Here is a 57,671-nt window from a genome sequence, read left to right as displayed (position 1 = left end):
GCCTGGACGTGACCGACCGCTGGTACGTCGGCGCCGCCGCGCGCTACGAGCGCTACACCCAGGACATCGGCAGCACCTGGAGCGGCAAACTGTCGACGCGCTTCAAGCTCACGCCGGAATTTGCCCTGCGCGGCACCATCAACAATGGCTTCCGGGCACCGTCGCTGGCCCAGACCATTTATGCCTCGTCCACCTTCACCTCCGGCGGCGTGGTCAACGGCCAGCAGGTGTCGGTGCCGGTCAAGGTGCTGCCGGTGGACACCGCAGAAGCGCAAGCGTTGGGCGCAGAGAAGCTCAAGCCGGAAAAGTCGCTGAACTACAGCTTCGGTTTCACCTACGAACCCACACAGAACTACCGCCTGACCACCGACCTGTACCAGATCGGCATCCGCGACCGCATCGTGTCCACCAGCCTGCTCGGCGGCCCGGCCGTGTCGCAGATCCTGGCTGCCAACGGCCTGTCGCCAGGGCTGTACGCGCAGTACTACACCAACGCCGTCGACACCCGCACCCGTGGCGTCGACATCATCAACGAATACCGCCAGCAGTTGGATGAGTACGGCCAAGTGCGCTGGAGCCTGGCCTACAACTGGAACCAGACCAAGATTGAAAAACTCCAGGACACCCCGCCCGCACTCGCCAGCCTGGGCTCCAACTACCAGATTTTCGACCGACGCCTGCAAAAGGACCTGACGGTTGCCACGCCGCAATCCAAATTGATCCTGGCGGCCAACTGGAAGGTTACCGCCTACACCCTCAACCTGGCCCTGACCCGCTTCGGCAGCTACACCGAAGGCGACAACAACCCGATCAACGACCGCAAATTCAGCGCCAAATGGATCAGCGACGTGGACGCGGCCTACGACATCAACAAGCACTTCACCGTGGCACTCGGCGCCAATAACCTGTTCAACGTGTACCCGGACAAAAAGGGCATCAAGGACTGGGCAGGCGCCTATGAATACGGCCAGTTTTCGCCGTTCGGCTTTGGCGGTGCGTACTACTACACGCGCCTGGCGTACAACTTCTGAGGCCCTGACATGACTGAATTGAGCTGCGATGTACTGATCGTCGGCGGCGGCCTGGCGGGTACCTGGGCCGCCATCGCCGCCGCCCGCGAAGGCGTCAAGGTGATCCTGGTGGACAAGGGTTACTGCGGCACCAGCGGCGTCACCGCCACCGCCGGCCCCGGCCATTGGTGGGTGCCACCCGGCGCCCGCGAAGCCGCCATCGACAAGCGCCTGGCCACCGCCTATGGCCTGGCCGACGCGCGCTGGATGGCCCGCGCCATCGACACCACCTGGACCAGCCTGCCGGGTTTGAGCGACTACTACACCTTCCCCCAGAACGAACAGGGCGAGACCCAATACCGTGGCCTGCGCGGCCCGGAATACCTGCGCGGCCTGCGTCGTCGTGTACTCGACAGCGGCGTGACGATTCTCGATCACCACCCTGCGCTGGAGCTGCTGCGCGACGATCACGGCAACGTGGTCGGCGCCCGAGGCTGGCGGCGCCAGGCCGGGGGCGACTGGCTGACCCGTGCCGGAGCGGTGGTGCTGGCCACGGGCGGTTGTGCATTCCTGTCGCGCTTGCTGGGCAACCACACCAACACCGGCGACGGTTACTTGATGGCCGCCGAAGCCGGTGCCGAGCTGTCGGGCATGGAGTTTTCCAACTACTACTGCATCGCGGCGGCAGGCAGCAGCATGACGCGCTCGATGGTGTACACCTTCGGCGAGTATTTCGACGCGGCGGACCGCCCGCTGGATATCCGTGGCGGCCCTGGGTTTACCGAGACGCTGGCCAAGGCGCTGCTCAACGGTCCCGTGTATTGCCGCTTGAATCGGGTGCCTGCACAGGTTCGTGCGCAACTGCCGAGCATCCAACCCAACCTGATGCTGCCGTTTGACCGGCGCGGCGTCGACCCGTATCGCGAGCGCTTTGCGGTGACCTTGCATCCCGAGGGCACCATCCGTGGCGTCGGTGGTTTGCGCCTGGTGAATGATGACTGCCAGACCACCGTGCCCGGCGTATTCGCCGCCGGGGATGCCGCCAGCCGTGAGCCGATTGCCGGTGCTACCTCGGGCGGCGGCGCACAGAACTCCGCATGGGCGTTGTCCACTGGGCAATGGGCGGGCCGTGGCGCGGCAAGATTGGCGCGGAACAAGCTTGCGTATCACGGCGCATTGCGGGGGTTTGACGGTGCGGCGGGCGGCAGCGCCGAACTGATCCAACGCATCCAGGCCGAAGTGCACCCGCTGGACAAAAACCTGTTTCGCAGCGGTGAACAACTGGAGCGATCCTTAAGCGAACTCGACAACATCTGGGACCAAGTGCGCGCCGCAACACCCACCACCAACCCCCTGCGCGCCCGCGAAACCGCCGCCATGGCCGCCACCGCGCGCTGGTGCTACACCGCTGCCGCATTGCGCAAGGAGAGTCGGGGCATGCACCAGCGCAGCGATACGCCGCAGCAGAGTGAGCTGTATGACGCGCATTTGCGGGTGTCCGGCGTGGACCAGGTGCAGGCGCGTTTCGATCCCATCCATCAAGGTCAACCCCGATGATTGAACTGATCTACTCCGACCTGTGCAACGGCTGCGGTCAATGCGTCGCCGTGTGCCCCACCAATGTGCTGGCCCAGGACAGCCAGGGCAAACCGCTGATCGCCGAACAACAGGCCTGCCAGACCTGCTTCATGTGCGAGCTGTATTGCACCAGCGACGCGCTGTACGTCGACCCGGACGTCGAGCACCTGCGCCACCCCGATCCGGTAGCCGTTCGTGAGGCAGGACTGCTCGGCCAATACCGTCGCGACTCGGGCTGGGATGAGTGGGCCGATGATCCCGCTCATCGCAATGAGCATTGGCGCATGGACGGCATCTTCGCCCTGGCTCGCATCACCCCACCAAATGCAATAACTGAATAATCAATCATCGCAAAATGAATTATTTTGATAATTAACATATAACCAAAAAGAACTTCACAGCGAGTTTTTATGGGCATAACGTTAACCCCACACACCGACCCCTTCTCCAGGCGGAGGTAACGAACCCTTTCTTGATCTGCCTGGAGCCTGCATCCCATGGTCTTTACCACCCCTTTCAAACGCCTGCTCCTGGGCACTGCCCTGGCCCTCGGCCTGATCGGCAGCAGCCATGCCGCCGACCTGCAACCGCTGCGGGTGGCCAATCAGAAATCAACCATCAAGGCGCTGCTGGATGTCTCCGGCGAGTCGAAGAATGTGCCCTACGAAATCCAATGGTCGGAATTTCCGTCCGCCTCGCCATTGGGTGAAGCACTGAATGCCGGTGCCGTGGATATTGGCGCCCTCGGCGATGCGCCGTATGTCTTTGCCCTGGGCGCCGGTGCATCGCTCAAGGTGGTCAGCATCACCCATGCCGAGGGGCGTAACACCACTGCCCTGCTGGTGCCCAAGGATTCGCCGATCAAGACCGTCGCCGACCTCAAGGGCAAGAAGATCGTCACCGGGCGCGGCTCCATCGGCCATTACCTGGCTATCAAGGCCCTGGCCAGTGCAGGGTTGAGCACCAAGGACGTGCAGTTCATTTTCCTGCTGCCGAGCGAATCGCGCCTGGTGCTGGATAACGGTACCGCCGATGCCTGGGCCACCTGGGACCCGTACACCACCGTGGTCACCTCGCAAAGCCAAGCCCGCGTGCTGATCAGCGGTAACAAGCTGTTGAGCAACCACCTGTACTTCGCCGCCACTAGCCAAGCCATCGCCGACAAGCGTCCGCAACTGGACGACTTTGTCGCGCGCATCGACCGCGCCTTCGCCTGGGCCAACACCCACCCCAATGAATACGCCGCCGCCCAGGCCAAGATCACCGGCCTGCCACTGGCAGTGCATGTGGAAGTGGCCAAGGACACCCGCCTGAGCCCGGTCGCCATCGACGACTCGGTGATCAGCGGCCTGCAAGCGACCGCCGACATCTATCAACAAGAAGGCCTGGTGACCAAGCACATCGATGTGTCGCAGGGCTTCGATAAAAGCTTTAACGCCAAGCGTGCCCCCAATTCCCAAGCATCGCGCTGATAAAAAGCATCGCGCTAGAAGGAGCATTACATGAGCAAGTCACAGCAGCCACGCCACTTGAAGCTCGGCGCCATGGTCCACGGAGTGGGTCACGGCTGGGGCGAATGGCGCCACCCGAACGCCCAACCGAATGCCAGCACCAGTTTTGGTTTCTACAAGCAGCAGACTGAACTGGCCGAAGCCGCCAAATTCGACTTTGTGTTCATCGCCGACAGCCTGCATATCCACGCCAAGTCCAGCCCGCACTACCTCAACCGTTTCGAACCGCTGACCATCCTCTCGGCCCTCGCCGCGATTACCAGCAACATCGGCCTGGTCGCCACCGTGACCGTCAGCTACACCGAGCCCTACCAGGTGGCACGTCAGTTCTCGTCCCTGGACCATATCAGCGGCGGTCGCGCCGGTTGGAACGTGGTCACTTCGTGGCTCAGCGGCACCGCCGACAACTTCGGCAAGGCCGAACACCCGCCGCATGCCGTGCGCTATCGCATCGCCAAAGAACACGTGAACGCAGTCAAAGGCCTGTGGGATTCCTGGGAAGACGACGCCTTTGCCTACAACAAGCAAAGCGGCGAGTTTTTCACTCCGAGCAAACTGCATGCACTGAACCACAAAGGCGAGTTCTTCTCGGTCAAAGGCCCACTGAATATTGCGCGTTCGCGCCAGGGCCAGCCGGTGATTTTCCAGGCCGGCACCTCGGAAGACGGGCGTAATTTTGCCGCCGAAAACTCCGACGCGATCTTTGTGCACGTGGAGAGCATCGAAGAAGGCCTGGCGTATTCACAGGATCTCAAACGTCGCGCCAAGGGTTTTGGCCGTGACCCCGAGAGCCTGTCGATCCTGCCGGGTATCCGCCCGATTGTCGGCCGTGATGAAGCCGAGGTGGAAAGTCGTTATCAGCAGGCCGTGGACCTGGTCACCGTGGAAGACGCCATCGTCGCCCTTGGCCGCCCGTTCAACGACCACGACTTCAGCAAATATCCGCTGGACGCGCCGTTCCCGGAACTGGGCGACCTGGGCTCCAACAGCCAGCGCGGCGGCTCCGACCGCATCAAGCAACTGGCCAAGGACGAAGGCCTGACCCTGCGCGAAGTGGCCCTGCGTTTCTCACGGCCCAAGCGTGATTTTGTCGGCACCCCGGAGCAAGTCGCCGATGCGATCCAGACCTGGTTCGAGCGTGGCGCCAGCGACGGTTTCATCATCAACTCGGTGCTGCCGGACGGCTTGCAGTACTTCACCGAACTGGTGGTGCCGGTGCTGCAACAGCGCGGTCTGTTCCGCACCGAATACACCGGCCATACGCTGCGCGACAACCTGGGCCTGGACGTGCCGGCCAACCGCTACAGCGTGGCGGCCGAGGTTGAAGACAAACAGGAGGCGCTGGCATGAGCGAATCCCTCAACCGTCAGTTAGCAGACCTGCACGCCGAACGCGTCGCCACGTGGGCCCCTGAGTCATTGAAGGTCAACATCGACCAGCGCCAACGCCTGGTGGATGAAGCACGGGTAGACGACTACGTGCAGGTGGGCGATGAGCTGGACCCGTTTACCTTGCTCAACGTGGAAGGCGGCGAACTCAACCGCGAGCTGCTGTTGGCCGACGGCCCGGCGGTGCTGATTTTCTTCCGCTTTGCCGGCTGCCCGGCGTGCAACATCGCCCTGCCCTATTACGAGCGCCAGCTTTACCCGCGCCTGCGTGAACTGGGTGTGCCGCTGGTAGCGGTAAGCCCGCAAGTGCCTGAACGCCTGGTGGAGATCAAGACCCGGCATAACCTGCAATTGCTGGTGGCCAGCGACAAGGACAACAACCTCGGACGACGCCTGGGCATTCTCTACAGTTTTGACGAAGCGTCGCGTAATGCAGCGCTGGCCAAGGGCACCAGCATTGGCGAGACCACCGGCACCGGAACGTGGGAGTTGCCGCAACCGACGGTGGTGGTGATTGCCAAGGACGGCACAGTGGCGTTTGTGGAGGTGAGCCCGGACTGGTTGGTGCGTACGGAGGCTGAGCCGGTGTTGCAGGTGGTGGAGCGCCTACTGGGCGAGCAGCCCGTACGCCTGGCCATCTAAGCCCACAATCCAATGTGGGAGCGGGCTTGCTCGCGAATGCGGTGGACCAGCCAGTGAATCAGTTGCCTGACACACCGCTTTCGCGAGCAAGCCCGCTCCCACATTTTTTGACCGAGTACATTCCTATGACCCAACCGTCTCTACGCTCCGTGGAAGTCGCCCATTTCGAAGCCCTGCTCGAACGCCTCAGCGCCGAGCTGGCCAGCACCGCGCACCTGTATGACGAGAGCGGCGCCTTCCCCCACGCCAATTTCAAACTGCTGCACGAACACGGCCTGGTCGCGCTCACCGTGCCCAAATCCCTCGGCGGCGGCGGTGCCAGCTTGCCCCAGGCGCGCAAGGCGATCAGTGCGATTGCCAAGGGTGAACCCTCCACCGCGCTGATCTTGGTGATGCAATACCTGCAACACACGCGCTTGCAAGACAGCAAGACCTGGCCCGCGCACCTGCGCACCCAAGTGGCCGAAGACGCGGTGCGCAACGGTGCATTGATCAATGCCTTGCGCGTTGAACCCGACCTCGGCACCCCGGCCCGTGGCGGCCTGCCGGCAACCACCGCCGTGCGTACCGCCGAAGGCTGGCGCATCAGCGGACGCAAGATCTACTCCACCGGCAGCCACGGCCTGACCTGGTTCAGCGTGTGGGGCCGCAGCGATGACGCCGACCCTTTGGTGGGCGCCTGGTTGGTACCCAAAGACAGCCCCGGCGTGACCATCATCGACACCTGGGATCACTTGGGCATGCGCGCCACCTGCAGCCATGAAGTGGTGCTCGACAATGTCCTGGTGCCGCTGGACCACGCCGTCAGCGTCAGCCCATGGAGCGCGCCGTCACCGGAACTGGATGGCGAAGGCTTCCTGTGGATGTCGGTGTTGCTGTCCTCGGTGTACGACGCCGTGGCCCATGCTGCACGAGACTGGCTGGTGAACTGGCTGGAAGAACGCGCACCGTCCAACCTCGGCGCCGCCTTGTCCACGTTGCCGCGCTTCCAGGAAACCGTCGGGCATATCGACACGTTGCTGTTCGCCAACCGCAGCCTGCTCGACGCCGCCGCCGAAGGCCACACCCCGGCAGCCAATGCCGCGCAGTTGAAGTACCTGGTGACCAACAACGCGATTCGCGCCGTGGAACTGGCCATCGAAGCCTCGGGCAACCCCGGCCTGTCGCGTCTGAACCCGCTGCAACGCCATTACCGCGACGTGCTCTGCAGCCGCGTACATACCCCACAGAACGACGCCGTGTTGCAAGGCGTCGGCAAGGCCGTCTTCGCCCAACGCCAGAAGGAACGCACATGACCCAGGTGATTATCGCCAGCCAGCTGGACGAAGATTTCAACCAAGTGATCCGCGAGCGCCTCAAGACCATTCACCCCGACGCCCAGGTAATCGGCGTACCGGCCGGCGTACCGAGCGACCTGCCACCCCAGGCGAATATCCTGCTGGCGCGCCCGATCAACGTGCGCGGTTACACCGCCCCGGACACCCCGCCGCCGGGCTGGCCGTACGGTGCGCAGTGGGTGCACCTGGTGTCGTCGGGCATCGACTTCTACCCGCAGTGGCTGTTCAACGGCCCTCCCGTGACCACCTCACGCGGCAGTGCCGCCGACAACCTGGCCGAGTTCGCCTTGGCCGCGATCTTCGCGGCGTCCAAGCATTTGCCGGATATCTGGGTGAAGGATTCGCAGTGGAATTTCACCCCGTTGCGGCCGCTCAAGGGCACCACGCTGGGCATCCTTGGCTTTGGCGCGATCGGCGAGAGCCTGGCGCAAAAGGCCTTGGCATTAGGGATCAACGTTGTGGCGCTGCGCCAAAGCCAGGCGCCGTTCAGCGCAGGCGTGGAAGCCGCCAAGGACATCCACGACCTGTTCGCCCGCGCCGATCACCTGGTAGTGGCCGCACCGTTGACCGAGAGCACACGCAACATCATCAACCGCGATGTACTGGGCAGTGCCAAGCCGGGGCTGCATCTGATCAACATTGCACGGGGTGGGTTGCTGGACCAGGAAGCGTTGTTGCAAGCGCTGGATAACGGCCAAGTCGGGCTGGCCTCGCTGGACGTGACCGAGCCTGAACCGTTGCCGGATGGGCATCCGTTGTACACGCACCTGAGGGTGAGGTTGTCGCCGCATACGTCGGCGATTTCGACAAATAGTCGCAATGAGATTGCGGATACGTTTTTGGCGAATCTGGAGCGGTATGTGGGCGGCAGCGAACTGGCAAACCTAGCCAACGCCTGAGGCCATTCAAAAAAATGTGGGAGCGGGCTTGCTCACGAATGCGGTGAATCAGTCAATGAATGAGTTGACTGACACACCGCATTCGCGAGCAAGCCCGCTCCCACTTTTGGATCTCCATTTATCAGGCAGACAGCGGTCTGCTCTGGCTTTTGATTTGGCTTTTGATCTAGATCTCAGGCGCCCCGTTAAACCACGCTGGCCGGAGAGAGGGCACACCGAGCCTAGGCGAGGTGCCGAGTGGTGGGGCAAGAGCGTTTTGCTTACTTTTGCGCTGTTCAAAAGTGAGCCGCTGTAAGAGCGGAACCTATAGCGGCCGTCACCGAAACAACGGATATGTACTCCGCGCAACCCCCTCCAGCGCCTGACACAAAGCTATCGCAGGCAAGCCAGCTCCCACATTGGGCATTCGGACCCCTTAAAACATAATCAGCCAAACGCATTTTACGCACCAATAAAATGCATATTATTTATACTTAACATATAACAAAACGGACTTTTACGAACGCCTTTCATATCCATATTGTTACCTCCAGCACCGACCCCTGACCAGGTGGAGGCTTTGCCAACCATCACTTTCTCAGGGGTCCACCATGAGCCATACCCTCGCGCCCAATCGCCTCACCCTCGCCGTTTCCCTCGCCCTGTTCGGCGTCTACGCCCACGCCGATGACGTCGCCCTGCCGGTGGTGAATGTCACGGCAGAACACCGCAGCGAAGACCTGCAGAAAACCCCGCTGGCGATTTCCGCGTTCGACGAAAAGACCTTGGAAGACAAGCAGATCCGCAGCGTGCGCGACCTGTCCGGCCAGGTGCCCAACCTGACCCTCAGCCGCCAGTCGATCTCCTACAGCGCGCAAACCTACGGCATTCGCGGCATTGGTGAAACCGACCCGATCCAGGAAGCCGCCGTCGCGGTCTACGCTGACGACCTTTACATCCCCCGCGCCATTTCCTCGATGCTCGACTTCAACGACGTCGAGCGCGTCGAAGTGCTGCGCGGCCCCCAAGGCACGCTGTACGGGCGCAACAGCAGCGCCGGCGCGATTCGTGTGATCACCCGTGACCCGAACCAGGAAACCCGTGGATTCGTCGAGCTGGGTGCCGGCAATTACAACGCGCAGAACGGCCGCTTCCTGATCAGCGGGCCGTTGGTGGACAACGCCCTGTTCGGCAGTTTCTCGGCGATCCGCCTGACACGCGACGGCACCGTCTCGAACCCGACACGGGACAAGGATGTGAACAACGTCGATATCCAGTCCTATCGCGGCAAGTTGCGCTACAAACCCGAAGACTCGCCGTGGGATGTGCAATTGACCCTGGCCGGTACCTTCGACCGCGGCGACACCACCAGCTATTCACCGTTCGATGCCAACGGCCACTTCGACAAGTTCAAGAGCTACAGCAGCCTCGACCCGAAAAACCGTCTCGACCAAGGCAGCTCGGTGTTGCGGGCGATCTACGCGATCGATGACCACCTGAACTTCAAGTCGGTCACCGCCTGGTCGTCCTTCAACCAGCCGGTGGACTACGACAACTCCGGCCAAGCCGCGTTGATCCAGAACAACCTGATCCTCTACAAGCAGAACTACGCCACCCAGGAATTCCAGCTCAACGGTGACTACGACGATTTCAGCTTCAGCACCGGCCTGTACCTGTACCGCGAACGCTTTGATGCCGACCGCGACAACCTCACCTATTCCATCGCGCGCAACCGCGTGATCGGCCAGGGCCAATACAGCACCACCAACACCGAAAGCTACGCGTTGTACGGCCAGGGCACCTATAAGATCACCCCGCAATTGTCGCTGATTGCCGGCCTGCGCTTTACCCGCGAGCACAAGAATTTCGACTTCACCAACTACGCGATCAACACCAACCGGGAAATTACCGGCACCAACTTTACTGCCGAGTCGAGCAAGTCGTGGCAATCCACCAGCCCGAAAATCGGCTTTGAATACGCCTGGACTGCGCACCTCAACCAATACGCCTACGTGGCCAAAGGCTTCAAGGCTGGCGGCTATGACAACCGTGCGCCAACCCGCGCAGCGGCCGAGCAGGCGTTTTCGCCAGAGGACGTGACCACCTGGGAAACCGGCTTCAAGGGTGACTTTTTCGACCAGCGCCTGCGGGCCAACGTCGCGCTGTTCTACAACGACTACAAAGACCTGCAGACCAACGCCTACGACCCAGCGCTGGGTGTGAGCCTGCGCACCAACGTCGGCCAGGCCCATACGTACGGCGTGGAGCTGGAAACCCTCACCGCGCTGAGCCGTGACCTGCAACTGACCGCCAACATCGGCTACCTCGAAAGCCAGTACGACGACTTCCAGAACGCCAGCGGTGCCGGCGTGGACGCCAACGGCAAGCAGCTGGTGTTCTCGCCACGCTGGAACGCCAGTGTCGGGCTGAACTACACCATTCCGGCCGGACTGCCGGGCACCTGGCTGGCGGGCACCGATGCGCAGTTCCAGACCAAGTCCTACGCCAACGCGCTGAACGACGATATCCAGGAAGTGCCGCAGCAAACCTTCTGGAACGCCAACACCCGCTACATCAGCGGCGACGGCCACTGGACCACCACCCTGGCGGTGAAAAACCTACTCGACCGCGCCTACCCACAATCGGTGGGCTACGTGCCCTCCAGCGGCGCGCGCTACTACTCGGTCAACGATCCGCGCACCCTGTTGCTGTCGGTGCGCTACGACCTCTGACGGAATTATTTGATGCGGTAGTGGAAGGTATTGCGCACCGCCGGTACGGGAACGGGTTTGCCTTCAACGATCCTCGGCTGGTAGCGGAAGGTGTTCGCCGCCGCGAGTGACGGGCGCATGAACAGCGGATGGCAGCCGTCGAGCACCTTGGGGTTTTCCACGCGCCCCTGGGTGTTGACGGTGTACTCCACCGTGCAGTCGCCTTCGATGTTTTTGTCCAGGGCGCGCTCGGGGTAGTCCGGCGCCTCCTTGCTCAAGGGTTGGTATTGGCGGCTATCAAAAGCCGGAGCAGGCGCCGGGGCAGCAGGACGTGCGCGTTCAGCGGCCAGGCGCTCCTGGGCCAAGCGTTGTTGCGCCAATTCCTGAGTGCGCTGTTCGGCCGCCAGGCGCTCTTGTTGCTGCTCAGCCTTTTTCTCCTCGACGCGCTTGCGGGCCAAAGCGGCTTTTTCGAGTTTTTGCGCCTGGATCTGTGGATCGACTACGGGTTTGGCGGGGGCAGGAGCGACGACAGGCTCCGCTGGCGGTGCTGCAACGGCCACCGGTTCGGGCACGGGTGCCGGTGCCGGCGGCAGCATCACCAACTGGGTGTGCATCACCCGAGGCGCTTCAGCCACCGGTTTGTCCGTCGACCAGCCCAGCATCAGCGCGGCCAACACCCCCACATGCAGCGCCACCGCGACGCTGGCGGCCAAGCTGTTTCTCCAGAACCCGGACGTGTCCCGGGGCGCCATCGCAAGCATTGGACTGTGCATGATCATCGCCGTCATTGCGGGGCCTCGGTCACCAGGCCCAGGTCTCTCACACCGCCTTTTTGCAACACCGCCATGGCCGCGACCACACGGCCGTAGCCGGCGTTGTCGTCGGCGCGGATATACACCTGGGTATCATTGCGCGCCGCCACCACCTGCATGACCTTGGTGCCCATTTCCTCCAGGCTTACGGCGCTGTCGGTCTGGTGCTGGGTGTCGAGCTCGCCGCCGAGGTTCCAGTAGTAGCCGCCGTCGGCCTTCACCGATAACGTGAGGATCTGCTGGCGGGTGTCGGTGGCCAGTGCCTCGGCGGCGACCTTGGGCAGCTCGATCTTCACGCCTTGGGTCAACATGGGCGCGGTGACCATGAAGATCACCAACAGCACCAGCATCACGTCGATGTAAGGCACCACGTTCATCTCGGCCTTGGGCCCGTGCTTGCGTTGCGGCCTGGTCAGCATGGTCTTGCTCCTGTTCAGGCGGCCACGGCCAGGTTGATCGGCGTACCGCGCAGGGTGCGATGCAGACGCACTTGCAGCTCATTGCCGAAGGCGTAGTAGCGCGTCAGCAAGGTCTGGCCACGGGCTGCAAAGCGGTTATAAGCGATCACCGCCGGGATGGCCGCAAACAAACCGATGGCCGTGGCGATCAACGCCTCGGCGATACCCGGCGCTACGGTGGACAGCGTGGCCTGTTGCACCTGGGACAACCCGATGAACGAATTCATGATGCCCCACACCGTGCCAAACAAACCGATATAGGGGCTGACCGAACCCACGGTCGCCAGGAATTGCAGGCCTTTTTCCAGCTCGATTTCCTGCTCGGTGATCGCCACCTGCAAGGCACGCTCCACACCCTCCAACACCGCCGGATCATGGCTGTGCAGTTGCTGGTATTCCTGCACGCCGGCGATAAAGATCGGCGCGATACCGCCCTCGCCCGCCTGCACGGTTTCGCGGTACAGGGGCTGCAAGTCGGGCGCGGAGCGAAAGCGCTGCACAAACTCATTCAACTGGCGTTCCAGGCGGCGCAGCACGCTGCCGCGCTGGATGATCAGGTACCAACTGGTCAGCGAAGCGAGCAGCAACGTGACCATCACCGCCTTGACCAACAGGCTCGCGTCACTGATCAGGCCCCAGATCGTCATATGTTCCATCGTCGCGTGCATGTTGAACTCCTATTCGAACAAAAAAGTGATGACCGGGTAATGACCGATCACGGCAAATTCAGCGTGCGGGTCACTTCGGCCCAGGGCACGAACTTGAAGTTCTGGGTTTGCTCAGGCATGCGCTTGCGCCCGTCCTGCACCACCAGCATGCCTTTGCTCCACGGCCCGCCAAGGTTGATCGCCGTGACTTCAAGCCCATCGGTTTCCGAAGCGCCATCGATACCGGCAGCGGCATTCAGGCCGACGCGAAAGGCACCGTGGGCAGCGAACGGCGGTTCGGCGTCCACCACTAGGTAGCTGTCGTTGCCTTGGCTGGAGATCACCAGGTAATCGCGCTTGTCGCTCTGGTACAGCGCCAACCCTTCCACATCCGCATGCAGCTGCGGCCCCACCTTGATCACGCTGGTGAGCGTGGCCGGTTGGTCTGCACGGGCATCCACTGCCCATACACCGACATCTTCTTCACCGATAAACAGGCGCTGGCGCTGGTCGTCGGCCACGCAGCCTTCGGGCTGGCTGTCGACTTTGAATTGGCGCACCAACTCACCTTGCACACGGCCGTCCGGCGCGCTCAGGCGGTATTGCAGGAAGGTGCCGTCCTTGTCATTGGCGATGGCGTAGATCTCGCCGCTGGCGGGTTGGAACAGGCAGATGCCGTAGATGGCCTTGAGGGGCGTCGGTACTTCGCCGGCTTCACGCAGCTCACCGGTGGTGCGGTCGATGCTGAACAGGCTCAGGCTGTTGTGATCACGGTTACTCGCCACGGCCAGGTCGACGATGTGCGTGCCGAACTTAAAGTTGGGGCGCACATCCACGTTATTCAGGCGGCCGACGGCCAGTTCCTGCAGCAGTTTGCCGTCGAGGTCGTAGGCAAGCAGTCCCTGTTTTTTGTTGGTGCCGAGCACGCGACTCTTCGACGGTTGCGTGGGGTGAATCCAGATCGCCGGGTCATCGGCGGCATCGCCCTGACGACCGACTGGGTCGGTCTGGCGCACGGCCGCGACTTCAGGAATCACCGGTTCGACCAGCACCGGCGTGGCCTGCCAGTTCAGCTTGCCCTGATAGAGCTTGCCGGTGTCGTCGTCACGGACCAGTACCTGCTGACCATTGATGCTCAGTTGTTCCGGCTCTTTAAGGCCTGGCAGGCTCAAGCTGGACTGCTCGGCCCAGCGCTCACCGGTTTGCTGGAACAGGTGCAGTCGGGCGGCCTTTGGATCAAGCGCGATCACACCGCCCGGCACCAGCGCCATGGCGCCAGCTTCGCGTTTTGGCGTGTCGAACAGTGCGATTGGCGTGCGTTTCACATCGGCCTCCGGGTGTGCCGGGTAGGCCCACCAGCCAACGTTTTCTTCATTCACCACCAAACGGTTGGCGGCATCATCCACTTGGCAGAACTGCGCCGAAGGTGGCAGCGGCAAACCGCGTACGCGCTGGGCTTCGTTCAACAAGGTCGCATCGTTGCCTACCAACCATTGCTCGCCTTTGCCCTCTTCTCCTACCAGGAACACAAACAGGTTGGCGGCGGCGTCGCGGTACAGGCACAGGCCGTTCACTGCGTAATCGCGGGTCGGCAGGTAGAGCGGTTTGCCGAAGGTTTTGGTCGACGGGTCAAGGCTGATCAGCAGGGCTTGCTGGCGATCGTTGTCGAGGCTGGCGACCAGTGCCTGGCTGCCTGCTGCACGGGTGTCGAGGCTGCTGAAGTTGCCTTTGAAGCGCGCCAGCTCGGTGCCTTTGACGTCCACCAGTTGCAGGCCGTCGCGGGGGCTGGCGGTGAGGCGTTGGTTAGTGTTCAGGAACGCCATGGCTTCGGCATTCAGGTTAGGTGCCCAAGGGGTCAGGGCTAAATCGGCGGCAACGGCATGACCACAGGTTGCCAATGCGATCAGCAGGTACAACTTGGAAATTCTCATGTACGGCTAAATCCTTTAAAAACAATGGAGATCCAATGTGGGAGCGGGCTTGCTCGCGAAAGCGGTGTATCAGGCGAAAAATCAGTTGGCTGACCCACCGTATTCGCGAGCAAGCCCGCTCCCACACTTGGAATGTGTTGAATTCAAAAATGAGTGAAGGTCAGGCCCAGCTTGTAGGTCGGGCCGTACTCCTCGTACTGGCCGTTGTAGCTGCGGTGGCCGGTGTAGACGAAGTACGACTCATCGGTAAGGTTCTGCGCCTCGAAGCTCACTTGCAGGTTCTTGGTCAGTGAATAGCGCGCACTGAAATCGACGAAGGTTTGCGCATCGACGTGCAGGTCATGGGCCTTGTCGTTGATCGAGGCCAGCTCGTACAGGTAGGCCGACTTGTAGTTGGCCGATAGGCGCAGGCTGAGCTTGTCGTCTTCCCAGCCGAGCATCAGGTTGCCGACGGTGTCCGACTGGTTCGGCAGGCTGATGTTGCGCTTGCGGTTCGTGCCGCTGGCACTGTCGAAACCTTCGATATCCGCGCTGGAGCGGCTGAAGGTGGTGTTGGCGCCGACCAACAGACCGTTCCATGGCGCCGGCAGCCAGTCGAACTTCTGTGAGTAGGCCAGTTCCAGGCCATAGAGCTTGGCGCTGTCGCCGTTGGCGTAGGTGTGGGCCTCGGAGAAGTTGATCCAGGCGCCGGTACCGGCCAGGTCGGTGTTGTAGACGAAGTTCTTGATGTCCTTATAGAACACGAACGCCGACACGGTCCCGGCGCGGCCCATGAAGTGCTCGATGCCCAGGTCCAGGTTGCTCGACTCCAGGGGCTTGAGGTCCGGGTTGCCGAAGGTGGCTTCGTCATCGTCGATCACAAAACCCGGTGCCAGTTGGCCGAACGTCGGGCGCACCACGGATTTGGTCCAGGCTGCGCGAACCTGGGTGTTCTTGTCGATCTGGTAGCGTGCATGCAGGCCGGGCAGCCAGTGGTGGTAGCGGCGCTTGGTTTCGGTGGCGGTGAACACGCCATCGGTGGCGCCGGTGCCCTTGGCATCGAACTCGGTGCCTTCGTAACGCAGGCCAGCGATGAAGCGCCAATCGTCGACGTCGATGGTGTTCATGAAGTAGCCGGCGTTGATGTCTTCGCGGATGGTGAAGTCGTTGACCCGCGACTCGGTCTCGTCATAGAAGTCCGCAGCGTTGAGGCCGCCGATCAACTGCTTGATGCTGCTCGGGCTGATGCCGGGGCCGAAGTTGCCCAGGCGATAATCGACGCTACCCTTCTGGAACTGGGTCAGGTTGAGTTGGTCGGCGCTGAACCCCAGGGTATCGAAGTCCTTGTAGGTCCAGGCTTCCAGGTCGTTGCTCTTGTGGCGCCGGCTGACTTTGCCGCCGAACTTGAACTGGGAGGCGTAGCCGCTAAGGTCGTAGTCGCGGGCCAGGTCCAGGCGCAGGTTTTTCTCGGTGTCCTTGGTGTTCTGTTTTTCCCAGTCGACTTTGTCGAGGGTGAAGTTGCTGGCGTCGTAGAAGCCTGCGCCGATGATCGGGCGCGGCTTGCCGTTGTCGTAGAAACCGCTGTTGGCAAAGTCACCGCCATCAAAGGTCGCCCCGGCGATATGGCCCGGGCTGTCTTCGCTGGACTGGCTGTAGCCGGCCTGGCCACTCAGAGTCCACAGGCCAAGCATGCGTTCGCCGCCGAATACGTAGGACTGGATTTCCTGGGTTTCTTCGCGGTTTTTCAGCTTGCACTTGGCCTCGGCATCGCCCAACTCTCCGGCTGCCAGCGGGTCGGCAAATTCGATGCTGGTGGAGTTGCGGGTTTCGGTGTCCTTGTAGCGGCTGTAGAGGGTGCGCAGGTAATAGCTGCTGACATCATCCGGTTTGTAGTCGAAGTTGAGGCCGCCACCGGCGCGCTCGCGGCTGATGTCGTAGTCGCGTTGTTCGAACTCATTGAGCTTGGCGCCGTTTGTGAAGTCCCAGGCGCCGCCGGTTTCGACGTTGTCCGACCCGAAGTCGCGCTTCTGCCAGCTCAGCGCGGCAGCCACGCCGAAGTTGTCGATGCCGTCGCCGAGGCTGAAACGGTTACTGGCCGCGCCGGAGAATTTCGGGCTGGTCTGGTGGGTGTTCTTGTCGTAGCTGGCTTCGCTGCTGCCGGTGTAGAACAGGCCTTTGTGATCGAACGCCGAGAGGCTTTGTACGTCGACAGTACCGCCGAGGGAGTTGGCGTCCATGTCCGGGGTCAAGGTCTTGATCACCGACAGCGACTGCACCAGTTCCGATGGCAGCACGTCGAGGGCCACGGCACGCCGTGCGCTTTCCGGGGCCGGTACGAGCGTGCCGTTGATGGTCACGCTGTTGAGGTCCGGGCCCAGGCCCCGCACGCTGACGAAGCGCCCTTCGCCCTGGTCGCGCTCGACGCTGACACCCGGCAGGCGCTGCACCGCTTCGGCGACGTTTTCATCCGGCAACTGAGCCACACCGTCGGCATGCACCACACTCTTGATGCTGTCGGAGGTGCGCTGTTCTTTCAGCGCCGAATCGATGGCGGCCGCCTGGCCAACCACCTCGACATGCTCGGTGGTGGCCGCCTCGGCCGCATTCAATCGCTCACTGGCAATCGCCAGGGCCAAGGCGGTAAGCGTGAAGCTGACGAACCCGGTGCGCTTGTACATGAAATCCTCCCCAAGAATCCGTTGGCGCCAGGCAAGGGGCCCGGCAACTGGGAGGGCAAGCTAGGGGTGGGGGATGACGGTTCTGTGAAAGGGGTTGGCTGCAAACCCCGTAAACCGGGGTTTTGAGCCGGCTCGAGTGTACAAATGAGCTGAAGTGACCTCGGCTAAAATGTGGGAGCGGGCTTGCTCGCGAATGCGGTGTATCAGTATCAGGTGTGTTGACTGACACACCGCATTCGCGAGCAAGCCCGCTCCCACATTTGACCGGTGTTCTCCTGTGGATTGTGTTTATGCCGTGAGCTGATTCGACCCTCCCCCACCGTCACGCAACGGTCACATCGATCTGCTGTGCTGGCGCCCATCGCTTATTTGCCCAAGGACTCGCGGCCATGTTTTCCGTGCTCAAACCCCACCGCTGGAAACTCACCCTGCTGCTGATCGCCGCCAACCTCGGGCTGATCCTGCACCTGGCCTGCGGTAACCTCAAAAGCGTCAGCGAGTGGGAATGGCTGGATATCTTTGGCGAAGGCGGCTCGGCGCTGCTGGCCTTGGTATGGCTGGGCCTGGTGCTGAAAAGCCGCCCCGCCGGACGCGTCACCAACTACCTGGCGTTGGGCCTGTCGTGCATCTTCTTTTCCTGGTGGATCGACAGCCTCGACGAGTTCATCCGCCTGCCCGACAGCATCACCTGGGACCACTGGCTCGAATCCGGACCGATGCCGGTGGGCATGATCCTGCTGACCATTGGTATCTACCACTGGCACCGCGAGCAACTGGCAATCAGCGCACAGATGGAAAAGCGTGAGCGGCTGTTCCGTGAACATCGCTTGTTCGACAAACTCACGCCACTGGCCGGCGCCGACTACCTCAAGCGCCAGTTGGCCGACAGCCTGCAAGACAGCCGCGACCAGCAGCAACCGCTGTCGTTGCTGGCCCTGGACCTGGACAACTTCGCGGCCATCAACCAGGCCTACGGGCATGCCGAGGGTGATGCGGTATTGCAGGCCCTCAGCCATTTACTGCTGCTCAATCTGCGCCGCCAGGACTTGCTCTGTCGCTTGGCGGGCGACCGCTTCGTGGTGCTGCTGCCCAACACCGGCGAACGCCAGGCCCAGGTGCTGGCGTTGGAGTTGCAACAGGCCGTGCGCGCCCTCGCCCACAAGACCCGCCAGCAAGGCGAACGCCTGCAACTGGGGGCGACCACCGCCGTGGTGATGGCCTTGGACGAACCGCCTCAGGACCTGCTCAAGCGCCTGAACCTGGCGCTGGCCAAAGCCAAGCAACCTCTCGCGAAAATCGCCTGAGATGGCCGTGAAAACCAACGGGTATGAAGCCGACAGCCGCTTCATCCCGGGGCACTACCAGCCTGCCACCTTGATCGACCTGGCCTTGTCCCGGGACATCGACAGCCACCGCCTGCTGCGCGGCACCGGGCTGTTTCATGAAGACATCCTGGCCGGCACAGCGCGGCTGAGCCCGCGGCAGTTTCTGGCCTTGATCGGCAACAGCCGCAAGCTGTTGGACGCCGACGACAGCAGCTTCCTGTTCGGCCAGCGCCTGTTGCCGGGCTATTACGGTGCGGCCAGCCATGCGTTGGGCCATGCGCAGAATTTGCATCAAGCGCTGGAAATCCTGATCCAACAACAGGTGCTGCTCAGCCCGTTGGTCACACTGCAATTGGAGTTGGATGAGCACCACGCTTACCTCTACTGGCTGGACAGTTGCGGGGCTGGCGAACAGTGGCGCTTCCTGCTGGAAGCGAGCATGACCTCACTGGTTGCCATGAGCCAATGGCTCAGCGGTGAACGACTGCCCTGGGCGTGCAGTTTCAGTCACCCCGAGCCCCGCTACGTCGAGCAGTACTGGGTACATCTGGGGGAAGAGACCCGCTTCGCGCGCCCACTGGATGTGATGTGCATCCCGCGTGAATACCTTACCCGCCCCTGGCCGGGCGCTTCGGCCACCGCCGGCCAGGTGGCGCGCCAACAAGCCCGCGAGCAAATTGAACAGTTGGGCTTTGCCAGCAGTTTTCTCGACGGCCTCTACGACTACCTGCGCGAGCAAGTACGCCAGCCACCCAGCCTGGAACAGGCCGCGCACGCCTTCGCCATGAGCCCGGCCACCCTCAAGCGCAAGCTGCACAAGCACGACACCGGCTTTCAGCAGCAGGTGGACCGGGTGCGCAAGCAAGTGGCGTTGCACCTGTATCAGGTCAAGGGCTACAGCAATGATGAGGTGGCGGCGTATTTGAACTTCAGCGATGCGGCGAACTTTCGGCGCTCGTTCAAACGCTGGACCGGCAGTACTCCAAACCTGATCCGCCAGTTGTTCAACAGCCGCTAGCCAGGCGCTCGCGCAGGAACTCCACCAGCGCCTGCACCGGCCGCGAGCTCTGCCGGTGTTGCGGGTACACCGCCGACAGCGTCAGGTCTTCGGGGGCGAACTCATCCAACACACTGACCAGGCGCCCGTCCTTCAACGCATCGCCGACGATAAAGGTCGGCAAGTACGTCACGCCTAGACCGGCAATCGCCGTGTCGCGCAGCAGATCACCGTTGTTCACGCGCATGCGCCCACTGACACTCAACGCCTGCAACTTGCCCTTGAAGCGCCACTGCACCTGGCGGCCATGGCCGTAAGGCAGGCAATCGTGCTCGGCGAGGTCGTCGGGTTTTTGCGGGGTGCCGCGCAGGGCCAGGTACTCGGGGCTGGCGCAATACACGCGGGGAATGCTGGCGATGCGGCGCGCAATCAAGGTGGAGTCTTCCAGGGTGCCGATGCGCAACACCAGGTCGTAGCCTTCGCCGATCAGGTCCACGGGGCGGTCGCTGAGATCGACTTCCACCGACACCTGAGGGTGGCGCTGCAAGAACAGCGGCAACAGGCAACCCAAGTGGGCCATGGCAAACGACAGCGGCGCGCTCAGCCGAATGGTGCCGCATGGTTCGCTGTTCTGGCCCGCGATGCCCTGCTCCACTTGCTCGACTTCATTGAGCAATCGCAGCGCGGATTCGTAGTAACTCTGGCCCAGTGGGGTGACATCCAAACGACGCGTGGAGCGGTTGAGCAGGCGCACGCCGAGGCGCTCTTCCAGTTGGATCAGGCGGCGGCTGACGAACTGCTTGGACAGGCCCAACTGTTCGGCGGCAGCGGTGAAGCTGCCGGACTCCATGACCTGGCAGAACAGGCGCATGTCTTCAAAAGGGTTCATTGTCGCTTCTCGGTGGACATTTGTACGGTTGTATAACGGGTTCGTCGCAACACCACAAACCAAAATGTGGGAGCGGGCTTGCTCGCGAATACGGTGGGTCAGTCACTTGATCTGTTGACTGACACTCCGCATTCGCGAGCAAGCCCGCTCCCACAGGGGTATTTCGCAGTTTTCTAGAACGCGTTACTTGGCCGTAAACGCCGAGTAGCTGTTCATCAGGTTGCGGTAGTTCGGGATGCGCGGCGACAGCAGGTTGGCAAGGCCTTCCATGTCGTTGCGCCAGTCGCGTTGCAACTCGCAGGCGACGGCGAACCAGTTCACCAGTTGCGCACCGGCAGCGGTCATGCGCGCCCAGGCCGCTTGTTGCACGGTTTCGTTGAAGGTGCCGGAAGCGTCGGTAACTACAAACACTTCAAAGCCTTCTTCCAGCGCGCACAGGGTCGGAAACGCTACGCAGACGTCCGTCACCACACCGGCAATGATGATCTGCTTGCGACCGGTCGCCTTGACGGCCTTGACGAAATCTTCGTTGTCCCAGGCGTTGATCTGGCCAGGACGGGCGATGTACGGCGCGTCCGGGAACAGTGCCTTGAGCTCCGGAACCAGAGGGCCGTTAGGGCCGCTTTCGAAGCTGGTGGTGAGGATGGTTGGCAGGTTGAAGAACTTGGCCACATCGGCCAGGGCCAGCACGTTGTTCTTGAACTCGTTCGGCGAGAAATCCTGTACCAGTGAGATCAGGCCAGTCTGGTGGTCGACCAACAGGACGACGGCGTCATCTTTGTTCAAACGGTTGTTAGCCATGGTTCAGCTCCTTACGGGGGTTTGAGTAATCAGAAGGCAAAGCACGAACAGCCGAACGCACCCCAGAAACCCTGGAAGTCGCTGACCGGCACGCTGGAAAGGCGGGCTTTTTCGTGGCTGTGTGAATGCACGCCGCACGGGCCGCTGCATTGGTGTACTTGAGCTTGCAAAGGCGAGCTTGGGCGCCAGTGCCCCGGCACCTTGACCACCGGCGACCAGTCCGGCAGCACCGGCACGCGCGGTGGTGCGTAATCCTCGAAATCGCCGGCGCCGTAGACCACTTTGCCGCCGACCACAGTCAGTACCGATTCGATCCACTTGATGGCCTCTTCATCGACACTGAAGAAATCCGCCGAGAGCGCGGCGACGTCGGCTAATTGTCCGACCTTGATCTGGCCCTTCTTGCCCTGTTCGGACGAGAACCAGGCGCTGCCATGGGTGAACAGCTCCAGCGCGGTGAGTCGCGGCAGGCCCTCCGCATGCAGCTCCAGGCCGCCGACGGTGCGGCCGCTGACCATCCAGTACAGCGAGGTCCACGGGTTGTAACTGGAGACCCGCGTGGCATCGGTGCCCGCCCCTACTGGCACGCCTTCGGCAAGCATGCGCTTGATCGGCGGCGTGGCTTCGGCGGCCTTGGCGCCGTAACGCTCCACGAAGTACTCGCCCTGGAACGCCATGCGGTCCTGGATCGCAATACCACCGCCAAGCGCCCGCACGCGCTCGATGTTTTTCGGCGTGATGGTTTCAGCGTGGTCGAAAAACCACGGCAAGCCATTGAACGGAATATCGCGGTTGACCTTCTCGAACACGTCGAGCATTCGGGAGATGGACTCGTCATAGGTGGCGTGCAAGCGGAACGGCCAGCGCTGCTCCACCAAGTGGCGTACCACCGGCTCCAGCTCCTGCTCCATGGTCAATGGCAGGTCCGGGCGCGGTTCAAGGAAGTCTTCGAAGTCGGCGGCCGAGAACACCAGCATCTCACCGGCGCCGTTGTGGCGCAGGTAGTCATCGCCCTGGTGCAGCTTCACGCTGCCGGTCCAGTTCTGGAAGTCGCTGAGCTCTTCCTTGGGTTTCTGGGTGAACAGGTTGTAGGCGATGCGCACCGTCAACTGTTCGTCCTTGGCCAGTTGCTCGATCACCGCGTAGTCATCGGGGTAGTTCTGGAACCCACCACCGGCGTCGATGGCGCTGGTGAGGCCCAGGCGATTGAGTTCGCGCATGAATTGGCGGGTCGAGTTGACCTGATACTCCAGTGGCAGTTTCGGGCCTTTGGCGAGGGTCGAATACAGGATCATCGCGTTCGGACGCGCCACCAGCATGCCGGTGGGGTTGCCGTTGCTGTCACGCACGATCTCGCCGCCCGGCGGGTTCGGCGTGTCCTTGGTGTAACCCGCCACGCGCAGGGCAGCACGGTTGAGCAAGGCACGGTCGTACAGGTGCAGCACGAACACCGGAGTGTCCGGCGCGGCCTGGTTGAGCTCTTCCAGGGTGGGCATGCGTTTTTCGGCGAACTGGAATTCGTTCCAGCCGCCCACCACGCGCACCCACTGCGGGGTTGGGGTGCGATCGGCCTGATCCTTGAGCATGCGCAACGCATCAGCCAGGGATGGCACGCCTTCCCAACGCAGTTCGAGGTTGTAGTTAAGACCGCCACGGATCAGGTGCAGGTGCGAGTCGTTGAGGCCGGGGATCACGGTGCGTCCCTTGAGGTCGATGACCTGGGTGCCACTGCCGCGCAGGGCCATCGCTTCACCGTCGGTGCCGACGGCGACAAAGCGCCCCTGGCTGATGGCGACGGCGGTTGCGCGCGGGTTTTCACGGTCCACGGTGTGGAACTGGCCATTGAACAGAATCAGATCGGCGTTCATAGGGTTTCCTTTACAGAGGCTTCAAGCCAGGGAGCGAACAGGCGGGTGGCCGCCGGCATCAGCAGGTAGACCACCAGCAACACGATGGTCAGGGTGACCAGGAAGGTGGCGACCACGTAGTTGGAGAGGAACGGATGCAGGCGCAGAATCGGGCCCCAGATGATCGGGACCAGCAGGGTCAGCGGCAGGATCACAAACAGGGTGACTACGGCCTGTTTCCAGCGTGGTGGCTTGGCGGCGTTTTCGGTTTCGGGGTTGAACCAGAACTCGTTGACGGCGCCGATTTCGGTGTTGTCGCCGTCGGCCAGCAGGGGGGCGGCTTCGTCGATCAGGGTTTTGCGCTCGGGGGAATCGAGCCAGGTTTCCAGGGCGTCGGTGGAGCGGTAGCGCAACACACAAGTGAACAGGGCCAGGCCGTTTTGCTTGCTGCGCACGACGTCGACGCCGAGGTGGCCGGGGCGCTCGCCGGCGATGCGTACGATGCGGCGCAGCCAGGCTTCGTAGTCGGCTTCGTGGCCTTGTTTGATGAGGTGTTTGACGACCAGGGTGACGACTTCGTCGGGGCTGGTGTTGGGTGCTGGGTCCATGGGGTGTGCCTCTGCTTCGAGATTTCAGCGATGAGGGGAGTTTGACGGGGGTGGGGTGGGGGGAATTGGATGTATGTGCTGTTTGAGGGGGGTTGAGTTGGGTTGGGTTGGGTACATATCCGATATTTGGGTAACGGCTGATTATGGTTCCGCTCTTACAGCGGCTCACTTTTGAAGAGCGCAAAAGTAAGCAAAACGCTTCGCCCCACCACTCGGCACCTCGCTTAGGCTCGGTGTGCCCTCACTCCGGCTTGAATCCGTGGGCCGCCGCCACGCGCCATCCATGGCGCGGGGCGGCTAACCCGGCGTCCTGCCGGGTTACCCACGGATTCAAGCCTGCGTTCGGCCAGCGTGGTTTAACGGGGCGCCTAAGATCAAGATCACAAGCCAAATCAAAAGCCAGAGCCAGAGCCAGAGCCAGAACAGACCGCTGTCTGCCTGATACATGGAGATCCAAATGTGGGAGCTGTGATCGACACACACTAACCGGTCGGCTCTAAGGCCGCCGCGCACTTCCAAAAGTGACCCGCCGTAAGGGCGGAACCATAGGAGGCCGTTACCCAAATAACGGATATGCACACCCACTACAAAACACGAGCCATATGCTCCCCAATCCTCCCCCGCAACCACCGCTCCGCTGGATCATTGTCATGCACCCCACTCCACACCATCGACAACTCCGCAGCATCAATCGCGAACGGCGGGTCTTCGGCGCGTAAGGTGGTGCCCTCGGTCAACGCACACGCCGCATAGTCCGGCACCGTCGCAATAATCTGCGTACCGGCCAACAACGCCCGCAGCCCACTGAACTGCGGCACGGCCAACACCACCCGCCGCGCCCGGCCAATACGTGTCAGGTCCAAATCAATGTTGCCGCTCAAGTCCCCCGAAAACGACACCATCGCATGGGGCCGCTCACAGTAATCATCCAGCGTCAGCGGCTCAGAGCCGTCGTCGCCGCGCAGTACCTTGCAGGGGATGTCCCGCAGTTTCTTGCGCTTGGCATTCGCCGGTAATTCCGTGGTGTAGCTCACCCCTACCGAAATCTCGCCACTGGCCAGCAACGTCGACATCAGCAGGTAATTGGCGCGGCGCACCACCACGACAATCCCCGGGGCTTCTTCGCGCAGTTGGCTAAGCAGTGGCGGGAACAGGCCAAATTCGGCGTCGTCAGACAGGCCGATGCGGAACACCGCGCAGCTGGTGGAGGGGTCGAAATCCTTGGCGCGACTGACGGCGCCCGAGATGATGTCCATGGCCGGTTGCAATTCCTTGAGTATCGCCAAGGCACGTGGCGTGGGCTCCATGCCCCGCCCGTTGCGCAACAGCAACGGGTCGTCGAACAGGTCGCGCAGGCGGCCCAGGGCCGCGCTCACCGCCGGCTGGCCCATGAAAAGCTTTTCGGCAACGCGGGTCAGGTTCTTCTCGAACATCAGCGCTTCGAAAATCACCAGCAGGTTCATGTCGACGCGGCGTAGGTCGTTGCGGTTCATGGGGCTATCCAAACGGTTGGCAAGTGCACAGAAAAGCACGCCAGACGCTGCCGCGATTGCACCGCTGTGCTGTCTTTTCGGTGACTGCACCTGGCGAAATTAACAACGATTAACTCGTCAGCCAGGCGGTCAGGCGCCAAGAATGTATCGGTCTACACTGCATCCATTCACCGGGAACGCTCCCATCGACTGCGGACATCCGTCATGGCCCGACTTGAACTCAAGGCTCCCCGTTTATCCGCTACCGGCGGCCTATGCCCCCGGCGCGAGCGTATCGCCAAGCAACTGATTCAGGCCAACCTCGGCGAAAGCCTGGCAATTGCCGACCTGGCCCAGGCCTGCGCATTGTCGCGCAGCCATTTTTCCCGCGCGTTCAAGTGCACCACCGGGCTGTCGCCTCAGGAGTGGATACGCCAACAACGCATCCAAAGGGCCAAGGAGCTGATCACCGGTTCCGCCCTGAGCCTCACGCAAATCAGCCTGGAGTGTGGATTTTGCGACCAGGCGCACTTCTGCCATATGTTCACCCGCAGCGAGGGCGTCAACCCGATGACCTGGCGAAATCACCACATGCGTCACAAGCCTCACGTGATCGCGGCCTAGTGGTACACCTGCACCTGGAATATGCTTGCCCGATCCTTTCCCAGAGCATGGGCAACCATGAGTGACCTCAGCGATCAGGCCGTGCAGTTCGGCCCTTACCGCATCCATCCGCGCCAGCGCCTGGTGCTGGAGGCTGGTCGCCCGTTGCGCCTGGGACGACGGGCGGTGGAGATCCTGCTGATCCTGTTGGAACAGGCCGGCAATGTGGTGAGCAAACAAGAGTTGATCGCCCGCGTCTGGCCGAAAAGCGTTGTGGAAGACGGCAACCTGCGGGTGCACATGGCGGCGTTGCGCAAGGCCTTGGGCGATGGCCAGGCCGGGCAGCGCTATATCGTGACGGTGGCCCAGCGTGGCTACAGTTTTGTGGCGCCACTGAGCATCGAACCGATGAGCCTACCCAACGACGGCGCCCCATCCAGCCAGGGGCACAACCTGCCCCTGCGCCGTACGCGGATGATCGGTCGCCAGGCCCTGATCGACAGCCTGGTACAGCAATTGCCCGAGCGCCGCTTTATCACCCTCACCGGCGCCGGGGGGATCGGCAAGACCACCGTCGCCTTGCGCGTGGCGGAACTGCTGATTGGGCATTACCGCGACGGCATTCGCCTGTTGGACCTGACGCCCCTCAGCACACCGTCGATGATCCTGCCTAATCTCGCCGCCCTGCTCGACCTCACCGCAGTCGAGCATGAACCTCTGGCGACATTTGCGCGCAGCTTGCAAGAGCGCCAGTTATTGCTGGTGATCGACAACTGCGAACACTTGCTGGACGACATCGCGCTGATCAGCGAAACCTTGCTGCGCCACGCGCCCAAGCTGCACATCCTGGCCACCAGCCGCGAAGCATTGCGCGCCGAGGGTGAACATGTGCAACGCCTCGACCCCTTGGCCTGCCCGCCCGCTACCGGCAATCGCGCCCAGGCGCTCGGTTACCCGGCCCTGCAATTGCTGGTCGAACGGGCAATGTCCCAGCAGGACAGCTTTGAGTTGAGCGAGGCCGAACTGCCGCTGGCGATTGATATCTGTCAGCGCCTCGACGGCATTCCCCTGGCCATCGAGTTGGTAGCGGCGCAGATCGAACGCTTCGGCTTGCCAGGGCTGCTGGTGCAGATGGAAGACAACTTCCGCCTGCTGACCCGGGGTCGGCGCAGTGCCCTGCCCCGTCATCAAACCTTGCGCGCCACGCTGGACTGGAGCTTTGAGCTGTTGACGGCATGCGAGCAAATTTGCCTGCGCCGCCTGGCGGTGTTCCGGGGTGGGTTCAGCCTGGCCAGCGCGGCGGCGGTGATCGCCGGGGAGCAGATTGCGCCGACTGAAGTGCTGGGGTCCATCACGCAGCTGGTGGCCAAGTCCTTGCTCAATGTGGAGGCCGGCGATGACGAGATGGTCTATCGCCTACTGGACATCACCCGCACCTACGCCCTGGAAAAACTCAGTGTTGCCGACGAACTCGCCATCACCCGCGAACGTCACGCCGAGCGCTGCCTGGCCCTGATGAACCAGGCGCAGGACGATTGGGAAATCACCGCTACGCAGGTGTGGATCGACCGCTACGCAGCGCTGCGCGAAGACATCCGCGCCGCCCTCGATTGGGGCCTGGGCGACGGCGGTGTGCACCTGCTGGGCATACGCCTGACCGTCAGCGCCATGCCGTTGTGGCAGGAACTGTCGCTGCTGCGCGAACACGGCCTGTACGTGGGCAAGGCCCTGTTGCGCCTGGGGCAATCGAGTGCACCGAGCCAACGCTTGCATATGGCGTTGCAGTTGGCGCTAGGCAGTTTTTCCTACCACGCTCAGGGTGGCACGCCGCAGACCATCGAGGCCTTTACCTGCGCCCGGCGCTTGGCGGAAGCCGGCAAGGATTTGGCTGGCCAACTGCGCGCGGTATCGGGCCATATGGCCGTCAACCTGTGCTGTGGCAACTACCGCGAAGCCTTGGCCCAAAGCCTGCATTTCGACCAACTGGGCCCCCAGGCCGAGCCGTTGCTGGCCCTCAGCGCCCAACGTTTGCGCGTACTGGCGCAGCACTTTGCAGGCAACCAGGCGCTGGCGCAGCACAATGCCGAACAGGTGATCCAGCGCATGGCCCAGAGTGGTCATCTCAACCGGTTCACCCATGGCTTTGGCGTGCAGTACGACCAGAGCGTCGCCTCGTTGACCATCCTTGCGCGCATCCTGTGGCTGCGCGGCTTTCCGGAGCGCGCCTGGCGTACCGCAAGCCAGGCATTGGAACTGGCGCTGCAGATCAATCACGGCACATCGATTTGCTACACCCTGGCCCTGGCCGGGGTGGTGATCCCTCACTACAACGGAGACACCGCCACCGCCCGCGACAACCTCGACCTGTTGTTGCAACAGGCACAGAAGCACTCGGCGCAATTGTTCCAGACCTGGGCGCGCTGCTACGAAGGCACGCTGCAGATGGCGGATGTCCAGGGGTTGGGATTGGTCGAAGATACGTTGGTGACGTTCAATGCCATCGAGGTACAAGACGCGGTTTTCGAACGTGCCAGAAACGGTGTGGCGGGCTGGTGCACTGCGGAGATCCTGCGGGTGCGCGCCGATGGCATGGCCGATACCCGTGCCGCCGAGGCGCTGCTGCTCGAAGCCCTGGGCCTGGCGCACCAGCAAGGGGCGTTGGCCTGGGAGTTGCGTTGCGCGACGTCGTTGGCCCGGTTGTGGCAGCGACAAGCACGCCTGCAGCCGGCGCGTGATCTGTTGAGTTCCGTGCATGCACGGTTTACCGAAGGCTTTGCAACCCAGGATCTAATAAGCGTACGCAGCCTGCTCGACGAGCTGCAAGACAAACGGCCGGCCTGAAAACGGCCCCAGGTAATGCCCATACCCTTGCTGCAAGCGCGCCACTTGTGCCGGGTCACGCAAGTGCGCCAGCGCATAGCAGCGCACGCAATTGAGCAGGCGATAACGCGCCTCACCTGGCCCCGGCTCCAGGCTCAGCAGCGAGGTGTTCACCAGGCGACCCAGCAAATAGGCCAGGTCGGCGTGTTCCAACTCCGTACCGGCGACCAGCTCACTCAAGGTGGGCAAGGTCACCGCCATCTTGAACAAACTCAATTGCAGGAACAGCCAGCGCTCCGGCAGGCTCAGGCGCTCGTAGGTCCAGTCCAGGGCGGCCGTCAGCGATTGGTGACGCTCCACCGCCGTGCGCCGCCCCCGGGTCAGCACTTGCAAGCCTTGGCGCAATTGCAACTGCAAGCCACGCACACCCAGGGCATCCACTTGGGCAGCCGCCAGTTCGAGGGCCAGTGGGAGTGCGTCGAGGCGCCGGCAGATATCCCGCAGGGGCGCCAAGTCCTGGGTCCGCAATGCAAAACCCTGTTGGCTGGCAGCCGCCCTTGCGACAAACAATTGCACCGCAGGGTAAGCCATCGCCTGCTCCACGCTGCTCAGCGCCGACGGTGCGGGCACCGCCAGTCGAGACACGCGCTGTACCCATTCGCCGGCGATCTGCAACGGTTCGCGACTGCTGATCAGCACGCTGACCTGGGGGGCTTTTTCACGCAGTACGCGCAGCAAGTGCCGGCAGGCGCCGAGCAGCAGGTCGGCGCCGTCGAGCACCAGCAGTAATTGTCGGTCGGCCAATTGGCGAGCCAATTCAGTGGCGCTGCCGCTGGGTTCCAAATGCAACGCGGCGGCCAGGTGGCGCAGCATGCTCATCGGCGCGTCCACCGTGGCCAGGTCAACCCACCACACGCCGTCGCGATAACGCGGCAATACGCGTTCGGCCAGGGCCAGGGCCAAGGTGCTCTTGCCCACGCCAGCGCAACCGGTGAGCGTCAACAGGCGTTGCCCTGACAGGCGCCGCACCAGCACGCCCAACAACGCGTCACAGCCGATCAGCGGGTTGAGCCGCGCCGCCAGGTTATGCCGGGGTGTCACGTGCTGGATCGCCCCCTGCACAGGCGCAGCAAAACAGTAGCCGCGCTGCGGGTCGTTGAGGATAAAGCGCGGGCCTTCAAGGGCGCGGCGCAGTGCGGCAATGTGCACCCGCAGGTTGTTCTCTTCCACCACGCTGTTCGGCCAGACCCGCTCGATCAACGTGACCTTGCTGATGAACTGCCCTGGAGTTTCAAGCAGCACGGTGAGGATATCCAACGCCCGCCCGCCCAACGGCACCGGCCAGCCTGCCTTGCTGACCAGCCGCTGTTGCCGGTGAAAGGCATAGGCACCGAAGCGCACCGTGCCATCAGCGTCAATCGCCTGAGGGTTGTTCATGTGTGCAATCGCGCTGAAACGCCCGGCCTTGGGCGTTTGCGCATCCTTTTCCATGGGCTTGCAGCTATCTTGCCAGCTAGCGATGACAGGACAATGCTGGCACGGGGAGCGACACGGACATTCGGGGGTGTGAGACGGACATCCTGTCGTTAACTGAACTGTTGTCGGTATTGGGTGGGGTTAAGGCCGAGCTTCTCACTGAACAGAAAGCGCATATAGCGCACGCTGCCGAAGCCTGCGTGGAACGCCACGGTCTTGAGCGGCAGGTCGGTGGTTTCCAGCAACTGGCGGGCACGGTCGATGCGTGCGCCCTGCAGGAAGGCCATGGGGGTCATCTGCACGTCCTTGGCAAACAGCCGCGCAAAATGGCGCGCGCTCATGCCGGCCAGTTCGGCCATGGACTCAATGGTGAACGGTTGGTCGAGGTGCGCCAGCACATGGTTTTGCACGCGGGTGATCGCGGTTTCCTGGGGCGCCACCGCAGCGGTCATCGGGCTGAACTGCGCCTGGCCGCCCTGGCGCTTCATCACCACCAGCAGCACCTTGGCTACGTCCACCGCGACTTCCTTGCCGTGGTCCTGGGCCACGATCGACAGCGCCAGGTCGATGCCTGCCGTGACCCCGCCCGAGGTGATCAACCGCCCATCTTGCAGGTAGATACGATCGGTCTCGACGATAGCCTTGGGAAACGCCTTGATCAGGCGTTCGGTGTAGTGCCAATGGGTGGTCACGCGATGACCGTCCAGCAGCCCGGCGTGGCCCAGCACAAAGGCGCCGGTGCAGATAGAACCAAAGCGCCGCGCCCTTGGCGCAGCCGCCTTGAGCCAGGGCAGCAACGCCGGGTGGCATTCGTTATAGGCGCCGGGGCCACCGGGTACCAGTAGCAGGTCGTAGGCGCCGTCGGCCTGGTCCAACAGCAGGTCGGTCTGCACCACCACGCCGTTGGAGGCGCGCAACGGCCCAGGTTCGGTGCCTAGGGTGAGGATCTGGTAATGCGCGGCCGCCGGCAGGTAGCGGTTGGCGATGGAAAACACTTCGAGCGGCCCGGCCATGTCGAGCAGGAGGAAGTCCGGAAACAGCGCCATGGCCACGGTTTTCATAGGGCAAAACATCCATAAATAGAAAGAAGCTCAGGGGGCAGCCCGAGCATTATGGCACGCCTTTTATTGTCAACTATAAAGGGACAGTTATTCAGATTTCATCTTCTTAATGAATTTTCTGATAACCATTAATCTTCTTCTCAACGCAGGAGCCCTGCATACCGCAGCCCGCTCCCACTTGAGGACAAGACCATGCTGACCCTTCGCCAAGCTTCGGAACGCGGCGCCGCCAATCACGGTTGGTTGAAGTCGTTCCACACCTTCTCGTTCGCCAACTACTGGAACCCGAAAGAACAGGGTTTTTCCGACCTGCTGGTGATCAACGATGACCGCGTGGCGGCCGGCAAAGGCTTCGGCCAGCACCCGCACCGCGACATGGAAATCTTCTCCTATGTGCTCGAAGGCGCCCTGGAACACAAGGACACTCTTGGCACGGGTTCGGTGATCCGCCCTGGCGATGTGCAACTGATGAGCGCCGGCAGCGGCGTGGCCCACAGCGAGTTCAACCACAGCCAGACGCGTGGCGTGCACTTCCTGCAAATCTGGATTGTGCCCGCCGAAGCTGGCGCCGAGCCGCGCTATCAGCAGGAACATTTCAGCGAGGCACAGAAACGTGGGCGCTTGCAGTTGATCATCTCGCCAGACGGTGCTGACGGCTCCCTGAGCGTGCGCCAGGACGCAAGGGTGTACGCCGGCCTGTTCAACGGTGATGAAGCCGCGACCCTCGACCTGCCGCCCGACCGCCATGTGTACATCCATGTGGCCAGCGGCAGCGTTGAAGTCAACGGTCAGCGCTTGCAGGAAGGCGACGGTGCCCGAGTGCGGGATGAGCGCCAGATTCGCCTGAGCCAAGGCACGGACGCTGAGGTGCTGGTGTTCGACCTGCGCCCCCTGGAATTGCCGCAGATGCCGTGACCGTCCCTGCGATAGCCCGCCAAAACGGGCTATCGCTGGCATCGATAGTCACCATCAGCCCAATGAAGTTCTCTAAAAAAATGCAACGCGTAACATCAAACCCATACCCAGCGGCACCCCACTAAAACACTCGGAGCACACTCTCATGAAACGCCAAATCTTGCTTAGCCTCGCTTTCTCGGTACTCGCAGCCAACGCATTTGCCCACCCTGTTGTCGCTGAAGGCGGCGCGGATCGTCTGATGGAAAGTCGTGTTGCCGAAGGCGGTGCTGACCGTCTGCAAGGCAACCGTGTTGCCGAAGGTGGCTCGGATCGTCTGCTGGAACGTCGTGTCGCCGAAGGCGGTGCCGACCGTCTGCAAGGCAACCGCGTAGCCGAAGGTGGCTCGGATCGCTTGCTGGAACGTCGTGTCGCCGAAGGTGGTGCTGACCGTCTGCAGAGCAACCGCGTATAACCCCGCAGTGTTTGCGGGGCACCCCAAACCGGCCTGATCAGCCGGTTTTTTTTCGCCTTTCATTAATGCAGGTCGCGGTCCACCCACAGCACAGCCTTGCCGATCTGTTGCCGCGCCTCGATGCGTTCATGCACCTGCTGCACGGTGTCGAGGGTGTAATGCCCTTCGATCTCCACGGTCAACGCCCCTTCAAGCATCGCCGCAAACACCGCATTGGCGCGCCGTTGCACCGTGGCGCCGTCGGCCATATGGTCGGCCAGTCGCGGGCGCGTCAAAAACAATGAACCCGCTTCGCCCAGTTCCATCGGGTCCAGGTCGGTCAGCGACCCCGAGACATTGCCGTAATTGACGATCAGGCCCCGTGTGCGACAGGCGCGAAAGCTGTCTCGCAGGGTGCTTTTGCCCAAGGAGTCGAACACCACGTCCACACCTTTGCCGTGCGTGGCGTCGAGCACACGGTCGGCAAAGCGCCCATCGTCGTAGGTCCAGGCCTGGTGAGCGCCACGTTGTTGCGCAATCGCGCATTTTTCAAGGGTGCTGCCAGTGGCAAACACGGTCGCCCCCAAATGCCGAGCCATCTGCACCAGCAACTGGCCGATGCTGCCGGACGCCGCGTGCACCAGGCAACTGCTGCCGGCCTGCAATCGTGCGACATCATCGATCAGGTAATGGGCGGTGCAGCCTTGAAACATCGCCGCAGCCGCCTGATCGAAGGCGATGGCGTTGGGGATCTGTGCGATTTTTTCGACCGGCACCAGTGCGTATTCGGCATATGCGCCCCAGGCAATGCACCAGGCGACCCGATCGCCCACGGCCAGATGGCTGACGCCGTCACCGATCTCCACCACCACCCCCGCGCCCTCCATGCCCAAGGTGCAGGGCAGACGCACCGGATAGGTCACTGAATTGGCATATTTGCCTTGGCGCGTATGGATATCCATGAAATTGATGCCGGCGCACGCCACTTTGATCAGCACATGCCCCGGCCTGACCTGAGGTTTGGGCAGGTGCTGGCGCACTTGAACAACGTCTGGACCGCCGTAGGTTTGCAGGGTGATGGCTTTCATCGCGGGAACAACTCCGTTTGCACTGGAAAGCGCACATGGTAAAAGGACGCCTTCAGACGGAAAATTCCCCATTCAATCCCACCCTCCGTGCGGAAATAACCCGATGTTCGACTGGCAAGACTTGTATTACTTCACCGTATTGGCCCGCACCGGGTCACTCTCGGCCGCTGCCCGTGAGTTGCAGGTGGAACACGCCACCGTCGGACGCCGGGTGAATGCTCTGGAAAAGGCCCTTGGCGTCAAATTGGTGGACCGCCTGCCCCGCAGTCGCCCACTGACCGCCCAAGGCCTGGCACTGGCCGGGATGGCATTTGGCATGGACGAAATGGCCACCCAGGTGTTGCGCCTGTCGCGGCTCGCGTCCATCGAAATGGCCGGCACGGTGCGGGTCAGCTGCCCGCCGTCCATTGCCAATTACTGCATCGCGCCCCATGTGGCGCGTTTACGTAGCGACTACCCGCAACTGAACCTGGTGTTGATGCCATCAACCCAACTGGCCGCACTGGATAAAGGTGAGGCGGATATTGCGCTGCGCACGCTGCGGCCCGATGAAGACGCCTTGGTACGCAGAAAGGTCGGCGTGGTGCGCTTCGGGCTCTACGGGCCATCGACGTACGAGCAGCTACCGGCTGAACAATGGAACTTCATCGCCTACGACAGCAGCCGCGATCACCTGCCCCAGCAGGCCTGGTTGCACCAATTGCGCAGCCATCGCGAGATCGCCTTTGCCGCCAGTGAGCTGATCACCCAGCAGATGGCAGCCAGGGCCCACGTTGGCGCAGTGGTATTGCCGACGCTGGTGGGCGATCACGACCCGTTGCTGGTGAGGTTGCCCACGGCAACCGAAGGCCCCTTGCGCGATATCTGGCTGACGGTGTACCCCGATATGCGCCGCTCACCGTTGGTCAAAGTAGTGATGGAATTCCTGGTGGCGTGCATTGAGGCCGAGGTGCAGTTACGTCGCTGAATTAACACGGAAAAAGCGCGAGCACCAAGCGCCATAGCCTGCCCTTGCTTGTCCTTAACATCAGAAGGGTTAAACCCGGATATGCCAAAAAATCGTTTGAGATAAAATACTTATCGAGCACTAAAAATTTGCACTAGCATATGTCTTAGTCCGTGCAATCACATTCCTAATAGTGCCCGCCGCCTGCCCTCTCCGCTCGTAAAAACAAAGTGGCCAATGTTAAAATTTGTCACGTTTTAGCGTATTCAATTCGATTAGTATCTAAACGCTAGCAGCGATTGAACTGACGGCCTTGCATGCCGGAAAAGGGAGTAGGGTGATGCATTTTTCCAACGTCCTCGCTATTGCACGGACTCAATCGAAATCGGAGGACTTTCGGGCGCTGATAGTTGGCACTGTAGCGAATAATTTAAAAGTCGATACACGCTGCTACGGACAACTAATTGACGCCAAAGAAATCCACGGAAATTACCGCGCCATCATTATAGAAATTGACACACCCTCCGCCAGCCATCAAACCCTTGACATAATAAGAAAGACCAGAGACGAACACCCTGGCTGCACTATATTTGTTGTAGTGACCTTTGCCTCCACGTTGAGTAAAACCAAGTACTACTTGGCGGGAGCGGACTATTGCATCCAGGTAGTCGAAAATGCGCCTGAAACAAAGCTGAGTTTGTTCGATGCCTTTCTCAGTGAAAGTGCACGCCTGAACGAAGGCAGCCTGGTGTTGGATCAGGACCGGATGTGTATTCATGGCGATGGTAAAAAGTTGGAAATTTCGTTTGTCGAAATGAAAGTACTTGAAGCGCTTATCCATAACCGCCTGCTCAGTCACAACGAAATTGCCGGCATCATGGGGCTCAATACCAAATATTACGACTCCAGGGCCCTGGAAAAGTCCATCAGTCGCTTGCGCAGTAAGATCAAGGCGCACTATGGCGGCAATATCATTCAGAACATCCGCGGTTATGGATACAAACTGAATCGCGGCCTTATCTGCGCGGGCCATTTCCAACCGGTCAAGGAGAGGTCGCACCGTGAATAGCGAGAACGCCGTCCCTGCAGACACTGCACATTTGAGCCTCACGCGGCAGGCTATCGTCGAACGCAACCACGCGTTATGGGGTCACGAAGTGTGCATTATCGGCGAACCACTGGAACACGCCTATAACGAAGCGTTGCGCCACATAAGTCCACGCCGCAAGACGTCCAGCAGCGCGAGCCAGACGTTTTTGCGTGTCGATCAATCTGTCTTGATGAATGAAAACTTCATCAAGCAGATTATTCAGGCCGCCCGAGCACTGGAGGAACACACACAGTTGCTCACCCTCAGTATCGATAACCCCCTGGATGCCCTACCCGGTCCGGTAGAACGCCGGACCATGGTGCGCCAACTCTATCGGCTGAAGGATCAATGCGATGTTCAATTGGCTTTCAGCAACTACCGACTCGACACAAAGCAGGCGGACCTGTTGGTCGACCTCAAACTCTACGACTTCATAAAAATGCCCTTCCCCGACTCCGCCCTGCGGCTGAGCCTGAATACCCGCTCCGATCTGTTCGACCGGCTCTACGACCGCATGCTGGAGCTGATCAGTGCGACCCGGGTGCGCTTCATCGCCGACAATGTCGAGTTCGACGACAGTGCACTGCTGGCTAAAAATTTGCCGTTCGAATACTTTCAGGGCGGCTACTACTCCCCCGCTGACCGTTTATAACAACTGCACTTCCCATTTATTGGTGGACGCTATGAGCTCACTCAAGAAATACACCTTCACTCCGACACTTCCCGCGATCGCACTGAAGGACTTCACGCCCAATGCAGAGTTGTTCCACTACGAATTAACCGTGCCAACCCGCACCGATACGCCAGACAAAAAACTGGTGTTTTCCCATCTGCACATCACGCTGGGTGACCAGCAACAGGTCACCCAGCGGATGAACACTTATGTGATCACGCACTCCCTTACCCTGCCCTCGCACCCCTTTAATGCAACGCGCAAAGAATCAAAAACACCGATCGATCGCCTCACGAATAGCCACACTCCCCCTCAGGACATCAGCCCGGACAGAACTCAATTACACGCCCAGGACTTCTGGCTGCTGACCCAACATGACCGAACACTGGTCAAAGGTGGGTTGCGCATTTCGTTGACCAGTATCGAGTCCGCGCTGATCAAAAAGATGCTGCACCACGAAGAGCGCGTGGTCAGTAAAGATGAACTAATCCGTAACATAGGGCGCGAACCAGAACAATACCGTGGGTTGGAGATGTGCTTAAGTCGACTCCAAGAGAAGTTCAAACGCGCTAACGATGGCGAGCGTCTTTTCCGTGCCGTACGCAATCGCGGCTATTGCCTTACACAAAAAATAAAAAAACCAATCGACCTTAACCCATCCCGCCGTTAAAACAAAAAAACTATAAGCAATGCGGACACTACTGCTCACCCTGCCTATCACCCAACTCTATTACCTGCCCATTTATAACATCCCCTCTAAAAGATGACGCCACGCTTGTTATAAGTCGTCAGCCACTGCGCCCTGTCGTTCATTACTATCACTGGGCACGCGCGTGCGCGTGCCTGTTGTTTTAGTGCGGTTAAACCGCTGTCCGATTAAACCCTGCCACCACGTGAGTGGTCACCACCGGGAGCAGCAGTATGCTGAACAACACTAGACTGCATCGTAACCTGACCCCGAAAGGTTTAACGTTTTGGGGCCAGTGGACGTTGGCATCGGGCTTGGTCGTTGCACTGTTATTCCTGTTGGTCGTTTTTAAAACTGGCCAACTTGAATATAACTACCGAGTGCTCGCCGCGTTTACCATACTGGCCTCGCTGCCGGCTTATACCCTTTGTGATGTCTACAGTAAAAAAGATGACTATGCCGTGGGGTTGGGCAGATTGTTCATGGGCTGGTTGCTCACATTGGGCATATTGCTGGCAATTGGCCTGGCCTGTGATGCCAGTTCAGTATTTCCGTTGGAAATCCTGTTGCTGTGGGCGGCGATTAGTTATCCATTGCTGGCGATTTGCTACGCACCGCTGCATAGCTTGTCCAAGTATTACCACCGCCAACTGCATGAACGGCAGAAATCGTTGATCGTGGGCACCGGCAAACTGGCAGTCGACCTGGCCAACACCCTCTCTCGGCAAAAACGCTCGCCCCTGGTCGGGCTTGTCGGCAATCGCGCGGACGCCTGCGATGACGCGCAATCGCAGATTCTGGGCGAGCTGCCGCAATTGCCTCAGCTGATCCGGCAGCACGGCATCCGCCGCCTCTACATCACCCACTCCCTGCAAGATGCGACCCACATCGAGGCGCTGTACCTCAACTTGCTGGACATCAGTGTGGATGTGATCTGGGTGCCAGACCTCAACAACATGCTGCTGCTTAACCACTGCGTGGCTGAAGTGGATGGGCTGCCGGCGATCTTCCTCAATGAAAGCCCGCTGACCAGCCGCCCCACCGCAGCGCTCAGCAAGGCACTGCTGGACAAGAGCCTGGCACTGCTGGCGATCATCGTCTTGAGCCCGGTGTTGTTGCTGTTTGCCTTGCTGATCAAGCTCACCTCCCCCGGCCCGGTGATTTTCAAACAGGACCGCCACGGCTGGAATGGCCAAGTGATCAAGGTGTGGAAGTTTCGCTCGATGCGCGTGCATGACGACCACGAGGTGCGCCAGGCCAGCCGCAACGACTCGCGTATCACCCGGGTGGGTCGGTTTATCCGGCGCACGTCCATTGATGAATTGCCGCAACTGTTCAACGTGCTGCAAGGGCACATGGCCCTGGTCGGCCCACGGCCCCATGCGATCGCGCACAACGACTATTACTCCGGGAAGATCCTGGCGTACATGGCGCGCCATCGCATCAAGCCCGGCATCACCGGCCTGGCCCAGGTCAATGGTTGCCGAGGCGAGACGGAGACGCTGGAGAAGATGCAAAAGCGCGTGGAGATCGACCTGCGCTACATCAACACTTGGTCGTTGTGGCTGGATATCAAGATCCTGGTGAAGACGCCGTTTACGTTGCTGTCCAAGGATATCTACTGATTGTAGTGAGCGGGCTTGCCCCGCGCTGGGGGGCGAAGCCGCCCTAACCCCATGCACCGCAGTGCTTCAGAGAGACCGAGGGGTCTGGGTTTAGGGTGGCTTCGCCACCCAGCGCGGGGTAAACCCGCTCACTACAACAAGCGGCGAGTAGTTACTCGGTGATCTTGTCGATGTTCTTGTAGAACAACTCGCTGTCTTGGCCATCTGTCATCGAATGCAGTGAGTAGGCACGGTTCAAGCGTGCACCACCGTCGCGGGTCAGCGGCGCCCACACCAGGTTGGCGCGGCGCATCGTCGAGAGGCTCATCAGCTCATCGAACGGAATGGACAGGTAAAGGCCTTTGTCGAAGCTGCCCTCGCCAAACTGCTCTTTCGAGACGTTGGTACGGGTGATCCATGCGCCGATGCGCACGCCGTTGTTGAATTGGCGGGACAGGTCCAAGGTGGCGCCCCAGTCCCTGGCCAGATAGCGGCCGACGCTCAATGCACCCTGGGTATTGAATGGCAAATCGGTGTAGCCGGTGATGTGCCCGGTTACTGTGCGGTAATCGCGCAGGCTGAAATCCTGATCGAACCCGCGCTGACGCACGTAATTCACATCCGCGCCCAGTGCCCAACGCTGGCCCATCGGCCGGTACAGCACTTCACTGCCGACGCCGGCGTACATCGACTCCAGCAAACCACCGTAGACCATGCCGTACAGGTCCTGGTCCAGGCGTTGCGCATGGTTGAGCTGGAAGGTTGGCAGGGTCACATCGGCGCTGGTCATGTACCGACGCAGGTCGGTACGTACCCGTGGCAGCCCGCTGGGTGCGTCGTAGGTGAAGCCGTCGTAGTTGTTCAGCAGGTTGACGCTGAGCAAACCACTCCACCAGGTACTGCGCGTAAAGCGGTACTCGGCGTCGAGGTCAGCGGTCACCTGGTAGAGCAAACCATCCGGCCCACCGACGTTTTGCTTGTAGCCCAGGCCCACACCGTACGTGAGCGGTTTGAGCGGCTCGGTGTAGAGCACGGTCTGGGTGTTGTCGCTGGCGCGATTGACCTCGACTTGGCGATGCAGGTTCTGCAGGTCTTCGCGGTTGTTGACCACCTCGCGAAAGGTCTCGCGAGGCACGCTGGTTTCCTCGATCGGCATGGCGTAGCGCTGGTTGACCAGGGTGAACCAATCGATCTGGTCATTCACACTGCCATCGAGGATACGACTGGCACGTCCGACCGCCTTGGCGCTGTAGAAATAGCGTTGCTGTTCGCCATACACCAATAACTCCGGACCGCGCTGGGCAATGCGCTCGACGTTGTAGCCCGCGTTGTCGTGCAGACGCTGGGCAACCTGGGCCCAATCCACCTGGTCCGGTGGCGTGCTGGGTGCCACTCTCGGCAACGCGGGTGCCGGCGGATCGTAGGTTTTGACCGGCGCTTTGCGGCTGACAAAATTGGTGTGCAGGGTCACGCCAAACATCGCGGTATTGCCGCGCTCCCACGCGGCGCTCACATCGATGGAATCGGCGAGTTTGTAGACCACGCCGAGGTTGACCGGTGAGTCCTGGCGCAACGGGTTGGCGCGCGGCTCGTGCTTGTAATCGTTGCCTTCGTATTCAAGCTTGACGCTCAACGGTGCCCAGGGTGTCTGGTAGGCAACGCCCCCGAACAGCGAGGGCCGCCCGCGAAAATAACCGTTGGAGAAATTGCCCGAACCTTCGGCAGTGGGCCGGGTTTTGAAGCTATCGTCCAGCACACCCAACGGGTTGTCGAAGTCGCCGCGATTGCCCAGGTAGCCCCAGGCGATGCCGGCACTGAAATCCAGGTTGCCATAACGTTTGTTGGCCACCAGGTATTCACTGGAAAACAGGCCTGTACCGCCCAAGTCCATCAGCCCGAGTGCCACTTGGGGCAGCCAGTGGCTTTCCTGGTTCAGGCGCACTTTGGCGTCGACTGCCTTGTCCTTGTAGCTCTGCCCACCACTGAACGACTCGGCACCGTACAGCCGGTTGGTAATCGCGGTGTAGCGAAACGTGCCTTCCAGCCAGTCCAGCGGCTGCGCCGAAAAACTGTAGCGGCTATAGGGCTCGGTACGGTTGGCATTCACGCTGAGTTCGCCGGCGGGGGCCATGCGTGCGGTGGGGGTTTGCAGCAGCCCTACGCCGCCAAAATCACTTTGGGTGTAACGAGGGTCGCCATGCACGACGCCACAAGGCACCAGCAGCACGGCCGCAATACATAATTTCAAGGCGTGACCTCGGCCGGGGATTGGGTGGCGAGAAACTTGGCCAATTGCTGATTCAGTTCCGGGGTGGGCGGGTCCAGGTCGTCGCTGCGCAGCGGCACCAACAGCGTGCTGCCGGGTGCGGGTGGCGCGCCGTCTTCACGGTTCCATGGGGCAATGCCCAGGCGCGTGACACGCCCGTCGGGCTGGATCAGCCACAGGTCGTCGGTCTGTTCCACGGGTGGGCAGGCGTTGAGGTAGTCACGCGCCGGTTGCAGCGCCCGAAACGCCAGGGTGCACGCCGTTGCGACAGCGCCCAGCACCCGCACGCTGTCGGGCCTCGGCGGGTAGACCAGACGGTCGCCATCGCTGACCAACGGGTTCTGCGCAAAGCCGACTTCCACCGCCACCGGGTCCAGCATCGCGACCTGGCGGCCGGTCACTGGCATGGCCGACACCTGTTGATAGAGCTGCGCGGCCACATGCGCGCGGCGTTCATTTCCAGCGGAGAGGGCCGCCCGGTGCAGGGTGTCCAGGTCAAACAGCACGCCTGCCTTGAGTCGCGCCTGGCGCTCCAGCAACGGCTGGTGCAGCCAGGCAGCGCCCAACCAATAACCTTCGGCATCCGGCTGCGAGGCGCGGATCACATCGAGCAAGCGGCTACCAGCCTGCACCTCGATGGCGCCTGCATTGCGCACCTGGCCACTGACCGTGACGGCAGCCTGGCATGCACCGACACAGCCCCCCAAAACGGCGAGCGCCGCGAGTGTTCGACGGTTCATCGGGCGTCCTTGCGGGTGGGTTGCAGTTGGGTGATGGTCAGGGTCAGGTCGGGGGTGAGGTGCTGTTCGCTCTGCACGATAAAACCGTCATCGGGATCGACCCAATAACGATTGCGTGCCTGGAAACCGGGCGCCTCCACCTCTTCATCGACGCGCAACAACACATACGGTTTGTGCAGGATCTCGAGGGTTTCCAAGCCCTTGCGGGTCAGCCGGCTGGTGAGCGTGACGCCCATCCTGTAACCCTCCACCCCATCGAGCTGGCGGGTACTGCGATACCCCTCAGGTACGCGGTGCAGGCCTTGCTGGAACGGCGATTGGCCCTGCCAACGGGTGCCATCCAGGTCCACGCCAAGGCCAACCGTGCGCACCACCAAACCGTCGCGAAGCAGCAACACTTGTTTGCCGGAAGCGACCCAGAATTGCAGGTCGCCACGCTGGCGAATCAATGCCATGACGCCTTCGCTGGAGTCTGTAGTGACCTTGATCTGGGGGAACGGCGTCGCGTCCACCTGGGCCTGGGTCAACGCCAGCGGCGTGGGACCGACCACCGCCGCCTTGAACGTATCCAGCGAGGCGTTCATCAGCGGATTGCAGCCAGCCAACAGCCACGCCAACCCCGCGCAAGTCATCATTTTCAGGCTGTTCACGCAGGTACCACCCTATCGGTTGCTGGCTTCGCTCAGGTTGTTCTGGGTGGACGCGCCAATGCCGATAATCGTGGCGGAAGGTATCAACTGGCTGATGAATCGGTTCCACCGCGTGATGTTCGCCGGGCCGACAAACACCACGTCCTGGGGCTGCACATCAAAGCGCGTGGCCAAGGCCATGGCGGAGGGTGAGCCGGCTTGCAGCTGGAACACCTTGGCCGGCTCCACGTTGATGTTCTGCGCGCCACGAATCACGTAGATCGCGTCGGCGTTGGAGGTGTTCTGGTTGACCCCACCCACCGAACCCAGCACGTCGGAGAGGTTCATGCTGCGGGTCTTGAAGGTCAGCGCACGCGGCTGCATGACCTCGCCCATCACGTAGATGCGCTTGCGGTCGTTATAGGCCAGGTACAACTGGTCGCCGTCCTTGAGGTAGATGTCATTGAGGCGCGACTTTTCCAGGTTCAATGTGTCCAGATCCAAGGTGTAGCGTTTGCCGCCACGGGTAAGCGTGAGGTTGGACAGGTCGGCATTGATCGGGTCGATACCGACCGTACCCAGGGCTTCCATCACGTTCATGGCAATGGTGGTGATCGGCAGCGGCCCGGCCTTGACCACGGCGCCCGTGATCACCACTTTCTGGCTGGCAAAACGCAGCACGCTGACGTCGACTTGAGGGCTGTCGATGTACTGGCGCAGCTTGTCGGTGATCTCACTGCGCAGCGCTTCAATGGAGCGGCCCTTGGCAACCAGTTCACCCACATAGGGGTAGAACAGGTTGCCTTCGGGGCTCACCAACCGGCCGTTGGCATCGATCTGCTGCTGGGGGCCCGAAGGCGCCGTCAGTTCGGGGTGATCCCACACGGTGATATATAACGCGTCATTCGCGCCGATCAGGTAAGGCCCCGGCTTATAACTCAAGAGTTCAGCTGGAATGGAATAAGGCACTTGGGTCGCCGCGTCCATGGCCAATAACTTTGGTGTTATCGGAATTAAATCCACGCGACTGTTTTCAGCACTGCCGCCTTCGGTCAATGCCGCCGTGTCCATGTATTGACCCGGCGCAAACATGCAGCCCTGCAACAATGCCGCGGCCACGGCCGCCACAGAAAAAATACGCATCATGGTGCTAGGACACTCGCGATAAACGACAAGAAAAAAAGACCACTTGGACGGGTTCCAAGCGGTCTAAAAACGGAAGGTTTACAACTAGTTTCCAGTCCCCGTGGTGCCGGTAGTTCCGGTAGTACCTGTGGTCGTGCCGCCGTTGGAGCTGCCGCCGCTGTTGGATGCGGCGATCACCCCGGCCAGCAGGGCCGTGCCCACCAGCAGGCTTTGCCCGACCGTCACCGACCCGACCACTTTGGTGTCGAGCCCCAACGGCAGCTCATCGGCCAACGCGGAAGTACTCATGACACTGAGCACAATAATAGCCAGTGCTTTTTTCATAACAGACTCCTTATCGTCAGTGGCTGGTCAAGCGATAGTGCCATTCAACTAAACCGTGCACCAGACACGTAACTTTTAGTGCACTTACTTGAAAATAACGTTTTTCCGGCGAAGTGCCCGGCCCTCAACACATTGCTGCTGTCGGCGTTATTTAAAACGTTATTAATTGTCGAAAACCTTCAGGCGCGACCGTACTTGTCTTCAAACCGCACGATGTCGTCTTCGCCCAAGTAGGAACCTGATTGCACCTCGATCAACTCCAAGGGAATCACCCCCGGATTTTCCAGGGCATGCACCTGGCCGATGGGGATATAGGTCGATTCGTTTTCGGACACCAGATAGGTCTGCTCGCCGTTGGTGACCTTGGCCGTGCCACTGACCACGATCCAGTGTTCGGCACGGTGGTGATGCATCTGCACCGACAGCTTGGCCCCCGGCTTCACCGTGATGCGTTTGACCTGGTAACGCTGGCCGCTGTCCACCGAGTCGTACATGCCCCATGGCCGGTACACCTCGCGGTGGTTGAGGTGCTCATGACGCCCGGCCTGCTTGAGTTGATCAACGATGGCCTTGACCTGCTGCACCTGTTCCTTGTGGGCGACCAGAACCGCGTCCTTGGTCTCGACAATGATCAGGTCCTGCACGCCCACCGTCGCCACCAATCGGCTGTCGGCGTGCACGTAGGTGTCGCGGGTATCCAGCACCAGCCCATCGCCACGGATCACGTTGCCGCTGGCGTCTTTTTCGCTGGCCTCCCACAGCGCCGACCACGAGCCGATATCACTCCAGCCGGCGTTCAGCGGCACCATCACGGCTTCGTCGGTTTTTTCCATGACCGCGTAGTCGATGGAGTCGTCGGGGCAAGCGGCAAAGGTGGCGGCATGCACGCGGGTAAACGGCATGTCCTGGCTGCCGCCTTCCAGCGCCACGCGGCACGCTTCAAGAATGGCCGGCTGGAAGCGTTCCAGTTCTTCCAGGTAGCGACTGGCGCGAAACATGAACATGCCGCTGTTCCAGCAATACGCGCCGCTGGCCACATAGCCGGCGGCGGTGGCGGCGTCGGGCTTCTCGACAAAACGCCTGACCCGATAACCGCCCTCGCCCACCGCTGCACCTCGCTCGAGGTAACCGTAGCCGGTGTGGGCGCTGGTAGGCGTGATGCCAAACGTCACCAGCTTGCCCGCGCGCGCCAGCGGCAAGGCTATTTCGAGGCTGGCATGAAACGCCGGGACATCCTCGATCAAATGGTCCGCCGCCAGCACCAGCAGGATCGGGTCGTCGGCTTCGGCGAGCGCCTTGCACGCCGCCAGCGCAATAGCCGGTGCTGTGTTACGCCCCACCGGTTCCAGCAGGATATTGGCCTGCTCCATGCCCAGTTGACGCAACTGCTCGGCCACCAGGAAGCGGTGTTGCTCGTTGCAGATCAACTGCGGCAGCGCGACATTGGCGCCCGTCAGCCGGGTGATGGTTTGCTGCAGCATCGACAGGTGCGCGTCGGTCAGGCGCAGGAACTGCTTGGGGTTCAGCTGACGCGAGAGCGGCCACAAGCGCGATCCCGAACCGCCTGCCATGATCACGGGTAATAACATGAGGGCATCCTTGGTAGAGCGATTCAGAAATAGGCGCGGGTGTGTTCATGCACCCGTGGGCTCACGCGCAGTTCATCCTGCGACCACCAGCGGTACTGCTGGTGTTGCTCAGTGGGCGGCTGCAGGTCCAGGCCTTCGTCCAGGTCCAGGCAGTAGCTGAGCACCACGTAGTGGGTGTCCGGCCCGAACCCGGCGTTGGCAAACACGCTGTCATCGTAGAAGTGCTCGAACACCCCCAGCAGCCGCGCATTTGCGCGCTCAAACGTCGCCCCCAGCTCATCACGGGAAATGCGCCGGAAGGCACTGTCGAGGGTCTCATTTTTTTGAATACGCCCGCCGGGTACGAACCAGAAACCATAGGCCGGCCGATTGACCCGCAGGCCGAGAAAAGCCTCGCCACGGCGGTTGCGTACCACCAGGTCAATCGCCACCAACGGTGTCGACGCCACGACTGTATTGAAAGTCGGTAAATCAAGCCACATACCGGTCAAACCTGTGCCAGAAAACGTTGCAGAATGCGTTCCTTGTCGAGGAACTCCTTGGCGTAGTTCAACGCCACCCCATTGCGCGTGGGCAATGCCAACACACGCTCGATCCCTGCGTTTAATGCCGCGACGGACTCCGGCTCGATCAACACCGCAATGCCTTGGTGCTCCTCGCACAGACGGCCGAGGGTGGTGTGCGGGTCGGCGGTGATGATGGCGTTGCCGCCCACCGCGAGGATGTTGGTGAGCTTGGACGGCAACACCGAGTCAGCCGCGCCGCGCTTCTGGATCACCAGGTGCACGTCGGCCGAGGCCAGCAGCGCCGGCAAATCCTCATAGGCCTGCAACGGCGCGAACAGCACATTGCGCAACCCATCGCGTTGTGCACGTTCCAGCAGGCGCGCCTTGCCGGTGCCCTGCCCGACGATCAAGAACACCAGGTCAGTACGATGGGCATGGGCCTGGGCAGCGTCGAGAATCAGCTCCAGACCCTGCTTCTCGCCGATGTTGCCGGAGTACAGCAACACCCGCGCACCGCTGGGCACACCCAAACGTTCCAGCAGTGCGCGATTGTGCGCGACCTGGCGAAAACGTGCGGTTTCCGACCAGTTCGGAAAGAACAGCAGTCGCTGGTCATGCACGCCTTTGCTACGAGCCTTGTCGAGCATGCCGCTGGAAATCGTCGAGACCCGATCAAAGCGCCGCAGCAACCAGCGCTCGACGCCGAACGCCAAGCGGCGCAACCACGAACCGCGCCCTAACCCCAAGCCAAACATCGCATCCACTTCATAGTCCTGGATATGCAGCACCGCCTTCGCACCACTGAGTTTGGCCAGCAGCAAGGCCTGGGGCGCGCAGAACAAGGTCGGCACCACCAGCATTACCAGGTCTGGCTTCCAGCGCAGTTGCCCGAGCACCGCCACACACGAGCTGGCGGAAAAACTTGCCAGGTGCAGCAGGCGCGTCAGCGCGGTGGGCTGGCGCGGCACATACAGCGGGCAACGAATCACCGTCACGCCGTGGTCCTGCTCAGTACAAAAGCGCCACGCCGAATAGCCCTCACCCACCTGCCAGTGCGGGTAATACGGCGGCGCCGTCACCACCCGCACCTCATGCCCCTGCTCTGCCAGCCAGCGCGCCTGCTCACCGCTGTACTTGCCGATGCCGGTCAACTCCGGGCTGTAATTGATGCCATACAAGAGGATCTTCATCAGTGGCCCCGAGGCTGTTCGAGCGCCGCGCGGTAAGCGTTGTAGGCGTCGCGCAGGCCCTCCTCCAACGGTATGTAGGCTTCCCAGCCAAGGGCGTTGATGCGGCTCACGTCCAGCAACTTGCGCGGTGCGCCGTCGGGTTTGCTCGCGTCGAAACGCAGGCGCCCCTGGAAGCCAGTCACCCGCGCCAGCGCCTGGGCCAACTCGGCGATGGTGCAATCCACTCCGGTGCCGACGTTGAGGTGCGAACGCATTGGCAGGGTCTGCTCACGGTAGCGCGCCGGCTCCAGTTCCATCACATGCACGCTGGCGGCGGCCATGTCATCCACATGCAAAAACTCACGGCGCGGGCGCCCGCTGCCCCAGATCACCACCTCGTCATCACCCCGTTGCGTCGCCTCGTGGAAGCGCCGTAACAAGGCCGCGATCACGTGGCTGTTTTCCGGGTGATAGTTGTCGCCCGGGCCGTACAGGTTGGTGGGCATCACGCTGCGGTAATCGCGGCCGTGTTGGCGGTTATAGCTTTCGCACAGTTTGATCCCAGCGATCTTGGCCACCGCGTAAGGCTCGTTGGTGGGCTCCAACGCGCCATCGAGCAACACCGCTTCGATCATCGGTTGGGGCGCATGCACCGGGTAGATGCACGACGAGCCGAGGAACAACAGTTTCTCGACCCCGTGGCTGTGGGCCGCGTGGACCACGTTGGCCTGGATCATCAGGTTCTGGTAGATGAAGTCCGCCGGGTACGTGGCATTGGCGTGAATCCCGCCGACCTTGGCCGCCGCCAGGTACACCTGGTCCACGCGTTGCTCGGCGAAGTACGCCTGCACCGCAGCCGCGTCCAACAGGTCGAGTTCATTACGCCCCGCCGTAAGGATCTGCGTATACCCCAGGGCCCACAGCCGCCGCACAATCGCCGAACCGACCATGCCGCGATGGCCGGCGACAAAGATGCGCGCATCAAGATCACGTGCCATCTCAGTTCTCCACGGCAATCGGTGCGTCATGCCCATGCAGGCGCAACAAGGCGTGGCGCTGGGCAACCTTCAGGTCTTCGCGGACCATTTCGGCACACATTTCCTGGGCGCTGATCTCTGGCGTCCAACCAAGCTTTTGCTTGGCTTTGGCAGGATCACCCAGCAGCGTCTCGACTTCCGCCGGGCGGAAGTAACGCGGGTCGACACGCACAATCACATCGCCCACCAGAATGCCCGGTGCCAGGTCACCGTCGATGTGCTCGACCACCGCCACCTCTTCGACGCCTTCGCCCACGAAGCGCAAGCGCAGGCCCAACTCGGCTGCCGACCAACGAATGAAGTCACGCACCGAGTACTGCAGGCCGGTGGCGATCACGAAGTCTTCGGGGGTGTCCTGTTGCAGCATCATCCACTGCATGCGCACGTAGTCCTTGGCATGCCCCCAGTCACGCAAGGCATCCATGTTGCCCATGTACAGGCACTGTTCCAGGCCCAGCGCGATGTTGGTCAAGGCGCGGGTGATCTTGCGGGTCACGAAGGTTTCGCCACGGCGCGGCGACTCGTGGTTGAACAAGATGCCGTTGCACGCATACAGGCCATAGGCTTCGCGAAAGTTCACGGTGATCCAGTAGCCGTACAACTTGGCCACCGCATAGGGCGAGCGCGGGTAAAACGGCGTGGTTTCCTTTTGCGGGGTTTCCTGCACCAACCCGTACAACTCGGAGGTGGACGCCTGGTAGAAGCGGGTCTTCTTTTCCAGGCCCAACAGGCGGATGGCTTCGAGGATGCGCAACGTACCCAACGCGTCGACGTCAGCGGTGTATTCCGGCGAATCGAAACTCACGGCAACGTGGGATTGGGCGCCGAGATTGTAGATTTCGTCGGGCTGGATCTGCTGGATGATGCGCGTCAGGTTCGACGAATCCGCCAGGTCGCCGTAGTGCAGGATCAGGTTTTTATGCAGGGCTTGCGGGTCCTGGTAAATGTGATCGATGCGCTGCGTATTGAACGACGACGAGCGTCGCTTGAGGCCGTGCACGGTATAGCCTTTTTCCAGCAAGAGTTCCGCCAGGTACGAGCCATCCTGACCGGTAATCCCGGTAATAAGCGCGACTTTGTTCATGTCTGTCTCCCAATTGATAGGCGAGCGAAGGCCGACACCCAAACTTGGGTGTTTGTTAAAAACGGTCAGTTACTTCTGTGTGGGCAGATTCAAGTTATGGCCGGTCAACTTTGAAAGTTCCCGGACAATGGCGTCCTTATCGTTTAAGTGAGCAATCGCGGTTTCCAGTTCGAGCACTTTTGCGCCCACCAGAAAGCGGTACCAGTAGCCCTGGAGCAGGTGATAGACCAGGCCGCTGCGGCCATCGAGAAACCCCAGTTGGAAGAGGTAGCGCCACAGGAAGTACGCCGTGGAACTCAGGGTGAACGGCACACGGTTGTACACGCGGTTCTTGATCAGGCGCTTGGTCCTGGCCTGGAACGAACTCTGCCCGGTATGCAACTCGTCGCGGATCGCAAACAACCCCAAGCGCGCGTTGAGCACTTCGATCGCTTCGCGGGTGGCGTACTGGTTGTGCTTGTGGGTGAAGAACGTCAGGTCATGCAGGTTATGGTCGGCAAACCCACCTTCCAGGGTAATCGTGCGGCCCTCGGCCACCGAGATGTGCTCGTCCATCCAGCGGTCCTCCATGCGCCCCAGGCCGGTGCGCCACAACCGCAGCATCTTCAACGGATAGCGACCGCCATGGCGTACCCAGCGCCCCATGAAGATATGCTTGCGCTTGAAATTGATGCCGGTGATCCCACGGTCCAGCGTCGGCAGCCGAGCCTTGATCTCGGCAGCGAGATCGGCCTCGATGACCTCGTCGGCATCCAGGCGCAAGGTCCAGTTACCGGTGATCGGCAAATGGTCCAATGCCCACTGGAACTGCTTGGCCTGGTTGACGAACGCGTGCTGCACCACCAGCGCGCCGTGGCGGCGGGCGATGTCGCAGGTGGCGTCGGTGGAGAACGAATCGACGACCAGCACTTCATCGCTGAACGCGCGCACCGACTCGATGGCCCGGGCGATGTGCAGGCTTTCGTTGTAGGTGAGGATGATGACGGTGATGGTGGGCGGCGTGATCATGCGGCGTGCTCCGGCGAACGATGGGTGCGCTGCCCGATGTGCCTGGACGGATGCCCGGCATGCACGGTCCAGGGTTGCGCGATGCTTTTCGTCACCAGCGCCCTGGCCCCCACGACCACGCCGTCGGCAATGCTCACGCCCAAGGTGATAAAGGCCTCGGCACAGACCCAGACGTGCTCGCCCAGCACGATCGGCTTGGCGTACAGCTGGAAGTTCTGGCTGTTGTAGTCATGGGACCCACCGCACAAATGCGCGCCTTGGGAAATCACGCTGTAGCGACCAATGCGAATCAACGCCATGTTGTAGATAGTGGTGCCGTCGGCGATGCCAACATGGTCACCCAACTCCAGGTTCCAGGGTGCCCAGACCTTTGCCCCCGGATACACATGCACACCCTTGCCGAGGCGCGCGCCAAACGCCCTCAGCAAAAATGCCCGCCAGCCATGGAACGGGCGCGGACTGGTGCGAAACAGCAGCACATACACGATGTTCCACACCTGCCGCCGCACGCGGTGGCCGAGGGAAAAAGACGGTGCGCGATGGGGGTCGTTGCCTTGAAGAATCATGCGCGGCACTCCCCCACAATCTCCAGCAGGCGCTCGGCGCCGCGCTGGATATGGAAACGCTCGGCAAAACAGGCCTTGGCACGCGCCGACATCTCGGCGTGGTCCTGTGGTGCCAGGCGCAGCCAACGTTGCAGGTTATACGCAGCGCCAGCAACGGTGTCGTCGCTCACAAAGCCCACCGCATCGGCTTCGATTTCACGCCAGATATTGACCTTGTTGCTGATCAGCACCGGCGTGCCACAGGCCAGCGCTTCGGCAACGACCACGCCAAAGTTTTCCTGATGAGAAGGCAGGCAAAACACTTCGGCGGCGTAGAACGCGCCCCACTTTGCCGCGCCCTGCAACATGCCCGGCCACGTCACGCGCGGGGCAATCCCCAACTGTTGCGCCTGCGCTTGCAAGGCCTGCACCCAGCCGCCTTGATCGGGGCCGGCCATCACCAAGTGCAAGCGTTCGTCTTGTGCCGCGACCTGGGCGAAGGCTTGCAGCAGATGGTCGCAACCCTTTTTTTCATGGATTCGGCTCAGAAACAGCAGCACGCGCTTGCCCTTAAGCTCCGGGTGATCGTCAAGAAAGCCTTGGGCCAACCCTGCCCCATCAACCGGCGGGCTGGCAGTGCCATAAGCGGTGACGGTCTCGTTGGCGCGGTACAGCCAGAACGACTCACGGGCACGCTGCTTCTCTTCTTCACTGGTAAACACCACGCGCTGGGCGTCCCTCAACACCCGGTACTCACCCCACGGCCAGTACAACCACTTCTTAAGATGCTTGAGCGGGTATTCATGCTTGAACCACGGGTCGAGCATGCCGTGGGTATAAACGATGTATGGGCGACCGAGTTTTTGCAGGACCTGCCGGGCGACAAACCCGTGGTACTGCCACAGGCCATTGATGATGAAAAAGTCGTAGTCCCTGGCATGTTGTTCAAGCCACTTGCCGATGTTGCGGTTCAACCCATAGCCAAACAGGCTGGGGCCCATGAAGTGAACGGTGCCGGGGTAGTCGATGGCAAAACGTTCATCCAGGGTCAACACGTCAATGACATGCCCGTGCTGAAAGAGCACCTTGTCAATTTCACGGGCCGCGTTGATCGGGCCGCCATTTTCCGGTTTAACCGAAGATATGATTCTTAGTAACTTCAAGTGCTGTCGTCCGCTCATACGTGAGTTGATTCAAGTGTTCTTGCAGGCAGCAAGAATCAGGCAGGCATACAGCACGCCGAATGCCAGGAACGTGCCCTGCATCGTCATCACCCCGTTGAATAAAATCGGCGCGAGGAAGCCGCATAACAGCAGCGGAACCCCCGTGCCTTGCCTGACCAGCGCCCTGTAGGATTTCAGGAATAACCAGACCAGCACGAAGACCCGAAACAGGATAAATAGCCCCCCGATGGGAAGGCCCATTTCCAAAACGATGCGTGACCACTCGTCCTCGGCCAATAAAAAACCTGCGCCTTGCTCACGCCCTGCGCGCAATAACGTCGAGGCCGCGTTGGTGCCCGAACCAATGCCATGCCCCCACAGCGGCGCGTCGTCGACCACCTTGGTAAACGCATACAAACTCGAAAATGCCCTGGCCACCGGCGAGCCCTCACTGGCCACGGCACTGCGGTTACGCTCGACGAGGATCTGGTAGCTGTCCGAGGACATGAAAATCAACAGGCTGACCACTAACGCCGTCACCAGAAAGAACAACGCCAACAGGTTTCGCTGGGACTTCTTGATCAACGCCACCATCAAGGCCGCCAGCAAGACAATCGCGGCATAGGCATAAATTGACCGGGAGCCGGTCAAGAAGCACATCACCGCCACCGAGACCGCCGACGCGCCAAACAACAGGAAACGCCGGGCGAACACCGCCTGGAACAGCGCCTTGTCGAAGATCGCCGCAACCAGGAACGCAAAGCAGGCCGACACATACACCACGTGGCCCGCCGTAAAGGTAAAGGTGCCGTAGGGCCTCACCACGCCGTCGGCGATCATGAAGATAAAGTCGTCATCGCCGATGCCCTTGTTGACGTAGGCTTCCGGCCCTGAGGAATACTGCAGCACCACCAACACGCAGATCGGAATCGCGGCAAACAGCGTGATCCGGGCAAAACGGTACACATCCACCCGACGCAGGGTTTTACCGGCGACGAATATCAACGGGAAATACAGCAGGTAGTTCCGCACGCCATAGCCGTAGATGACAAACCCTTCGGGGCTGCTCAACAGAAAGGCGCCGACCACAAAAAAGAACACCACCAGCAACCCGATGAAGTACGCAGAAAGCAGGTTCCTGGAGAAGAAGCCGAACCTGAATGCACACCCGTAGATGTAAATGACGATCGGGTCCTTGATGAAGTAGATGACCGAGCTGAGGCCCGGAAGCAGCCACTTGCGCAAGATCCCTTCAAACAGAATGAACAGGTAGATGAGCACGAAGGCACTCACCACACGCTGTCGGTAGCGTTCATGCAGGCTGGGGCGTTCAGCGATCGCCAAGGATTGCATCCAGCACCCCCTTGGCATAGGCATCCCACGTGGTGCCATTGGCGGACAGCAATGCGTTGTTCTTCAGCGCGCTCAGCTTGTCGCTGTCAGTACCCAGGTCAATCAGGTGGGCGGCAATCGCTTCGGCAGACCTGATTGGCACCACGTAACCGTTGAAGTCGTTGACCACCAGGTCGGCCGCACCGCAGTTTTGCGAGACGATCACCGCCGTGCCTGTCGACAGCGCTTCCCCCACGACCAGGCCGAACGCTTCGGCCAACGAAGGCAGGACCAGCACATCCGCCTCAAGCAAATGGCGAATGACCTGGCTATGGGCAGCGGAGCTCAACCACCGGTACTTCTTCAGTTCGGCGTTCAGCACCTGGTTACGCCCATTGGCGTAATCCGCACCGATGATGGTGACATCCAGGTCAACAGCACTTGAGGCGATGTTCAATGCCTCAAACAGGTACGAGATGCCCTTCTGCTGCGTCAGCGCGCCGACGTACACCACTTTCAGGCTCGCGCCCGCCCTCACCTCCACAACCTGGCGAACCGCCGGTGCCGGCGCACCGTAGGGGGTGACGGCAACCTTGTCAGAGGCGATGCCGTAATCGCCCAGCGTGCGCTTGGCGAACGAGCTGGCCACGATGATTTTGTCGGCCAGCGCCAGTTCGGCCGTCTGCTTGCGCACGGTGGCAGCGCTGATATTGGGAATGCTCGCGCGCCAGGCGGGGTTCGCCTCTTTCTCGTAATCGAGCATCATGCAGGCGTAAGAGATCGAACCGAATGCAGCCTCGTAGTTAAGGGTAATGCCACCCATGGCTTTTGCCGCGACGAACAGCCCCTTGCATTTGCCGTCATAGCCATACACTTGACTGGGCTTGCGCTTGGCCTTGTGCAGGAACCTGGCGCTGGCTTCATCAATATGGCTGTAGACTTTTTCCGGGCAGAACAGCCCTGTGTTGCGCCGGGTCAGCCGATACAGCTTCAACTTGTCACTGAGCACGCGTGGCACGTCAAAGCGCGGATAGCTGTGCAGCAAGGCACCGTCTATTCCGTCAAAGGTACGCCGCTGGCACTCTTTGCCGATCAGGGGCAAACGGCAAAGCAACGAGTCCGGGTGCAAGGCGACCGAGGTATGAAACGAATGCAGCAACTGCCGCTGATTCAAGGCGCGCAACAACGCCCGGACGTTCTGATTGCCAACGGGGTGGGAAACCAAAATCATCTTATTTACCCATCCATGCTTCGACGACGGCGCTCAATCGCACCGGGCTATAGGTGAACTGCGCGGCGTTACGTCGCCTTATCACCACCGCCGGGTTACCCGCCACCACCGTGAACCGTTCCACATCACGGGTTACTACACTGCCCGCGCCAACTACGGCGCCTTCACCAATGGTCACTCCCGGCAAGATGATCGAGTCGGTGGCGATCCAGGCGTAATCGCCAATGGATACCGGTGCGACCTTCAGCCGCCATGCCGGGTCATCCACACCATGGCTACCCGTCAGAATCCTCACGCCTTCGTTGATGGCCACGTGTGCACCCACGCTGACGTGGGCGTGCAACTGGATAGACGTGCGCTTGCCGATAAAGCTGCCGTGGCCGATGGAGAACCGGCTCACTGCGCCCTCGAACTCAACGTCTGCGATCACCACCAATGGGCTGATCGTCGCGCCGCGGCGCCGCAGCTTGCGCAAGCGGCGATGGGTCTTGAGCAGGCGGCCGAGCAGCAGGAAACGTTTGGCCAGGTACTTGAGCCCGTCGACTTTCAGCAGGTCCAGCCTCAATCGATGCCGGAACAGGTAGTTAATCAACACGGGCCATCCTCCTGTCCAGGCGATGAAAGCCGCGTTTGGCAAAGCAAAACAACACCACCTCGGTGGCCACCAGCACATAACACACGCCGAGCAAGCCGAAGGTTTGCGCCAGGCACACCACCGCCAATGCGCTGGCCATCGACACCAGCATGAACACCCGTGCGAACGACCCGTAGGAAGCCGTGGCCATCAAGGCCACCCAGTACACTTGCCATGCAACATGGGTCAGCGCCGCGATGATCAACACCAACATGATGCTGGAGGAGTAATCATCCTTCCTGCCTGACCACACATCAAAAATCACCCCACCGAAGACCACGACGAACACCCCCATCACGCTGGCGATGGGCAGTGAAAACTTCAGCGCATAACGAATCATTTTGCGCACCAGGTGGTTGTCACCGATGGAAAACGCATAGGAGATTTCCGGCCAGATCGACTGATTCACCACGGTCGAAAACTGCACCAGCACCCTGGAGATGGTCCGGTAAAGACTGAAAATCGCGGCATGTGCCGGCGACAGCAGTACCGATAACAAAATGATCAACCCCTGAACGTTCAGGGCCAGTCCAATCGGAAACGCGAGCGAAGCAATCGAGGGTTTGATCAAGGTGACGAACGCCCTTTTGCCAATCGCCGAGGGGTTGAAACGCAGGTTAATCCCCAACCGATTGGCCAGCAGATTCTTACCGACAAGCCCGATAGCACGCACCGTCAACAACGTCACCGCAGTCGCCACCAGGCTGTGGCTGAAGTAGGCGCACAGCAATGCCGCCGACCACTCCAGCATGCGAATCACGTTCATGATGAAGAACGACAGCGGCAACGACTTGAACGCCCGATACCGTATCGAAATCATGTTGGTGAACAGACACAGCAGCGAATACGCCGTCAGTGCCGAGAGCACCAGCACGCCATCGCCACTGCGGATGGACTTCAGGTTAAGCAGGCTGAACAGGTCGAAAAACGCCAGCGCCCCGAAGGCCAGCAGCAAGACACACACACTCGCCAACGCCAGGAAAGCAAAACTGGTGCTGTAGACCGCCGTGGCGATCTGCAGCCTTTTGCGTTCATGCCAGATCACCACCTTGCTGGAGGCGGCCGTCGTCACGCCAAGGTCTGATAACGCCAGATACGTTGGAATCGCCGACAGCACTACCCACTCGCTGTAGGCCCCAAACCCCCAACTGGCGATCAATACCGGCACGCTCACCAATTGAATCAGCAGGTTCACCACCTGACCGAACGAATTGGCCCCTATGCCGTTGACGACTCGCTTAAAAACGCTCATGGGAAGACCTATACAGTGAGGAGAGGTCGACCAATGGAAATGTATTCAATGCCCTTCTTCTGCACGCTGACGGGATCGAACAAGTTGCGTCCGTCAAAGATCACCGGCTGGCGCAGCTGCTGCTTGATGACATTGAAGTCCGGCGCCTTGAACACCTGCCACTCCGTGACAATCAACAAGGCATCCGCGCCCTTGAGGCAGGCCTCCTTGGTGCCGCACAGGGCCAGGTCATCACGCTCACCGTATAGGCGTTGGGTTTCCTCCATCGCTTCCGGGTCGTACGCCTGCACCTTCGCACCGGCACGCCAGAGTGCTTCCATCAACACGCGACTGGGTGCTTCGCGCATATCGTCCGTGTTGGGTTTGAAGCTCAGCCCCCAGAGTGCAAAGGTCTTGCCCGCCAAGTCATTGTCGAAGCGCCGCGCAATCTTGCTGAACAGCGTAGTTTTCTGTTCCAGGTTGCGCCGCTCTACGGCCTTGAGCAGTACGGCATCGAAGTCGATGCTGTCGGCGGTCTGGATCAGCGCCTGGACATCCTTTGGAAAACACGAGCCGCCGTAACCGACGCCCGCGTACAAGAACTGATAACCGATGCGCGGATCGGAGCCGATGCCCTGGCGGACCATCTCGATGTCAGCACCGAGCTTCTCGGCCACGTTGGCCATCTCGTTCATGAAGCTGATCTTGGTGGCGAGCAGGCAATTGGCGGCGTATTTGGTCAACTCCGCGCTGCGCACATCCATCACGATGATTTTTTCGTGGTTGCGATTGAACGGTGCATACAGTTCACGCATCACTTGCTCGGCATACGGACTGGAGGTGCCGATCACAATACGGTCGGGGCGTATGCAGTCATTCACCGCACAGCCTTCCTTGAGAAACTCCGGGTTGGACACGACATCGAAGGGCAAGTCGTCACGGCCACGCTCCAGCAGGATTGCCGCGACACACGCACTGACCTTGTCCGCCGTGCCGACGGGCACGGTGGACTTGTCGATGATGGTCAAGGGGCCCTGCATGTGCTGGCCAATCGTTTGTGCCACGGTCAACACGTACTTGAGGTCGGCAGAGCCGTCTTCGTCCGGCGGCGTACCCACCGCGATGAACTGCACTTCACCGT

The 57,671-nt window shown here is 61.1% G+C and carries 50 protein-coding genes and 1 pseudogene (2 of these 51 only partly in view); 20 read left to right on the top strand and 31 right to left on the bottom strand.

Annotation, left to right across the window (positions count from 1 at the left end; all coding sequences use genetic code 11):
- The 9 genes from HF257_RS15540 to HF257_RS15500 form a co-directional block, all read left to right on the top strand.
- Positions 1-1,031, top strand: partial view of a TonB-dependent receptor plug domain-containing protein gene (locus HF257_RS15540; protein ID WP_185706997.1) — the 3' end only. It extends 1,423 nt beyond the left edge of the window; 1,031 of the gene's 2,454 nt are visible here — the last part of the coding sequence; its start codon lies off the left edge, out of view; the stop codon is at positions 1,029-1,031.
- Between the two features lie 9 nt (positions 1,032-1,040).
- Positions 1,041-2,567: an FAD-dependent oxidoreductase gene (locus HF257_RS15535; RefSeq protein ID WP_185706995.1), complete on the top strand. Its 1,527-nt coding sequence runs from the start codon at positions 1,041-1,043 to the stop codon at positions 2,565-2,567.
- Positions 2,564-2,929, top strand: a complete 366-nt coding sequence (locus HF257_RS15530; RefSeq protein ID WP_185706993.1) for a 4Fe-4S dicluster domain-containing protein — start codon at positions 2,564-2,566, stop codon at positions 2,927-2,929. Before HF257_RS15535 ends, HF257_RS15530 begins: the two co-directional genes overlap by 4 nt.
- A 156-nt stretch (positions 2,930-3,085) precedes the next feature.
- A complete protein-coding gene (locus HF257_RS15525; RefSeq protein ID WP_185706991.1) occupies positions 3,086-4,060 on the top strand; it encodes an ABC transporter substrate-binding protein in 975 nt (324 codons plus the stop codon).
- A gap of 30 nt (positions 4,061-4,090) precedes the next feature.
- On the top strand, positions 4,091-5,449 hold the full coding sequence (locus HF257_RS15520) for an LLM class flavin-dependent oxidoreductase (protein ID WP_185706989.1): 1,359 nt from the start codon (positions 4,091-4,093) through the stop codon (positions 5,447-5,449).
- A complete protein-coding gene (locus tag HF257_RS15515) occupies positions 5,446-6,129 on the top strand; it encodes a peroxiredoxin-like family protein (protein ID WP_185706986.1) in 684 nt (227 codons plus the stop codon). Before HF257_RS15520 ends, HF257_RS15515 begins: the two co-directional genes overlap by 4 nt.
- 125 nt (positions 6,130-6,254) lie before the next feature.
- Positions 6,255-7,424 (top strand): acyl-CoA dehydrogenase family protein, encoded by a 1,170-nt coding sequence (locus HF257_RS15510; RefSeq protein WP_185706984.1) that lies wholly within the window; start codon positions 6,255-6,257, stop codon positions 7,422-7,424.
- A complete protein-coding gene (locus HF257_RS15505) occupies positions 7,421-8,365 on the top strand; it encodes a D-isomer specific 2-hydroxyacid dehydrogenase family protein (protein ID WP_185706982.1) in 945 nt (314 codons plus the stop codon). Before HF257_RS15510 ends, HF257_RS15505 begins: the two co-directional genes overlap by 4 nt.
- Before the next feature lie 590 nt (positions 8,366-8,955).
- On the top strand, positions 8,956-11,076 hold the full coding sequence (locus HF257_RS15500) for a TonB-dependent receptor (RefSeq protein WP_185706980.1): 2,121 nt from the start codon (positions 8,956-8,958) through the stop codon (positions 11,074-11,076).
- A gap of 5 nt (positions 11,077-11,081) precedes the next feature.
- Here HF257_RS15500 and HF257_RS15495 read toward each other — a convergent pair whose 3' ends face one another.
- The 5 genes from HF257_RS15495 to HF257_RS15475 all read right to left on the bottom strand — a co-directional run bounded on the left by HF257_RS15495 (position 11,082) and on the right by HF257_RS15475 (position 17,560).
- A complete protein-coding gene (locus HF257_RS15495; RefSeq protein WP_185706978.1) occupies positions 11,082-11,843 on the bottom strand; it encodes an energy transducer TonB in 762 nt (253 codons plus the stop codon).
- The gene (gene tolR / locus HF257_RS15490) at positions 11,840-12,286 is read right to left on the bottom strand and encodes a protein TolR (RefSeq protein ID WP_185706976.1); all 447 of its coding nucleotides are present in this window, start codon (positions 12,284-12,286) and stop codon (positions 11,840-11,842) included. The genes HF257_RS15495 and tolR overlap by 4 nt, the downstream gene beginning before the upstream one ends.
- A gap of 14 nt (positions 12,287-12,300) precedes the next feature.
- Positions 12,301-12,993: a protein TolQ gene (gene tolQ, locus HF257_RS15485; protein WP_185706974.1), complete on the bottom strand. Its 693-nt coding sequence runs from the start codon at positions 12,991-12,993 to the stop codon at positions 12,301-12,303.
- Between the two features lie 47 nt (positions 12,994-13,040).
- Positions 13,041-14,903, bottom strand: coding sequence for a phytase (locus tag HF257_RS15480; RefSeq protein ID WP_185706972.1), 1,863 nt, complete (start codon positions 14,901-14,903; stop codon positions 13,041-13,043).
- 143 nt (positions 14,904-15,046) lie between these two features.
- Entirely contained in the window at positions 15,047-17,560 is a 2,514-nt protein-coding gene (locus HF257_RS15475) for a TonB-dependent receptor (protein ID WP_185706970.1), read from the bottom strand.
- A gap of 389 nt (positions 17,561-17,949) precedes the next feature.
- Here HF257_RS15475 and HF257_RS15470 point away from each other — a divergent pair, with 389 nt between their 5' ends.
- Together HF257_RS15470 and HF257_RS15465 are read left to right on the top strand one after the other, a co-directional pair.
- Positions 17,950-18,864, top strand: a complete 915-nt coding sequence (locus HF257_RS15470; protein WP_185706968.1) for a GGDEF domain-containing protein — start codon at positions 17,950-17,952, stop codon at positions 18,862-18,864.
- A 1-nt stretch (position 18,865) separates the two neighbouring features.
- Positions 18,866-19,903, top strand: coding sequence for an AraC family transcriptional regulator (locus HF257_RS15465; protein ID WP_185706965.1), 1,038 nt, complete (start codon positions 18,866-18,868; stop codon positions 19,901-19,903).
- Here HF257_RS15465 and HF257_RS15460 read toward each other — a convergent pair.
- The 5 genes from HF257_RS15460 to HF257_RS15440 form a co-directional block, all read right to left on the bottom strand.
- On the bottom strand, positions 19,890-20,771 hold the full coding sequence (locus tag HF257_RS15460; RefSeq protein ID WP_185706963.1) for a LysR family transcriptional regulator: 882 nt from the start codon (positions 20,769-20,771) through the stop codon (positions 19,890-19,892). The two genes, HF257_RS15465 and HF257_RS15460, sit on opposite strands and share 14 nt — an antisense overlap.
- Positions 20,772-20,954: 183 nt before the next feature.
- Positions 20,955-21,572: an isochorismate family cysteine hydrolase YcaC gene (gene ycaC / locus HF257_RS15455; RefSeq protein ID WP_185706960.1), complete on the bottom strand. Its 618-nt coding sequence runs from the start codon at positions 21,570-21,572 to the stop codon at positions 20,955-20,957.
- 29 nt (positions 21,573-21,601) lie between these two features.
- Complete coding sequence (locus tag HF257_RS15450; RefSeq protein WP_185706958.1) at positions 21,602-23,440, bottom strand: amidohydrolase; 1,839 nt, start codon at positions 23,438-23,440, stop codon at positions 21,602-21,604.
- The gene (locus tag HF257_RS15445) at positions 23,437-24,027 is read right to left on the bottom strand and encodes an antibiotic biosynthesis monooxygenase (protein ID WP_185706955.1); all 591 of its coding nucleotides are present in this window, start codon (positions 24,025-24,027) and stop codon (positions 23,437-23,439) included. Before HF257_RS15445 ends, HF257_RS15450 begins: the two co-directional genes overlap by 4 nt.
- Positions 24,028-24,611: 584 nt before the next feature.
- A complete protein-coding gene (locus tag HF257_RS15440; protein ID WP_185706953.1) occupies positions 24,612-25,520 on the bottom strand; it encodes a LysR family transcriptional regulator in 909 nt (302 codons plus the stop codon).
- Positions 25,521-25,724: 204 nt separating this feature from the next.
- Here HF257_RS15440 and HF257_RS15435 point away from each other — a divergent pair, with 204 nt between their 5' ends.
- Both HF257_RS15435 and HF257_RS15430 read left to right on the top strand, forming a co-directional pair.
- Entirely contained in the window at positions 25,725-26,123 is a 399-nt protein-coding gene (locus HF257_RS15435; RefSeq protein WP_185706951.1) for a helix-turn-helix domain-containing protein, read from the top strand.
- Positions 26,124-26,180: 57 nt separating this feature from the next.
- The gene (locus tag HF257_RS15430) at positions 26,181-28,943 is read left to right on the top strand and encodes an ATP-binding protein (RefSeq protein ID WP_185706949.1); all 2,763 of its coding nucleotides are present in this window, start codon (positions 26,181-26,183) and stop codon (positions 28,941-28,943) included.
- Here the strand turns inward: HF257_RS15430 and HF257_RS15425 are convergent.
- The gene (locus HF257_RS15425; protein WP_185706947.1) at positions 28,890-30,413 is read right to left on the bottom strand and encodes a winged helix-turn-helix domain-containing protein; all 1,524 of its coding nucleotides are present in this window, start codon (positions 30,411-30,413) and stop codon (positions 28,890-28,892) included. The genes HF257_RS15430 and HF257_RS15425 overlap by 54 nt on opposite strands.
- 95 nt (positions 30,414-30,508) lie before the next feature.
- Positions 30,509-31,459, bottom strand: a complete 951-nt coding sequence (locus HF257_RS15420; RefSeq protein ID WP_185706945.1) for a GlxA family transcriptional regulator — start codon at positions 31,457-31,459, stop codon at positions 30,509-30,511.
- 192 nt (positions 31,460-31,651) lie between these two features.
- Here HF257_RS15420 and HF257_RS15415 point away from each other — a divergent pair, with 192 nt between their 5' ends.
- The gene (locus tag HF257_RS15415; protein ID WP_185706943.1) at positions 31,652-32,374 is read left to right on the top strand and encodes a pirin family protein; all 723 of its coding nucleotides are present in this window, start codon (positions 31,652-31,654) and stop codon (positions 32,372-32,374) included.
- A 145-nt stretch (positions 32,375-32,519) separates the two neighbouring features.
- A pseudogene (locus HF257_RS15410) lies at positions 32,520-32,825 on the top strand (hypothetical protein); the annotation flags it as partial.
- A 65-nt stretch (positions 32,826-32,890) separates the two neighbouring features.
- Here HF257_RS15410 and HF257_RS15405 read toward each other — a convergent pair.
- On the bottom strand, positions 32,891-33,895 hold the full coding sequence (locus HF257_RS15405; RefSeq protein ID WP_185706939.1) for a quinone oxidoreductase family protein: 1,005 nt from the start codon (positions 33,893-33,895) through the stop codon (positions 32,891-32,893).
- A 103-nt stretch (positions 33,896-33,998) separates the two neighbouring features.
- On the opposite strand from HF257_RS15405, the gene HF257_RS15400 reads away from it, so the two are divergent.
- From HF257_RS15400 to HF257_RS15380, 5 genes are all read left to right on the top strand, one after another.
- On the top strand, positions 33,999-34,862 hold the full coding sequence (locus HF257_RS15400; protein WP_185706937.1) for a LysR family transcriptional regulator: 864 nt from the start codon (positions 33,999-34,001) through the stop codon (positions 34,860-34,862).
- 319 nt (positions 34,863-35,181) lie between these two features.
- On the top strand, positions 35,182-35,910 hold the full coding sequence (locus tag HF257_RS15395) for a winged helix-turn-helix domain-containing protein (protein ID WP_185706935.1): 729 nt from the start codon (positions 35,182-35,184) through the stop codon (positions 35,908-35,910).
- Entirely contained in the window at positions 35,903-36,583 is a 681-nt protein-coding gene (locus tag HF257_RS15390; protein ID WP_185706933.1) for a hypothetical protein, read from the top strand. Before HF257_RS15395 ends, HF257_RS15390 begins: the two co-directional genes overlap by 8 nt.
- Positions 36,584-36,614: 31 nt before the next feature.
- Positions 36,615-37,274, top strand: coding sequence for a winged helix-turn-helix domain-containing protein (locus HF257_RS15385; protein WP_185706931.1), 660 nt, complete (start codon positions 36,615-36,617; stop codon positions 37,272-37,274).
- Positions 37,275-37,525: 251 nt separating this feature from the next.
- On the top strand, positions 37,526-38,917 hold the full coding sequence (locus tag HF257_RS15380; RefSeq protein WP_185706928.1) for an undecaprenyl-phosphate glucose phosphotransferase: 1,392 nt from the start codon (positions 37,526-37,528) through the stop codon (positions 38,915-38,917).
- A gap of 151 nt (positions 38,918-39,068) precedes the next feature.
- Here HF257_RS15380 and HF257_RS15375 read toward each other — a convergent pair whose 3' ends face one another.
- The 18 genes from HF257_RS15375 to HF257_RS15290 form a co-directional block, all read right to left on the bottom strand.
- Positions 39,069-41,144 carry a YjbH domain-containing protein gene (locus HF257_RS15375; protein WP_185706926.1) on the bottom strand — a complete coding sequence of 692 codons (2,076 nt, stop codon included), beginning with the start codon at positions 41,142-41,144 and terminating at the stop codon, positions 39,069-39,071.
- Positions 41,141-41,902 carry a capsule biosynthesis GfcC D2 domain-containing protein gene (locus tag HF257_RS15370; RefSeq protein ID WP_185706924.1) on the bottom strand — a complete coding sequence of 254 codons (762 nt, stop codon included), beginning with the start codon at positions 41,900-41,902 and terminating at the stop codon, positions 41,141-41,143. Before HF257_RS15370 ends, HF257_RS15375 begins: the two co-directional genes overlap by 4 nt.
- A complete protein-coding gene (locus tag HF257_RS15365; protein ID WP_332872220.1) occupies positions 41,899-42,552 on the bottom strand; it encodes a YjbF family lipoprotein in 654 nt (217 codons plus the stop codon). Before HF257_RS15365 ends, HF257_RS15370 begins: the two co-directional genes overlap by 4 nt.
- A gap of 12 nt (positions 42,553-42,564) precedes the next feature.
- Positions 42,565-43,677 carry a polysaccharide biosynthesis/export family protein gene (locus tag HF257_RS15360; RefSeq protein ID WP_185706922.1) on the bottom strand — a complete coding sequence of 371 codons (1,113 nt, stop codon included), beginning with the start codon at positions 43,675-43,677 and terminating at the stop codon, positions 42,565-42,567.
- A gap of 84 nt (positions 43,678-43,761) precedes the next feature.
- The gene (locus HF257_RS15355; RefSeq protein ID WP_185706920.1) at positions 43,762-44,001 is read right to left on the bottom strand and encodes a hypothetical protein; all 240 of its coding nucleotides are present in this window, start codon (positions 43,999-44,001) and stop codon (positions 43,762-43,764) included.
- A gap of 179 nt (positions 44,002-44,180) precedes the next feature.
- Entirely contained in the window at positions 44,181-45,590 is a 1,410-nt protein-coding gene (locus HF257_RS15350; RefSeq protein ID WP_185706918.1) for a mannose-1-phosphate guanylyltransferase/mannose-6-phosphate isomerase, read from the bottom strand.
- Positions 45,591-45,613: 23 nt separating this feature from the next.
- Positions 45,614-46,072 carry a GDP-mannose mannosyl hydrolase gene (locus HF257_RS15345; RefSeq protein WP_185706916.1) on the bottom strand — a complete coding sequence of 153 codons (459 nt, stop codon included), beginning with the start codon at positions 46,070-46,072 and terminating at the stop codon, positions 45,614-45,616.
- A 5-nt stretch (positions 46,073-46,077) separates the two neighbouring features.
- Positions 46,078-47,286, bottom strand: coding sequence for a glycosyltransferase WbuB (locus HF257_RS15340; RefSeq protein WP_185706914.1), 1,209 nt, complete (start codon positions 47,284-47,286; stop codon positions 46,078-46,080).
- Positions 47,286-48,263: a GDP-L-fucose synthase gene (fcl, locus tag HF257_RS15335; RefSeq protein ID WP_185706912.1), complete on the bottom strand. Its 978-nt coding sequence runs from the start codon at positions 48,261-48,263 to the stop codon at positions 47,286-47,288. The genes HF257_RS15340 and fcl overlap by 1 nt, the downstream gene beginning before the upstream one ends.
- A gap of 1 nt (position 48,264) precedes the next feature.
- Positions 48,265-49,386 carry a GDP-mannose 4,6-dehydratase gene (gmd, locus tag HF257_RS15330; RefSeq protein WP_185706910.1) on the bottom strand — a complete coding sequence of 374 codons (1,122 nt, stop codon included), beginning with the start codon at positions 49,384-49,386 and terminating at the stop codon, positions 48,265-48,267.
- A gap of 69 nt (positions 49,387-49,455) precedes the next feature.
- Positions 49,456-50,394 carry a glycosyltransferase family 2 protein gene (locus tag HF257_RS15325; protein ID WP_198913552.1) on the bottom strand — a complete coding sequence of 313 codons (939 nt, stop codon included), beginning with the start codon at positions 50,392-50,394 and terminating at the stop codon, positions 49,456-49,458.
- Positions 50,391-50,960 carry an LbetaH domain-containing protein gene (locus HF257_RS15320; protein WP_185706908.1) on the bottom strand — a complete coding sequence of 190 codons (570 nt, stop codon included), beginning with the start codon at positions 50,958-50,960 and terminating at the stop codon, positions 50,391-50,393. Before HF257_RS15320 ends, HF257_RS15325 begins: the two co-directional genes overlap by 4 nt.
- Complete coding sequence (locus HF257_RS15315; protein ID WP_408635693.1) at positions 50,957-52,024, bottom strand: glycosyltransferase; 1,068 nt, start codon at positions 52,022-52,024, stop codon at positions 50,957-50,959. The genes HF257_RS15320 and HF257_RS15315 overlap by 4 nt, the downstream gene beginning before the upstream one ends.
- A 108-nt stretch (positions 52,025-52,132) precedes the next feature.
- Positions 52,133-53,455: an O-antigen ligase family protein gene (locus HF257_RS15310; RefSeq protein WP_185706904.1), complete on the bottom strand. Its 1,323-nt coding sequence runs from the start codon at positions 53,453-53,455 to the stop codon at positions 52,133-52,135.
- Complete coding sequence (locus HF257_RS15305) at positions 53,433-54,665, bottom strand: glycosyltransferase family 4 protein (protein ID WP_185706902.1); 1,233 nt, start codon at positions 54,663-54,665, stop codon at positions 53,433-53,435. Before HF257_RS15305 ends, HF257_RS15310 begins: the two co-directional genes overlap by 23 nt.
- Position 54,666: 1 nt before the next feature.
- Entirely contained in the window at positions 54,667-55,260 is a 594-nt protein-coding gene (locus HF257_RS33440) for an acyltransferase (RefSeq protein ID WP_332872219.1), read from the bottom strand.
- Positions 55,250-56,551, bottom strand: coding sequence for a lipopolysaccharide biosynthesis protein (locus HF257_RS15295; RefSeq protein WP_185706898.1), 1,302 nt, complete (start codon positions 56,549-56,551; stop codon positions 55,250-55,252). The genes HF257_RS33440 and HF257_RS15295 overlap by 11 nt, the downstream gene beginning before the upstream one ends.
- A gap of 8 nt (positions 56,552-56,559) precedes the next feature.
- A protein-coding gene (locus tag HF257_RS15290) for a UDP-glucose dehydrogenase family protein (protein WP_185706896.1) crosses the window boundary here: on the bottom strand, positions 56,560-57,671 show its 3' portion. The gene runs 226 nt beyond the window's last position; 1,112 of the gene's 1,338 nt are visible here — the last part of the coding sequence; its start codon lies beyond the right edge, outside the window; the stop codon is at positions 56,560-56,562.

The organism is Pseudomonas cremoris (assembly GCF_014230465.1).
Note: the sequence above shows the minus strand (reverse complement) of the source record. Positions and strands in the feature narration are given on the sequence as shown.

Bases quoted from the DNA above. Each gene is read 5' to 3' on its own strand.
- HF257_RS15505 (WP_185706982.1), top strand. From the start codon at position 7,421: ATGACCCAGGTGATTATCGCCAGCCAGCTGGACGAAGATTTCAACCAA.
- HF257_RS15425 (WP_185706947.1), bottom strand. From the start codon at position 30,413: ATGGAAAAGGATGCGCAAACGCCCAAGGCCGGGCGTTTCAGCGCGATT.
- HF257_RS15440 (WP_185706953.1), bottom strand. From the start codon at position 25,520: ATGAACCGCAACGACCTACGCCGCGTCGACATGAACCTGCTGGTGATT.
- HF257_RS15295 (WP_185706898.1), bottom strand. From the start codon at position 56,551: ATGAGCGTTTTTAAGCGAGTCGTCAACGGCATAGGGGCCAATTCGTTC.
- HF257_RS15495 (WP_185706978.1), bottom strand. From the start codon at position 11,843: ATGACGGCGATGATCATGCACAGTCCAATGCTTGCGATGGCGCCCCGG.
- HF257_RS15445 (WP_185706955.1), bottom strand. From the start codon at position 24,027: ATGGACCCAGCACCCAACACCAGCCCCGACGAAGTCGTCACCCTGGTC.
- gmd (WP_185706910.1), bottom strand. From the start codon at position 49,386: ATGAACAAAGTCGCGCTTATTACCGGGATTACCGGTCAGGATGGCTCG.
- HF257_RS15520 (WP_185706989.1), top strand. From the start codon at position 4,091: ATGAGCAAGTCACAGCAGCCACGCCACTTGAAGCTCGGCGCCATGGTC.
- HF257_RS15370 (WP_185706924.1), bottom strand. From the start codon at position 41,902: ATGAACCGTCGAACACTCGCGGCGCTCGCCGTTTTGGGGGGCTGTGTC.
- HF257_RS15385 (WP_185706931.1), top strand. From the start codon at position 36,615: ATGAGCTCACTCAAGAAATACACCTTCACTCCGACACTTCCCGCGATC.
- HF257_RS15515 (WP_185706986.1), top strand. From the start codon at position 5,446: ATGAGCGAATCCCTCAACCGTCAGTTAGCAGACCTGCACGCCGAACGC.
- HF257_RS15405 (WP_185706939.1), bottom strand. From the start codon at position 33,895: ATGAAAGCCATCACCCTGCAAACCTACGGCGGTCCAGACGTTGTTCAA.
- HF257_RS15400 (WP_185706937.1), top strand. From the start codon at position 33,999: ATGTTCGACTGGCAAGACTTGTATTACTTCACCGTATTGGCCCGCACC.
- fcl (WP_185706912.1), bottom strand. From the start codon at position 48,263: ATGGCACGTGATCTTGATGCGCGCATCTTTGTCGCCGGCCATCGCGGC.
- HF257_RS15475 (WP_185706970.1), bottom strand. From the start codon at position 17,560: ATGTACAAGCGCACCGGGTTCGTCAGCTTCACGCTTACCGCCTTGGCC.
- HF257_RS15430 (WP_185706949.1), top strand. From the start codon at position 26,181: ATGAGTGACCTCAGCGATCAGGCCGTGCAGTTCGGCCCTTACCGCATC.
- HF257_RS15470 (WP_185706968.1), top strand. From the start codon at position 17,950: ATGTTTTCCGTGCTCAAACCCCACCGCTGGAAACTCACCCTGCTGCTG.
- HF257_RS15415 (WP_185706943.1), top strand. From the start codon at position 31,652: ATGCTGACCCTTCGCCAAGCTTCGGAACGCGGCGCCGCCAATCACGGT.
- HF257_RS15420 (WP_185706945.1), bottom strand. From the start codon at position 31,459: ATGAAAACCGTGGCCATGGCGCTGTTTCCGGACTTCCTCCTGCTCGAC.
- tolR (WP_185706976.1), bottom strand. From the start codon at position 12,286: ATGCTGACCAGGCCGCAACGCAAGCACGGGCCCAAGGCCGAGATGAAC.
- HF257_RS15350 (WP_185706918.1), bottom strand. From the start codon at position 45,590: ATGTTATTACCCGTGATCATGGCAGGCGGTTCGGGATCGCGCTTGTGG.
- HF257_RS15310 (WP_185706904.1), bottom strand. From the start codon at position 53,455: ATGCAATCCTTGGCGATCGCTGAACGCCCCAGCCTGCATGAACGCTAC.
- HF257_RS15450 (WP_185706958.1), bottom strand. From the start codon at position 23,440: ATGAACGCCGATCTGATTCTGTTCAATGGCCAGTTCCACACCGTGGAC.
- HF257_RS15510 (WP_185706984.1), top strand. From the start codon at position 6,255: ATGACCCAACCGTCTCTACGCTCCGTGGAAGTCGCCCATTTCGAAGCC.
- HF257_RS15535 (WP_185706995.1), top strand. From the start codon at position 1,041: ATGACTGAATTGAGCTGCGATGTACTGATCGTCGGCGGCGGCCTGGCG.
- HF257_RS15500 (WP_185706980.1), top strand. From the start codon at position 8,956: ATGAGCCATACCCTCGCGCCCAATCGCCTCACCCTCGCCGTTTCCCTC.
- HF257_RS15320 (WP_185706908.1), bottom strand. From the start codon at position 50,960: ATGATTCTTCAAGGCAACGACCCCCATCGCGCACCGTCTTTTTCCCTC.
- HF257_RS15355 (WP_185706920.1), bottom strand. From the start codon at position 44,001: ATGAAAAAAGCACTGGCTATTATTGTGCTCAGTGTCATGAGTACTTCC.
- HF257_RS15380 (WP_185706928.1), top strand. From the start codon at position 37,526: ATGCTGAACAACACTAGACTGCATCGTAACCTGACCCCGAAAGGTTTA.
- HF257_RS15305 (WP_185706902.1), bottom strand. From the start codon at position 54,665: ATGATTTTGGTTTCCCACCCCGTTGGCAATCAGAACGTCCGGGCGTTG.
- HF257_RS15530 (WP_185706993.1), top strand. From the start codon at position 2,564: ATGATTGAACTGATCTACTCCGACCTGTGCAACGGCTGCGGTCAATGC.
- HF257_RS15395 (WP_185706935.1), top strand. From the start codon at position 35,182: ATGCATTTTTCCAACGTCCTCGCTATTGCACGGACTCAATCGAAATCG.
- ycaC (WP_185706960.1), bottom strand. From the start codon at position 21,572: ATGGCTAACAACCGTTTGAACAAAGATGACGCCGTCGTCCTGTTGGTC.
- HF257_RS15340 (WP_185706914.1), bottom strand. From the start codon at position 47,286: ATGAAGATCCTCTTGTATGGCATCAATTACAGCCCGGAGTTGACCGGC.
- HF257_RS15460 (WP_185706963.1), bottom strand. From the start codon at position 20,771: ATGAACCCTTTTGAAGACATGCGCCTGTTCTGCCAGGTCATGGAGTCC.
- HF257_RS15360 (WP_185706922.1), bottom strand. From the start codon at position 43,677: ATGATGCGTATTTTTTCTGTGGCGGCCGTGGCCGCGGCATTGTTGCAG.
- HF257_RS15480 (WP_185706972.1), bottom strand. From the start codon at position 14,903: ATGAGAATTTCCAAGTTGTACCTGCTGATCGCATTGGCAACCTGTGGT.
- HF257_RS15325 (WP_198913552.1), bottom strand. From the start codon at position 50,394: ATGATCACGCCGCCCACCATCACCGTCATCATCCTCACCTACAACGAA.
- HF257_RS15345 (WP_185706916.1), bottom strand. From the start codon at position 46,072: ATGTGGCTTGATTTACCGACTTTCAATACAGTCGTGGCGTCGACACCG.
- HF257_RS15465 (WP_185706965.1), top strand. From the start codon at position 18,866: ATGGCCGTGAAAACCAACGGGTATGAAGCCGACAGCCGCTTCATCCCG.
- HF257_RS15525 (WP_185706991.1), top strand. From the start codon at position 3,086: ATGGTCTTTACCACCCCTTTCAAACGCCTGCTCCTGGGCACTGCCCTG.
- HF257_RS15435 (WP_185706951.1), top strand. From the start codon at position 25,725: ATGGCCCGACTTGAACTCAAGGCTCCCCGTTTATCCGCTACCGGCGGC.
- tolQ (WP_185706974.1), bottom strand. From the start codon at position 12,993: ATGCACGCGACGATGGAACATATGACGATCTGGGGCCTGATCAGTGAC.